This is a genomic window from Bosea sp. (in: a-proteobacteria) (assembly GCF_023953965.1).
Lineage (GTDB): Bacteria > Pseudomonadota > Alphaproteobacteria > Rhizobiales > Beijerinckiaceae > Allobosea.
Genome location: NZ_JAMLIX010000002.1, coordinates 276,515 through 333,119, shown reverse-complemented (window position 1 = coordinate 333,119; position 56,605 = coordinate 276,515). Strand labels below are relative to the sequence as shown.

Below are 56,605 nucleotides of genomic sequence, written 5' to 3'. Positions count from 1 at the left end.
GAGCGGGACGAGGCGGCCCGCAAACAGGCGGCGGAGGATTTCGCCGCGACGAGACGCTGAGGGTCGGCGGATGAAGACCGAGAACTGGGCGATCGTCGCCTCCGTGCTCGCCGGGCTCAGCCTCGCCGGCTTCTTCGCGGCGCCCTCGCTCATCGGCGGCCCGCCGCGCGACCAGGAAACGCTGTGCCCGAAGACGGGACCCGTCGGGCACACACTTATCCTCGTCGACAAGAGCGACCCGTGGAGCCAGGTGCAGGCGGGGCGGCTGAGGGCGCTGGTCAAGCAGATCGGCGAGACGCTGCCGGCCGACCGGATGCTGTCGATCTATGTCTTCAACGACGTGTTCGAGCCCGGCTTTCCCGCCCTGATCTCGCTGTGCAATCCCGGCCGGACGGTGAGCGAGCTGATCGGCAATCCGCGGCGCGAATATGTCAGATGGGTCGAGAAGTTCGGCCGCCCGCTCGACGAGGCGCTGACGGTGCTGACCCAGCCGGGCAAGGGCAACCAGTCGCCGATCCTGGAGGCGGTCGGCGATGTCGTCTCGCGCCGCGAGAACCGCGTCGCGACCGGGGAGCGCAGGCTCCTGCTTGTTTCCGACATGCTCCAGAACTCGGGCCAGTTCACCGTCTTCGGCAATGCGGCCGGCGCCCGCGATCCGGAGCGGCTGCGGCGGCTCGTCGACAAGGTCTGGCGGGAGGCGGGCGCCGGCGCCTGGACGCTCGGCATCCATCAGGTCCAGGGCGTCTACGAGCCCGCCCGGCTCGAACAGGCCGCCGCGCTCTGGAAGGACGCTTTCCGGAAGCTCGACATCGCGGTGGACTGGGACAGGCTGTAACGACGCAAGCCGCTCCCTCACGGGCCCACACCGCCGCACGGCCTCCCTGCCCGGGATGCATTGGACCCGCGCCGCCGGCCCCTGTATGGCTGCCTTGCGTGCGATGCCCCGCAGCCGCCGCCGGCCCGAAGCCTTCCGAACAGGATCCGACCCCTTGGCCAGCGCAGCCGAAAACCGCCGCGGCATCCTCTTCATGCTCCTGGCCATGTCGTTCTACATCGTCAACGACGCGTTCATGAAGCTCGCGCGCGAGGTCTATCCGGCCGGGCAGGCGATCACGCTCAGGACGGGCTTCGCCGTCGTGATCGGCATCGCGCTCGTCTTCGCCGCGCGCCAGGGTGACCGGCTCAGCGCCGCGCTCAACCCCCGCGTGCTGCTGCGCGGCCTCCTCGAAGCCCTGAGCGCGCTGGCCTTCGGCTGGACGCTCGGGCTGATGCCGCTCGCCAACCTCACCGCGATCAACATGGCCTCGCCGCTGCTGATCGTCGCGCTGGCGGTGCTGCTGCGGATCGAGCGCGTCGGCTGGCGGCGGGTGCTGGCGCTCACCGTCGGCTTCATCGGGGTGCTGTTCGTGGTGCGCCCCGGGGCCGAAGCCTTCAACGCGGCCTCCATCGTCGCCGTGTTCTGCGCCTTTCTCACCGCCGCCAGGGACCTGTCGACCCGCTTCATCAGCAACGACATTCCCTCGACCGTGGTGTCGCTGACCACCACCGTGCTGACCGGCATCGTCGCCATCGCCTTCGGCCTCACCGAGGAATGGCAGCCGATCTGGCGGCTGGAGAGCGTCTATGTCGCCTGTGCCGCCGTGCTGGTCGTGATCGGCACCTTCTTCATCATCGGCGCCTTCCGCCGCACCGATATCAGCGTGGTTTCGCTCTATCGCTATTCGATCATCGTCTTCGCGACGCTGCTGGGCTACCTGGTCTGGGGCGACGTGCCGGATCTCTTCACCACCATCGGCGTCGCGCTCATCGTCGGCAGCGGCCTCTACACCATGCACCGGCAGCGCGTGCGGCCCGATTCCAACCTGAAGCTCTCCCGCAAGCCGGCGCCATGACGCCGGCCGCGGGCGAAGGCCGTCTCAACCTTCGAGGAGAGCGATCAGGCTCGACGTATCCCAGCGGTTGCCACCCTTCTTCTGGACCTCGGCATAGAACTGGTCGACCAGGGCGGTGACCGGAAGCTGGGCGCCGTTGCGGCGCGCCTCGTCGAGGACGATGCCGAGATCCTTGCGCATCCAGCCGACGGCGAAGCCGAAATCGAACTTGCCCTGGTCCATGGTCCTGCCGCGGTTCTCCATCTGCCAGGAGCCGGCGGCGCCCTTGGAGATCACCTCCAGCATGGTCTCGACGTCGAGCCCGGCGCGCTTGGCGAAATGAATGCCCTCCGACAGGCCCTGCACGAGGCCTGCGATGCAGATCTGGTTGACCATCTTGGTGAGCTGGCCGGAGCCGGACGGCCCCATCAGCCGGCACATCCGCGAAAAGCTCGCGATCACCGGCTCGACCCTGGCATAGGCTTCCGGCTCGCCGCCGCACATCACGGTCAGCGCGCCATTCTCGGCGCCGGCCTGCCCGCCCGAGACGGGCGCGTCGACGAAGCCGAAGCCGCCCCGCTTCGCGACCTCGTGGAGCTCGCGCGCGACGGTGGCCGAATCCGTGGTGTGGTCGACGAAGACCGCGCCCTTCTCCATGCCGGAAAAGGCGCCGTTCGCGGCGATCGTCACCGCGCGCAGGTCGTCGTCGTTGCCGACGCAGGCGAAGACGATCTCCTGGCCCTTCGCGGCCTCGGCCGGCGTCGGCACCGAGCGGCCGCCATGCCGGGCGACCCAATCGCGCGCCTTCGCCGGGTTGCGGTTGTAGACGGTGACCTCATGCCCCTTGGCCTTGAGATGTCCCGCCATGGGAAATCCCATGACGCCCAGACCGATGAACGCGACCTTGGCCATGCTGCCCTCCGCTTGCCGTTTCGTGGCTCCGCCAGCGGGCTTAGAGCATCGGGCGGGACAGGGGAATCTCCTTTTCCGCACCGCGGCGAGGGGATAGATCATGCGCCACCCCGGCGAGGCGAGAGCGACGTGATACCCTGGAGCGTACTCGACAGCGCGGCGCTGCCCGACGGCAGCGGCGAGCTCAGACTGAAGCGGCGCGGCGGCGAGTTCTCGATCATGCTCGGCGCCAACGAGCTGATGAACAGCCGCCTCAGCGGCTCGGAGGAGGCGCTGGCGCGGCTTGCCTGCGAAAGGCTGGCCGGGCGGGCGCGGCCGCGCATGCTGATCGGCGGGCTGGGGATGGGCTTCACGCTCAGGGCCGCGCTCGCCGGCCTGCCGCCGGATGCGGAGCTGGAGGTGGCCGAGCTGATCCCGGCCGTCGCCGCCTGGGCGCGGGGGCCGATGGCAGCGGTCTTCGCCGGTTCTCTCGACGATCCGCGCCTGCGGCTCATCATCGCCGATGTCGCGGCGGTGATCGCAACCGGCAAGGGGCGCTACGACGCGATCCTGCTGGACGTCGACAACGGCCCGGAGGGGCTGACCGTCGCCGGCAACGACCGGCTCTACGGGCCGGCCGGGTTGCAGGCGGCCAAGGCCGGGCTGCGGCAAGGCGGCATCCTCGCCGTCTGGTCCTCGGGGCCGGACCACGGCTTCACCCGGCGGCTGCGCCAGGCGGGCTTTGCCGCCGAGACGATCACGGCGCGCGCCCGTCGCGGCGGCGGCGGGGCGCGGCACGTGATCTGGCTGGCGAGGCGGCCCTGACGGGGCCTCAATTGACCAGGCAGAAGCCCTCGCAGGGGGCGGACGCCACGGCCGTGGCGAAATCCGAGATCGCCTTTTGCGCCTCGGGCCGCAGGGACGGGCGCACGGCCTGAAGCGCGCCGACGAGCGCATTGCGGTCGGGCGGCGCGAGCGCGGCGGCGATGCCGGCCGCGTTCTCGGCGAAGGCCCCGGCGATGAGCAGGCGGTTGGCGTCGGTCAATCCCGGATCGCGCAGCGCCAGCGCCGAGCCGACCACGATCTCCTGAAGGCCGAGCCGCATCTCCCTGAGGCCCCGGGCCCGCTCCTCGGTCTTCTCGTCGTCCTTCAGCCTGAAGGAGAAATCATTGATCGCCGAAAGCGCGCCGCCGGCCGCCCTGAGCAGGAAGACGCGCGCGTGGCTCAGCTCGTCCTGGAATTCGACCGCGTTGGCCGCCTGATCCGGCTCCTTGCGGCCCGGCTCCGGCGAGAACAGCGCATAAACCTGCAGGATCTGCGTCTGCTTCTGGATGAACTCGAGCAGCAGCGCCAGATCCGGCGCGGCATAGGGCGGCGTGCCCAGGATCGCCGGCAGGTTCCAGACATCGGCCAGGACCTTGCCGTCGACGGGGTCGGACAGGCGCGGCAGGGTCGGCTTGCCGTCGTAGAGCCTGAGCAGCGACTGGACGGAGGCGAAGGCGGCGTCCAGATAGGCCTTGCCGTTGGCCGGCACCTCGGCCTCAGCCGCGGGGGCCAGCAGGAGGAGCCCGCCCATCGCGGCGGCCCGCGCGATCGATCGAATCCGAATCATGGTCTTCCTTTTCCGGCGGCGCGCTGGCGGCACCCGTGTTGCAGCGCGACTTCTACGACATCCGCGGCGGGGATGTCGCGCCCTTTTAAGCGCCCGCCGAACGGCCGCGCATGCCGCGCCCCGCCGGGGGCGGAAACGCCCGGTCCGAGGCCGGAACTTACCCGAAAGTCGCAGGAATCGGCGCTGAAATCCCTCGCGCTTCGCAAGCCCTTTCGCTACAACCCGATTTCGACCGCCGGGCGACAGAAGCCGTCATCAGAAACGCCTGCATCCGTCAGACAGCCGAGGAGAGCCTCCAGATGAAGCGCCGTCAGTTCATCCAGACCGCCGCGGCCGGTGCCGCCGCGACCGCCGTCGCCATGCCTGCCGTCGCCCAGTCGAATCCCGAGATCAAATGGCGCCTGGCGTCGAGCTTCCCGAAATCCCTCGACACGATCTTCGCCGGCGCCGAGATCATGGCCAAGATGGTCTCGGAGCTGACCGACGGCAAATTCCAGATCCAGGTCTTCGCCGGCGGCGAGATCGTCCCGGCGCTCCAGGCGCTGGACGCGGTCACCAACAACACCGTCGAGATGGCGCACACCGTCTCCTACTACTATGTCGGCAAGGACCCGACCTTCGCGATCGCGGCCTCGGTCCCCTTCGGCCTCAACGCACGCATGCAGAACGCCTGGCTGTTCCAGCACGGCGGCAACGAGCTGTTCAACGAATTCTACAAGAAATTCAACGCCTACGGCATTCCCTGCGGCAACACCGGCGCGCAGATGGGCGGCTGGTTCCGCAAGGAGATCAAGTCGGTCGCCGACCTCCAGGGCCTGAAGATGCGCATCGGCGGCATCGCCGGCTCCGTGCTCCAGAAGCTCGGGCTGGTGCCGCAGCAGCTCGGCGGCGGCGACATCTATCCGGCGCTCGAGAAAGGCACGATCGACGGCGCCGAATGGGTCGGCCCCTATGACGACGAGAAGCTCGGCTTCGCCAAGGTCGCGCCCTATTACTACTATCCGGGCTTCTGGGAGGGCGGGCCGACCGTCCACGCCTTCATCAACCTGGAGAAGTGGAATTCGCTGCCCAAGTCCTATCAGGCCGCGCTGACCGCCGCCTGCACCTATGCCAACACGCAGATGGCGGCGCGCTACGACGTGGTGAACCCGCCGGCGCTGAAGCGCCTCGTCGCGGCCGGCACGCAGCTTCGCCCCTTCCCGCAGGACATGATGGAAGCCTGCCTGAAGGCCGCCAACGAGCTCTATACCGAAATCTCGGCCAAGAACCCGGACTTCAAGAAGGCGATCGACACCATGGCCGCCTTCCGCTCGGAGCAGTATCTGTGGTGGCAGGTCGCCGAGCTCTCCTTCGACGTCTTCCAGGTCCGCACGCGCACCCGCTGAGCGGACGGCGCCACCACGCGAACCATCACAAGGCCCGGCGCGAGCCGGGCCTTTCCGTTGCGGCCGGCCTTGCCACAAACGCGCCTTGCTGGTTCGCTAGCTCATCGCGCGTCCTACCGGACGCGATAACGATGAGCTATCTTATCGCTAGAGCGTCGCTCACGGGTCCTTGCCATGCCGCGCACCGCGCTCGCCCTCATCCTGTCCGGCCTTGCGACCGCCGCCGCGGCGCAGTCGATCGGCGAGCCGCTGCCGCGGAAGGCGGCTGCGTACGAAACCCCGGCGAAGCCTGCCGCCAGATCCGGCCCCGCCGCCCGCCCCTGTCCCGAATACGGCGCCGGCTTCATGCGGGTCGAAGGCTCCTCGTTCTGCGTGCGGGCCGGCGGCGCAGTCCGCGCCGAATTCGGCAAGAGCTCGCGCAACGGCTATGGCAGCCGGGCCGACGGGCTGGTCTATCTCGAAAGCCGGGGCGAGACCGCCTTCGGGCCGGTCCGCTCGGTGATCGGGGTGCGGGGCAAGGTCGATCGCGGGCTCGATTCCGGCCCCTTCCGCCGCTGAACTCAGCGCAGCAGCCGCGCCACCTCCTGCCGCAGGACGGGCAGAAGCTCGGCCTCGAACCACGGATTGCGCTTGAGCCAGGCATTGTTGCGCCAGGACGGATGCGGCAGGGGCAGCACGCGCGGAAAGACCGGCCGGGCGAGGATCTCGCGCCAGTCCGCCACGGTCGCGGAGAGACTGCCCACGCCCTTGCCGCCCAGGTGCCAATCCTGGGCATAGCGCCCGATCGCCAGCACGAGCTCGATCCGGGGCAGGCTCGCGAAGACGCGCGCCCGCCAGGCCGGTGCGCATTCCCGCCGAGGCGGCCTGTCGCCGCCCTTGGCGTCGAGGCCGGGGAAGCAGAAGCCCATCGGCACGATCGCGACCTTTTCCGCATCGTAGAAGGCCGCCTCGTCGATGCCGAGCCAGCTGCGCAGGCGCACGCCCGACGGATCGTTGAACGGCCGGCCGCTGGCGTGGACGCGCGTTCCCGGCGCCTGCCCGGCGATGCACAGCCGCGCCGTCGCCGAAGCCTGGATGACCGGGCGCGGCTGATGCGGCAGCGGCGGCGGGAAGCGGGGCGCATCGCGGCAGATGCGGCAGGCGCGCAACTGCGCCAGCACCTCGTCGAGCGGCTCGCCGGCACTCATCGGCGCGCCAGCCGGGCAGGGTCCGGCGCCCGCGAGATCAGGCCGTCGCAGTGCCAGTTCGCCTGCGCCCCGGCATAGCCGTGGGGATCGCCCTTCTCGACGCGGGCGAGACCGTTGATGCGTCCGCTCGGGCGGCTGCGGATGACGAGGAGATCGCCGCTCGTCTCGATGGTGAAGCAATAGGTGCGCCGCTTCTCCCACGGGCCGTAATAATAGCAGACGGCGTCCTGCGTCGTGGTCCAGCAGGCATCGGTGTTCGGCACGTTGCGGTTATGCCCGCTCGCCCTGCCGTCGGGGTGGTGATACTCGCTGAACGGCAGATTGCTGCCGGAATAGCGGCCTGAAACGGTGTTGCCCTCGAAAAGCCGCCTGATCCGGGGCCCGTCCAGCCGCTCCGCGGCCATGGCCTGCGCCAGCGCGAGCAGGCTCGACGCGAGGACGGCGAGGCTTGAAAGCCGGGCCATCAGCGCCGCGCCAGCTTCCGGCTCATCGGGGCCTCGGGCGCCCGCGAGATCAGCCCGTCGCAATACCAGGGCGTGCCGTTGTCGGTGTGGCCGCGCGGATTGCCGGGCTCGACCCTGGCGAGCGCATTGACCCTGCCGTCGCCGCTGTTGCGCAGGACGTAGAGATCGCCGCTCATCTCGACCGAGAAGCAGTGCACCGTCCGCTCGCTCGGCGGACCGTAATAATAGCAGATCCGGTCCGGCTTGGTGATCCAGCAGGCATCGGTGTTGGGCTGCCAGCCATTATGGCCGAGCGCCCGGCCGTCGGGATCGTGATATTCGGTGAAGAAGCCGCCATTGGTGTAGCGGCCCGAGACGGTATTGCCCCGGAAGGCGCGCTCGATCGCCTCGCCGCTCAGCCGCTCGGCGGCCGGCGCGGAGGCCGGGACGGCCAGGAGCGCGAGCAGGGCGAGAAGCGCGGCCTCGAGCCTGGCGAGCCGCCGCGGATGGCGCCTGCGCCCGCCGTCATGGAGCTTCATCGGATCCTCTCCCCTGCCGCCCAACCGGATAACGGCCCGCGCCGGAAGGTCAACCCGATTGCCGGGGCATCGTGACGCCAGCATGGCACGGCCGCATTCAGCGCGGATGGCTGCGCCGCCAGGCTTCCGGGCGCTCGAAGCGCATCGCCCAGAGGCCGCGCCCGGCGGCACGCGCCGCCGCCTCCTCGGCGCGATAGGCGCCGTAGGACACCGCATGACCTTCGCTGACCAGCGTCGCGTTGATATCGGTCTTTCCCTGCCGGCAGCGGGCGAGGCCGCGGCCATAGCGGTCGGCCTTGCCGATCTCGCAAGCGACCGCGCCCCGCGCCAGCAGCGCCTGCAGGGCGCGGTGCGCCGCGCGCCCGCAGGCGACGGGCCTGCCGTCGGGTCCGGTGCAGCTCTGGCGGTATTCTGGCGCGTCGATCCCTTCGAGCCGCAGTTCCTCGCCGGAGAGCCTCAGCGAATCGCCGTCGATCGCCTGGGCATATCCGGCGAGCATCCGCGCCGGGCCGAGGCGATATTGCAGGATCGCGCCGAAGAGCGCGAGGAAGCCGAGGAGGCCGAGCGCCACGACGAGATCGACCGGCCGGCCGACGCGGCGCCAGCCGAAGGGTCCTGAGCGGGAGCGACCGAATCCGAAGGGTGCCATCAGGAAGAGCTTAACGATTTGGTGTCCATGGTGGCGAGCCGGCCTCCGCATGCCGCGGGGCCGAACGAGGATACACGCAGCCGACCATGCCGGAAGTGACGGCCGAACAGGTGCAGCGCGGGCGCGGGCCCGACCCTGCCGTCGTGGCGCGGCGGAAGCGCGTCACGCGCGAGGTCAAGTCCGCGCGCGAGCGGCTGACCTCCTCGACCGGGCTGGAGCGCGCTTTCGACAACGAGCTGCTGCGCGTCTTCGCGCAATACCGGATCTCCGGCTCGGCCGGCACGCTGGTGCTGGTGCTCGGCATCGCCGCCGCCTCCTGCCTGTGGCTGCCGCTGCCCTTCGTCCTGGTCTGGAGCGGCTCCGTCCTGCTCACGGCGGCGGTCATCGTGGTGCTGGCGCGGCGCTATATCGCGGAGCCGCCCGACGAGACCCGGCTGAAATCCTGGCGCCGGCTGTTCACGGCGGCCGAGGGCATGCACGGACTGTCCTGGGCGCTGCTGCTCCTGCTGTTCGCCTCGGTCGGCGCGCCGAGCGCCAAGGTCTTCGTCACCACCGCGCTCCTGATCGCGAGCGCGCTGACCGTGATGCTCTCCGCCACGATCCCGATGGCTGTCTATGCCGGGCTCATGCCGATCATCGCCGGAATCATGGTCTTCTTCTGGGACCGGCACGACATGGACAGCCTGACCATGGCGTTGATGGCGGCCTCGGCCCAGCTCTTCTTCATCTTCCTCGCCAACCGGCTCTATGCGAGCTCGGTCACCTCGATCACCTTCCGGGCCGAGAAGGACGCGCTGATCGCGGAGCTCGAAACCGCCACCGCCAATTCCGACGAGGCAAGGCGCAAGGCGGAAGAGGCCAACCTCGCCAAGTCGCGCTTCCTCGCCACGATGAGCCATGAGCTGCGCACCCCGCTCAACGCCATCCTCGGCTTCTCCGAGGTGATGAAGAACGAGATCTTCGGCGAGCACGCCAATGCCGCCTACAAGGAATACTCCTCCGACATCCACGGCTCGGGCCAGCACCTGCTCGACCTGATCAACGAGATCCTCGACCTCTCGCGCATCGAGGCCGGCAAATACGAGCTGAACGAGGAGGCGCTCTCGCTGCCCTCCATCGTCGAGGACTGCCAGCACATGCTGGCGCTGCGCGCCAAGGCCAAGGGCCAGGGGATCCGCACGCTGGCCGAACCCGACCTGCCGCGCGTCTGGGGCGACGAGCGCGCCATCCGCCAGGCCGTGCTCAACGTGCTCGCGAACGCGATCAAGTTCACGCCCCAGGGCGGCGAGATCACGATCAAGGTCGGCTGGACCGCGACGGGCGGCCAATATGTCTCCGTCTCCGATACCGGCCCGGGCATCCCCGAGAACGAGATTCCGATCGTGATGCAGAGTTTCGGGCGCGGCTCGCTGGCGATCAAGACGGCCGAGCAGGGCTCGGGGCTCGGCCTGCCGATCGTCAAGGGGCTGATCGACCTGCATGGCGGCGGGTTCCAGCTGAAGTCGAGGCCGCGCGACGGCACCGAGGTCACGATCACGCTGCCGGCCGAGCGCGTGATGGACACGCTCGCCGCCCTGCCCGAACCGAAGACGCGGGCCGCGTGAGCGCGCCCCGACCCCACCCCTCCAGTCCCTCGGACATCGGATCATGAACCGGAAAACGCGCGTCGCCGTGCTCTATGGCGGGAAATCGGGCGAGCACGAGGTTTCGCTGAAATCGGCCGCCTCGGTGCTGCGCCATATCGACCGGGAGCGGTTCGAGCCCGTGCCGGTCAGCATCGACAAGCAGGGCCGCTGGCAATGCCACGAGCTACGCCGGATCGACGCGGCTTCTGGCGACAGCCTGCCGATCCTGGCCGATTCCCCCGCGATCCGGCTGGAACCGCGGGGCAGACGCACCGCCATCCTGCCGACCGAAGCCACGGCGCCGGCGATCGAGCCGGTCGACGTGGTGTTCCCGGTGATCCACGGCCCGCTCTGCGAGGACGGCGCGGTGCAGGGCCTCCTAGAGCTCGCCGGGGCGGCCTATGTCGGCTCGGGCGTGCTGGCCTCGGCCATCGGCATGCACAAGGACATCGCCAAGCGCCTGGCCGGGCTCGCCGGCCTGCCGATCGCGCCTTATCTTGCCCTGTCGCGGCGCGACTGGCGGCGTAGTCCGGCCGGCGCCGCCGAGGCCGCGCGGGAGCGGCTTACGCTGCCGGTCTTCGTCAAGCCCTGCAACATGGGCTCGAGCGTCGGCGTCCATAAGGTCAAGCGCTGGGAGGATCTCGACGGCGCGCTCACCGACGCCTTCCAGTACGACACCGAGGTCCTGGTCGAGCAGGGCATCGACGCCCGCGAGATCGAGGTCGCGGTCATCGACGGCGATCCGCCGGTGGCCAGCGTCGCCAGCGAGCTCAACGCCGGCCCGCAGCACGAGTTCTATTCCTATGAAGCGAAATATATCGACCAGGACGGGGCGAGCATCGACCTGCCGGCGAAGCTCGATGCGGGTGAGATGGCGCGGGTCAGGCAGCTCGCTGTCGACGCCTTCGTCGCGCTGGAATGCAGCGGGCTCGCGCGTGTCGACTTCTTCCTCGACCGCAAGAGCGGCGCATTCTTCTTCAACGAGATCAACACGCTGCCGGGCTTCACCGCGATCAGCATGTATCCGAAGATGATGGAGGCGTCCGGCCTGCCCTATCCGGCGCTGATCACCCGCCTGATCGAACTGGCCCGGGAGCGCCACGCCGAGCGGGCCGCGCTGAAGACGGACTATGCGGGGTAGCCTCCCACCCCTGTCATTCCGGGGCGCGCCTTAAGGCGCGAACCCGGAATGACGAAGCGGTTCGTACTAGAATCGCCTAATCCTTCCGCGCCACCTGCGCCTGCTCGAAGGTCGCCATGCCGGAATGGGCCGCCGCCGCCGCCTTGACCAGGCCGGCGGCGAGCGCCGCGCCCGTGCCCTCGCCCAGCCGCATGTCGAGCGCCAAGAGCGGCACCTTGCCGAGGCGGGCGAGCACGTCGGCATGCGCCCCTTCGGCCGAGAGATGGCCGGCGATGCAATGGTCGATCGCCGCAGGCGCGATCGCGTGCAGGATCGCGGCGGCCGCCGTCACGACATAGCCGTCGAGGATCACCGGGATACGCTGCGAGCGTGCGGCGATGATCGCGCCTGAGATCGCGGCGATCTCGCGCCCGCCGAAGCGGCGCAGCACCTCGAGCGGGTCCTTGCGATGGGCGCGGTGCAGCTTGAGCCCCGCCTCCACCGCCGCGACCTTGCGCTTCAGCCCCGCATCGTCGAGGCCGGTGCCGCGCCCGCACCAGTGAGCCGGCTCGCCGCCATAGAGCGCGGCGTAGATCGCCGCGGCCGCAGTGGTGTTGCCGATGCCCATCTCGCCGAGGCAGAGAAGATCCGTGCCGCCCGCCAGCGCCTCCATGCCGAAGGCCATGGTGGCGACGCAGGCGCGCTCGTCGAGCGCGTCCCTTTCCGTGAAATCGCCGGTCGGCAGGTCGAGCGCCAGGTCGAAGACCTTGAAGCCGAGATCATAGGCCGCGCAGATCTGGTTGATCGCCGCGCCGCCGGCGGCGAAGTTCTCCAGCATCTGGCGCGTCACCGCCTGCGGATAGGCCGAGACCCCCTGTGCCACCACGCCATGGTTGCCGGCGAAGACGCAGACCAGCGGCCGGTCGACCCGCGGCGGAGCCTTGCCCTGCCAGGCGGCGAGCCATTCGGCGATCTCCTCCAGGCGGCCGAGGCTGCCGGCCGGCTTGGTGAGATTGGCGTCGCGGGCGCGCACCGCATCCGCCGCCGCCATGTCGGGGCCGGGCATCGCGGCGATGAGCGCACGGATATCGTCGAAGGGCAATCCGGAGGCGGCCATGGTCAAATCCGTCACGCGAGGGGCCGCGTCAGCGCATCGGCATGGCGGCGGGGTCGCCCCTGCTGCTATAGGCTCCAGCGCATGAACACAATCGAACCGGGAACGCAGCCGCCGGACTGGCCGGGCTGGGCGGTCGCGACCGCGATCTGCCTGCGCTTCTGGTCGCGCCTGCCGGTGCCGCCGCTGCCGGGCGAGAGCGAAAGCCACGCCGCTCCCGATTTCCGGGCCGTGCCGCGCGCCCTGCCCTTCGCCGCGCTCGTCATCGCCGCGCCGGCCGCGCTCGTCGCGCTGGGGACGGGGCTTGCGGGCCTGAGCGGGCTTGCCGTCGCGGCGCTGGCGCTCACGGCGCTGGCGCTCACCACCGGCGCCTTCCATGAGGACGGGCTCGCCGACACGGCGGACGGCCTCTTCGGCGGGCACACGCCCGAAAAGCGGCTGGAAATCATGAAGGACAGCCGGATCGGCTCCTATGGCGCGCTGGCGCTCGGCCTGTCGCTGCTGATCAGGGCGAGCCTGATCGCGATGATCCTCGACCGCGCCGGCGCCTCGGCGGCGGCCGCAGCCTTGCTCGCCGCTGCGCCCTGGTCGCGGGCCGAGGGTCTGTTCCTGCTCGCGACCCAGCCGCCGGCGCGCAGCACCGGGGCTGCCGCGGCGGTCGGCCGGCCGAGCGCCGCCACGGCGCGGATCGCGCTGGCGTTGAGCCTCGTCCTCGCGACGGGGATCGCGCTGACAGTGCAGTTGCCGGTCGCCGGGCTCATGCTCGGCTTCGCGCTGGCGCATGGCGCGGCCGCCATTCTGTCGCGGCTGGCGCGGCGGCTGATCGGCGGGCAGACCGGCGACATCCTCGGCGCCGCCCAGCAGCTCTCCGAGATCGCGATCTATCTCGGCCTCGCGCTGGCGCTCGGATGGGGCACGGGGCTCAGCGGATGAGCGACCAGATGAAGCGGGCGGCGACGAAGAGCAGGAACAGGCCGAAGGCGATCTCGAGGCGGCGCTTGGAGAGCCTGTGCGCCAGGCTGGCGCCGATCGGGGCCGTCCAGATCGAGGTCGGGATGAAGAGGATCATGCCGATCAGCGAGACATAGCCGAGCGAGAGCGGCGGCAGGATCGCCATCTTCGGCCAGCCGGCATAGATGAAGCCGAGCGCGCCGGGGATCGAGATCAGCACGCCCAGCCCCGACGAGGTCGCGACCGCCTGATGGATCGGCCGTCCGTAGAAGGTCATGAACAGGCTGGAGAGCTGGCCGCCGCCGATGCCCATCAGCGCCGAGAGCACGCCGATGACGCCGCCATAGGCGACCATCAGCGGCTTGCCCGGCATATCGTCGCCGAATTTCCAGCTGTCGGCGCCGAAGAGGAGACGCGCCGCCGAGATCGTCGCGACGAGGACGAAGACGATCTTGAACAGGTCGGCGGGCGCATAGCGGGCGATCCAGCTTCCGAACATCACGCCGATGATCACCGGCACCGCCCAGATCTTCAGGATCGAGAGATCGACCAGCCCCTTGGCGCGATGCGCGTTGAAGGAGCGGATCGAGGTCGGGATGATGACGGCGAGCGAGGTGCCGACCGCCAGCGGCATGCGCACCTCGTCGGCGACGCCGATGACGCGGAAGACCTCGTAGAGCACGGGCACGATGACGGCGCCGCCGCCGACGCCGAAGACGCCGGCGAGCAGGCCCGTGACCGCCCCCGCCAGGATGAGGGAGACGGCCAGGAAGGCGAGGTCGCCGATGGGGATGCCAGCAATCATGAGGAGAGATCCGGTGGGGCCGCCCGTTCTCTCGACCATTTAGCCGGTCGGGGCAAGATGCCGCTCCCGCATGGCCGCCGCGTGAATCCGGGCTCGCGCCGGCAGCCGGACGACCGGCGGCCTCACCCTCGCCCGGTATCGAGGAGCGGGACGAAGCCGCCATGGATCATGCGCCTGCCGTCGAAGGGCATGGTCTCGCCCACCGCGAGGACGAAACCATCGACATAAGCCATTGCGTCTCTCCCTTGCTCGCGGCCGGATTGCGACCGCACCCTAAATGTTGATATCAACGCAATAGACTACAGCGGGTCCATATCGCGACATGCGGGGGCGTCGGCGCGGCGTCTTCGGAACGCCCGTGGCGCCGGCGCATTCCAAAGATGAGAACAGCGAGCGCAGCTCCAGCAGGCGAAAGGACATGCCATGGCGAAGCCCGAGAAGACGCCCAGGAACACGATCTGCCTGTGGTACGACAAGGATGCCGAGGCGGCGGCGCGCTTCTACGCCCGGACCTTTCCCGACAGCGCGGTGAACGCGGTCTTCCATGCGCCGACCGATTTTCCCTCGGGCAAGGCGGGCGACGTGCTGACGGTGAGCTTCACGGTCATCGGCATCCCCTGCCTCGGGCTGAACGGCGGCCCCGCCTTCAGCCACAACGAAGCCTTCTCCTTCCAGGTCGCGACCGACGACCAGGAGGAGACCGACCGCTACTGGAACGCCATCGTCGGCAATGGCGGACAGGAGAGCGCCTGCGGCTGGTGCAAGGACAGATGGGGCGTTTCCTGGCAGATCACCCCGCGCGTGCTGAGCGAGGCGCTCGCCATCGGCGGCGACGAGGCCAGGCGCGCCTTCACGGCGATGATGGCGATGCGCAAGATCGACGTCGCCGCGATCGAGGCGGCCCGGCGCGGCTGACCGGCCTCACGCGGCCACGGCCGCCTCGTGGCGGGAGAGATGAGCCACGGCCGCGCGCAGATCGTCCAGCCCCGCATCGGCGCCGACGCAGCGCTCGGCGAGGTGGCGGCGGAAGAGGCGCGCGCCCGGACGGCCGGGGAACAGTCCGACGAGATGGCGGGTGAAGGCATGCAGCCGCCCGCCCCGCTCCAGATGCGCGGCGATGTGCGGCTCCAGCGCCTCCAGCATGGCAAAGGCGTCCGGCACGGGCGCCGGCGTGCCGTAGAGCAGCGGATCGACCCTGAGCAGGATCTCCGGGTTCCGGTAAGCCTCGCGGCCGACCATGATGGCGTCGACATGCTCCAGATGCGGCAGCCATTCCGCCGGATCGACGATGCCGCCGTTCAGGCTGACCGGAAGATCGGGATTGGCCGCCTTCAGGCGGTAGGCGCGCGCATGGTCGAGCGGCGGGATCTCGCGGTTCTCCCTGGGCGAGAGCCCCTTGAGCCACGCCTTGCGGGCATGGACGATCAGGGCGTCGACGCCGGCTGCCGTCGCGGCGGCGGCAAATGCGTCGAGGGCGGCCTCGGGGTCCTGATCGTCGACCCCGATGCGGCACTTCACCGTGACGGGGACCCGGACCGCCGCCTTCATCGCCGCGACGCAATCGCCGACCAGCGCCGGCTCGCGCATCAGGCAGGCGCCGAAGGCCCCGCCCTGCACCCGGTCAGAAGGGCAGCCGCAATTCAGGTTGATCTCGTCATAGCCGGCATCGGCGCCGATTTTCGCGGCCTCGGCGAGCAGGGCCGGGTCGTTGCCGCCGAGCTGAAGCGCGACGGAGTGCTCCAGCGCGTCGAAGCCGATCAGGCGCTCCCGGTCGCCGCGGATCACCGCCTGCGCCGTCACCATCTCCGTATAGAGCAGAGCATGGCGCGACAGCAGGCGATGGACGAGCCGGCAATAGCGGTCGGTCCAGTCCATCATCGGTGCCACGGCGAATCTATGCATCTGATATTTCATGGCATTTTTCGGCAGAATCAATCTGTTTGGTGACCTCGCCCGCATATGAAACTATGCCACCTTCACGAAGCCTTCCTCCAAGTCCTGGCGTGTCCAGATCCGCCGAAAGGACCTCCATGCGAAGATGCGCGACGCCGGGCCATCGCGGCCGAGCCCCAACCTCATCGCCCCTCCATATCGACGACCTATGCGAGGTCGGCAAGGCTCCTTTACGCTGCAAGGCCGCGACCCTCGCGCTGCTGAAGCGGCAGCCTGGCTGCGCCTGGGTTCCACCGCGGTTCGCGGCCCCGAACACAAACGATATATTGACAATTTATCTGCATTTCGCCAGTTTGCCCGAATGATCGTTTGGACCGGATCGTTGCGGATTGACTGCAGCAGGAACGCGAAGCCGTTTCTGGTCGCAAGCCGTTCGGCCATATCTTGCGCCCGTCCTCCTGAGCCATTGGCGCGCGACAAGAGATAAAAGCAATCGAAACTACAATCTTACCGGCGTTTAGCACGCTGAACAAGACGACTATACGCAACAATCGGGGAGGAAATCCATGCTCTTGACTCGTCGCTCCTTGCTCGCCACGGGAACTTCTCTGGCATTGTTTTCACAAGCAAACACTGTGCTTGGCCAGCAATCCGCATCGACTCCGCGTCCGGGCGGGACGCTGCGCATATCCGTCGACCAGGCACCGTCGGTCATCCACCCCCAGCTGACCCGCGTGGTTCCGGAGCATCTGGTCGGAGGCCTGATCTACAGCAACCTCGTCAAGCTCAAGCAGGACATGGCGCCGGAGCCGGACCTGGCCGAGTCGTGGAGCTCCAATCCGGAGCTGACGGAGTGGACGTTCAAGCTTCGCCCCGGCGTTCGCTTCCACGACGGCTCGCCCTGCACGGCCAAGGATGTCGCGGCGAGCTTCGAGGCCATGCTCAACCCGAAGATGGCCTCGACGGCGCGCACGGCGCTGGGCGCCCTCAAGGAGGTCGTCGTCGTCGACGATACGACCGTCGTCATGAAGCTCGGCGCGCCCTCGGCGGATTTCCCCGTCGCCGTCGCCTACACCACGGCCCGGATCATCCCCGAGGCCATCGCCAAGGGCGACTATGCGCGCCTGTCCCGCGAAGGGATCGGAACCGGTCCGTTCAAGCTGGTTTCGTTCGAGCCGGACCGGCTCGTCGTCGTCGAGCGCAATCCGAACTACTTCATTCCCGACCAGCCTTACCTCGCCCGCATCGAGATCCGGGTCTACCCGGACAACGCCGCGGAGACGTCGGCGCTGATCGCCGGCGACAACGACCTGATGGTGACGGTCAGCCAGAGCGAGTTCGGCCGGCTGTCGAAGACCAGCGGCGTGACCGCGATTCAAAAGCCCTCGGGCCGGTTCCTCAACGTCAACATGCGTTGCGACCAGAAGCCGTTCGACGATGTCCGTGTCCGCAAGGCCTTGTCGCTCGCCGTCGATCGCGAGGCGCTGGTCGGCTTCATCGCGCACGGGCTGGGCCAGACCGGCGCCGACACTCCGCTGAACCCCTCCTATTATTACTATAAGCAGCTTCCGCTGAAGAAGGCCGACATGGCCGCGGCGAAGAAGCTTCTCGCGGAGGCGGGTTATCCGGACGGCCTCGATGTCACGCTCGTGGCCTCTGAGAACCCGGGCACGCGCGCGCAGCTCGCGATCGCCATGCGGGAGATGGCCCGTCCGGCCGGCTTCCGGATCAACGTCCAGACCATGCCGCATGCGGCCTATCTCGACCAGGTCTGGAAGAAGGGCAGCTTCTATGTCGGCTCCTATGCGGCCCAGGCGACCGCGGACCAGATCTTCTCGCAGCTCTACACCTCCGATTCGGCGTGGAACGAGACCCGCTGGAACAACGCCGACTTCGACAAGCTGGTGGCCGAGGCACGCGCCGTCAGCGACGAAGGCCGCCGCCGCGAGCTTTACGCGCGTGCGCAAGACCTGATGAGCGAGCAGGTGCCGTCGGTCATCCCGATTTTCTTCGATCTGCTGGCAGGCCATCGCAACTACGTGAAGGGATACGAGCATCACCCCACCGGAGCGATGTTCCGCTTCGAACGGGTCTGGCTGGATCAGGGCGCGCCAAAGAGAGGGTGACCTCGTGTCGGTATCTTGGATCGTCCGGAGAATATTGACGACCATCTACACGCTCCTCGTCGTTTCCGTGATCGTCTTCGGAATCACGCAGGTCCTGCCCGCCGACGCGGCCGTGACGCTGCTGGGAGAGAACGCGACGGCCGAGGCTCTGGCGGCCGTTCGCGAGCAGATGGGTCTCAACAATCCGGTCTATATCCAGTTCTGGCACTGGCTCTCGAGCATGCTGCAAGGCGATTTCGGCACCTCGATGCGCACCGGGCAACCGGTGGGGCCTGCGATGTTCACGGCGCTCGGCCGCTCGCTTCTGCTCGGAAGCGCGGCTCTCGTCCTGATGCTGGTCATCGCGGTGCCGATCGGCGTCCTCGCGGCTCTCAAGCGCGGGACGGCGCTGGACGTCCTCGCCAGCCTGTTTTCGTATTTCGGCGTCTCGCTGCCGGAGTTCGTGACGGCGACGCTGCTGATCCTCGTCTTCGCCAGCCAGCTTCAGCTGCTCCCGGCGACGGGCTTCGTCCCCTTCATGGAAAACCCGATCGAGTCCATCCGCCATCTCGTGCTGCCGGTCCTCACGGTTTCGCTGATCATGGTCGCGCACGCCTCGCGGATGGTGCGCTCGGAGACGATCGACGTCATTCACAGCGATTATGTCCGCGCCGCCCGGCTGAAGGGGCTGCCGGGCCGCATCGTCCTGAGGCGCCACATCCTCAGGAACGCGATGATCCCCACCATCACGATCGTCGCGCTCGACGTCGGCTATATTCTGGGCGGGATCATCGTGGTCGAGGAGATCTTCGCGATTCCCGGGATCGGACGCGCGCTCATCGTCGCCATCACCTCCCGCGATCTTCCTTCCATCCAGGCGGGAGCGGTGATCATGGCGACGACCTATGCTCTGGCGAACACCCTGGCGGACGTCGCCTATGCGCTCGTCGACCGGCGAATCCGCTATGCATGACGCTCTCTACCGGCTTTGGCGGACACCCCAGGGCGTCATCGGCACGGGACTTCTGCTCGTGCTGCTGTCGATGTGCGTCTTCGGGCGGTTCGTTGCCCCCTACGAGCCCGATGCCATCGATTTTCTCGGGCGTTTCGCGCCGCCCGGCGCGAAGCACTGGTTCGGCGCCGACCAGCTCGGCCGCGACGTGCTGAGCCGCCTCCTCGTCGGCGCCTATGCGACCATACCGCTCGCCTTGTTCGCGACGTTCTTCGGCACGGCGCTGGGCGCGACGATCGGGACGCTGTCGGCGTATCTGGGCGGCCGCTGGGACGAATTCACCATGCGCACCGTCGACGCGATCCTGGCTATCCCGCATCTTCTGCTGGCGCTCATCCTGGTCAGCTCGCTGGGGAAGGGAAGCCTGAACGCCGCCCTGGCGATCGGCATCTCGTTCGCGCCCAGCATGGCGCGCGTGACGCGCTCCGTCGCGCTCTCCGTGCGCCAGCAGGATTACGTGAAGGCTGCGATCGCGCGCGGCGAGAGCGGCAGCTGGATCGTCTTCCGCGAGATGCTGCCGAACGTCGCCGCCCCGGTGATCGTCGAGGCGACGATCCGCGTCTCCTTCGCCGTCATGTCGTTCGCGACGCTGTCGTTCCTCGGCCTGGGCGCCCAGCCGCCGGCTTCCGAATGGGGGCTGATGGTCTCCGAGGCGCGCCATTACCTGCATCAGGCCCCCTGGGTCATCATCTTCCCCTCGCTGGCCATCGCCCTGACCGCGATCTGCTTCAACCTCCTGGGCGACGGGTTGCGGGATGCGCTGAATCCGAGGGACGACCGATGACCGCGGCGCTCAGCATTCGGAACTACGGGCTGGCCTATGCCGGCCGCTTCGGCACGCATCAGGTCCTGAAGGACATCTCCTTCGACATCGCGGCCGGCGAGGTCGTCGGCCTCGTCGGCGAATCGGGCTCGGGCAAGTCCTCGCTCGCATGGGCCATCATGCGCTACCTGCCCCGCAACGCCAGGGAGGCGGCCGGCAGCGCGATCAAGCTGCGCGACACCGATCTGTGCGGCCTGTCGGACGAAGCGCTGACGTCGATCCGCGGCAGCCGGATGAGCATGGTCTTCCAGGACCCGGCGACGGCCCTGAATCCGACGCTGACGATCGGCCGCCAGATCACCGAGGTCCTCGTCACCCATCGCGGGATGTCCGAGGCCGAAGCCTGGGCGGCCGGGGCCGAGGCGCTCACCCATGTCGAGCTTCGCGATGTCGAGGGGCTGATGCGTCGCTACCCGCATCAGGCATCGGGGGGCGAGAAGCAGCGCGTCATCATCGCGACCGCCTTCGCCTGCCGGCCGGAGCTGATCGTCTTCGACGAGCCGACAACGGCGCTCGACGTCATCACCGGGGCCAGGATCCTCGAGCTGTTCCGCCGGCTGCGCGACGAGACCGGCGTCGCGGCGCTTTATATCTCGCACGATCTTGCTCTGGTCTCGCGCGTCGCCGACCGTGTCCTGGTCCTGGAAAAGGGCGACATCGTCGAGGAGGCGCCCGCCAAGACGATCTTCCGGCAGCCGCAGCATCCCTATACGCGCCGGCTGGTCGACGCCGTGCCCCGCCCCGACCATCGCCTGATCGACGATGCGCCCGCCGCGGCCCCCCTGCTCGCCGTCAAGGATCTTCAGGTCTGGTACCAGACGCAGAAGCTGTTCGCGCCGGCCCCCAAGCCGGTGACGTCCGGCGCCACACTGGACGTCCGCAAAGGCGAGATCCTCGGTCTCGTCGGGGAATCGGGCTCCGGCAAATCCTCCGTGGCGCGGGCGATGACCGGGCTGGCGAGCTTCACAGGGGAGATCACGCTGGACGGCGTGCCGATCTCCGCGCGCGGCGATCTGAGCAAGGATTACCGGCGCCGCGTCCAGATCATCTTCCAGCACCCGGATTCGTCGCTGAACCCACGCCAGACCGTCGCCCAGATCCTGTCCAGGCCGCTCAAGCTCTACGGTGGCGACGTCGCCGAAATCCCCGCGCTGCTCGAGCAGGTCCGGCTGCCCGCCGATTACGGGCGGCGCTATCCCCATCAGCTTTCGGGCGGTGAAAAACAGCGGGTCGCGATCGCGCGCGCCTTTGCCGCCAAGCCCGAGCTGATCATCTGCGACGAGATCACGGCCCCGCTCGACGTTTCGGTCCAGGCCTCGGTCATCGAGCTGCTGATCTCGTTGCGGCGCAGATATGAAACCGCCTACCTGTTCATCACGCATGATCTCAATCTCGTCCGGCAGATCGCACACCGGATCGCCGTCATGCGCGACGGCGATCTGATCGATCTGGTCAGCATCGCGCAAGTGAACGGCGGCGAGGTTCAACCCTATACACGCGAGCTCATGGCAGCCTCGCCCGCGCCTGTCGGCTGAAGGGGCTGGCCCGGTGACGGCTTTCGGATCAGACACGCTCCCACGGAAGGCACTGCGATGAAAAAACCTGCATCCTCGCGCAACGGCTGGGACGAGGCCATGGCGACCTCCCCGTTTCAGGTCCCCGATTTTCCGCGCGAGGAGTTCGAGCAGCGCCTCGCGCGCCTGCAAGGACAGCTGAAGGACCGCAATCTCGCCGGGGCGATCATCGACGACCAGGAGATCCTGTCCTATATCTGCAATTACGAGCGCACCGTAAGCTATTACCGGGCCTGCGTCGTTCCGGCCGAGGGCGCTCCCGTGATGGTGTTGCGCGCTCTGGATCTGGATCCGTTTCGCGCCGCCTCGTGGATGTCGGAGGCGGTCGGCTATCGCGATGACGACGATCCGGTCGCCCGCGTCGCGGAGGTCGCCGGCAAGCTCGGGATCGCGTCCCGGCCGATCGGAATCGACTTCGGCAGTCATGCGCTGACGGTCGCGACCTTCAACCGCCTGCAGCGGGCGCTTCCTTCCGCGCAGCTCGTCGATCTCGGCGGCCTGCTCTGGGAGAACCGCCTGATCAAGAGCCGGCATGAAATCGCCTATATCACGGCGGCGGCCGCCATCGCCGACACGATCGTCTCGGAAATCGCCGAATACACCCGGGCCGGAGACACCACGCGCGGCATATCCGGCTACGCCGCCGGCCGCTACATCGCGCTCGGCGGCAGCACCCACCATATCGGCCCCATCACCGCGGGAAAGGGCTGGGGATTTCTCCATGCCGCGATGAGCACGACGCCCTTGAGCGACGGCGACATCCTGCATCTGGAGCTGACGCCGCGGATGCGCGGCTACGGCGCGCGGTTGATGCGGTCCGTCGTCATCGGGCCGATCGCCGCGCCGTTGCAGGACAAGGCGGACAAACTCGTCGCCCTCCAGGATCGGCAGTTCGAGGCGATGAAGCCCGGCGCCATCGCACGCGACGTGGACGCCATCCTGAGACAGGGCGTCCTCGATGCCGGGCTTCGCGAAAGCTATGCGAACATCACCGGCTATACGCTCGGATTCTACGGAACCGCGGCGATCAGGTCGAGCGACTTCACCCGGACATTCAGGCCGAATGCGGACTGGCGGCTGGAAGCGGGCATGGTCTTTCACATGTACACCTCCGCGCAGGGGCTGGCCTTCAGCGAGACCATTCTCGTCACGGACGACGGCGCGCGCCGCCTGACACAGGCGCCCCGGAAGGCGTTCTCCACGGCAGATCGCTAGGGCATCGGACCGAAAAATAGACCCATTTTTTGGAAAAATCCGATGCTCCAGCAATGAGATAGATCATCGTTATCGCGTCCGATAGGACGCGCGACGATCTGGAGCATCGGACCGAGAAGCGGAATCCGCTTCTTCCGCAGCAAGACAGGATGTTCGTTCCGATGACCTTGTCCCCCGTCACAACCGATCAGGCTCCGCAACCGCTCGGTCACTATCAGCAAGGCATCAGGGCGGCCGGCCTCGTCCATGTTTCCGGGCAACTGCCGATCCGGCCGGGAGAAGCGCCAGGCTGCGTGCCTCGCGCGTTCCCGGAGCAGGCGACGCTCGTCGTCCAGAATTTCCTGGCCATCGTCGCGGCAGCCGGAGGGCGCCGCGAAGACGTCGTAAAGGTCACGGCCTATATCGTCGGGGTCGAAAACTGGCCTGCGTTCAACACGGCCTTCTCGGCGTTATTCGGAGAGCACAGGCCGGCCCGCTCGGTGGTGCCTGTTCCTGAACTACACCACGGCTATCTCATCGAGCTGGACGGCGTCGCGATTGACAAATCGGCGCCTCCGAGGCGGTAGCGAAAGCGCCGTCTGCTCCGCAGACCGCGCCCTCACTTCTTGGCGCGGGCGACGATCTGCGTCGGGTTGACGAAGCGCAGCGCGATGACGAGCCAGATCAGCGTCGTGATCATGTAGATCACCGCCATGGCATCGATCGACTGCACCGCGCGCACGCCGGCGGCGAAGACGGCGTAGTAGAGCGCGACGACGAGCGTCTGGCTGGTCGGGCCGGCCGTCAGGAAGGTCAGTTCGAACATGGCGAGCGTCCGGACCAGCACGAGCAGCAGCGCCGCCAGGATGCCCGGCAGCAGGAGCGGCAACAGCACATGCACGAAGAGCTTGAAGGTATTGGCGCCGAAGACGCGCGCCGCCTGCTCGATCTTGGTGTCGATCTGCTCGATGAAGGGGATCATCACCAGGATGACGAAAGGCACCGTCGGCACCAGGTTCGCCAGCACCACGCCCGACATCTGGCCGGCGAAACCGGTCTGGTAGAGCACGGTCGCGAGCGGAATGCCGAAGGTGATCGGCGGCACCAGCAAGGGCAAGAGGAACAGCAGCATCACGAGCTTCTTGCCGGGAAAATCGCGTCGCGCCAGCGCATAGGCCGCCGGCACGCCGATCAGCCCCGACAGCGCCACCACCAAAAAGACGATCTGGAAGGTGACGAGCAGCACGTCGTAGAGCTGGAATTCGGCCCAGGCGGAGGAATACCAGCGCGTCGTCCAGCCGGCGGGCAGCCAGGTGCCGAGCCAGCGCGTCGCGAAGGACGACGTCACCACCGTCGCGATCATCCCGAACAGGTTGACGACGAAGAAGGCGATCAGCGCCCAGTTCGCGGCTGCCCACAGCTTCGTCGAGAGCCGGGTGTCCTTGACCATCGGATCAGCCCTTTCCGCCGCCGGCCGGGCCGCGATACAGCAAGCCGCGCGCGCCCAGCACCAGGACGACGATGGCGAACTGCACCAGCGCCATGATCATCGCGATCGCCGAGGCCATGGAGTAGTCGTAATCCTCGAAGGCGGCCTGATAGGCGGCGATCGAGATCACGCGGGTCGGCCCCGCCGGCGCGCCGAGCAGCACCGCCGAGGGAAAGACCGAGAAAGCCTGCACAAAGCTCAGGCAGAAGGTGATGGCGAGCCCCGGCAGCAGCAGCGGGAACAGGATGTGCCTGAAGCGCTCCCACGGCCCCGCTCCCAGCGTCGCCCCCGCCTGCTCCAGCGCCGGGTCGATGCCGGAGAGATAGGAGAGCGTCAGCAGGAAGGTGAAGGGAAAGCCGGTGATCACCAGCGAGAGCATCACGCCCCAGTAATTGTGCAGAAGCTTCACCGGCGAGGAGATCAGGCCCACCGCCATCAGCACGCGGTTGAACCAGCCCTGCGGGCCGAGATAGTTCAGGAGACCTTGCGCGACCAGGACCGTGCCGAGCGTGATCGGGATCACCAGGATCGTGGTGAGCAGGCGCTGGTTCTTCATCAGCCGGACGCGGAAGGAGATCGGGATCGCCAGCGCCAGCGTCGCGACCGTCACCGGAAGCGCGAGCCAGAGCGTCGTCGCGATCGTGCCGTAGAGGAAGGAATCCGAGAAGAAGCGCTGGTAATTGGCGAAGATGCCGCCCTCCTTCGGCTCGAAGGAGAGCACGAGCCCGTAGAGGAACGGGTAGATGAACAGCGCCAGCAGGAACAGGACCGCCGGCAGGACGAGCAGCGTCAGCCCGTCGAGGCCGCGCGCCGCCAGCCGCTGCTTCAGCGGGATGGAGGTGTCCGTGCTCACGCCGCGCCTCCATAGACGAGGACGCGTTCGGGATCGGCGGAAAGCGTCACCGCCTCGCCCGGCGTCAGCTTCTGCGCGGCGAGGAAGGACAAATCGGTGCCGTCGGCCATGCGGGCGAAGCCGACGAATTCGCGGCCGCGAAACTCGGTCGAGACGACCTCGGCCTTCAGGCCGGGCTCGCCGGCCGCGACCGGGTGCAGATCCTCGGGCCGGATGGCGAGCCAGGCGTCGCCGCCGGCGGTAAGCGCGCGACGGGTACGGCCGGACAACGCGGCCTCCCCCAGCGCGACGGTGGCGCGGCCTTCGGCGACGCTCGCGACCTTGCCCGCGACCTTGTTGCGGAAGCCCATGAACTCGGCGACGTCGAGGTGGTCGGGCCGCGAGAACAGGTCCTCCGGCGTGCCGACCTGGCGGACCTGCCCGTCACGCAGCACGACGATGCGGTCGGCGAGCGACATCGCCTCCTCCTGGTCGTGGGTGACGTAGATCGTGGTGGCGCCGAGCGTGTTGTGGATGCGGCGGATCTCGGCGCGCATCTCGAGACGCAGCTTGGCGTCGAGATTGGAGAGCGGCTCGTCCATCAGCACCAGCGGCGGCTCGACGACGATGGCGCGCGCGATGGCGACGCGCTGCTGCTGGCCGCCGGAAAGCTGGCCGGGCAGCTTCTCGGTCTGGCCTTGCAGATGCACCAGCGCCGCGGCTTCAGCGACGCGCCGGTCGATCTCGGCCCTGGGCGTGCCGCGCATCTTCAGGCCGAAGCCGATGTTTTTCGCCACCGTCATATGCGGGAAGAGCGCATAGTTCTGGAAGACCATGCCGAAGCCGCGCTCCTCCGGCCGCAAGGGGTCGATGCGCCTGTCGTCGAGCCAGATCCCGCCGCCGGTCGCGGGCAGCAAGCCCGCGATCAGGTTCAGCGTCGTCGACTTGCCGCAGCCCGAAGGGCCGAGAAGGGCGATGAACTCGCCCTTGCCGATCGTCAGCGAGACATCCTTGAGCGCGTTGTGGGTGCCGAAGTCACGGCTCAGGCGGTCGAGCCTGAGCTCGCGAAAGGAGGCTGCGTTGATGGTCATGGCGTCCGGGCTTGTGAAACAGCTGGCATGGCGGGGCCGCCCCGACGGGGACGGCTCCCGGTCGCGTGAGCGGGCCAAGGCCCCGCCGGGGCCCTGGCCGACAGCCCGCGGGCTACTTCTTCTTGGCGCCGCCGACCTGCTCGTCCCAGATGCGGAAGGCGATGACCATCTTGTCGGGATCGAGCGGCACCTCGAGCGGATTGTCCGCGATCAGCTGGGCATATTCCGGCCGCCCGAACTCCTTGATCACCTTCTGGCTGTCCTCCGGCGCCATGTCGAGCGTCACGCCCTTCACCGCCGGGCCCGGATAGAAATAACCCTCGTCGAAGGTGTAGGCCTGCTGCTCCTTGGTGAGCAGGAAGTTCATCAGGTCGAGGAGGACGGCGAGCTTCTCGTCCGAGACGCCCTTCGGGATGCACATGTAATGCGCGTCCGTGACCCAGTGGAAACCCTTGATCGCGCCGACCTTGGACTCCTTCGGCACGACGCCGAGCGCGCGCGGGTTGATGTCCCAGCCCGTGGTGGTCAGCGTCATGTCGCGCGAGCCGTCGCCGAGCTCCTTCATCACCGCGCCGGTGCCCGCGGGATAGTACTCGATGTTCTCGCCGAGTTCCTTGAGATAGGCCCAGGTCTTGTCCCAGCCCTTCTCGGGGTCCTTCGGGTCCTTGTCGCCGAGGATGTAGGGCAGGCCCATGATCCAGGTGCGCCCCGGTCCGGAATTCGCCGGGCGGGCATAGATCAGGCGGTTCTTGTTGGCCTTGGTCCAGGCCATCAGCTCCTCGGCCGTGGTCGGCACCGTCTTGACCTTGTCGGGCATGTACTGGATGAGCGGGCCGGAGGGGTAATAGGTCACGACGACGCCCTGCCCGCCGGCCAGCCCCTGCATCTTCCAGGCGCCCTCGAGGAAGATATCCTGAAGCTTCGGCAGGTTGGCGGCCTGCTGCGGCAGGAGCGGCACCCACAGATTCTGGCTGATGCCGGCCGAGAGCGCGTCGGTGCCGGTCAGCACCATGTCGATGTCGACGCGGTTGGCGGCCTGCTGGGCCTTGATCTTGCCCGGCAGCTCCGGCGCCGGCGCCTTGGTGAAGGTGATGCGCGAGACGACGTTGGGCTTGGCCTTGCGATAGTTCTCGATGGCCCGCTGCGTCAGGGCGAGATTGCCCGCGACGTCGACGATCGACAGCGCCACCGGCGAGGTCGGCAGCTTGAGCTGCTGCGCGAAGGCGCCCGGCGCATGCGCAGCCACGCCAAGCCCGGCGACGCCGCCGAGAAAATGACGCCGATTGATGTTGTCCTGACCCATGATGCTCCTCCCGATGCGGACACCCGCTTCTTGACGTTTTGTCGTATGCCGGTCCGGCCCCGCCATCCGGCGCCCGGCCCTCACCCGCGGACGCTGCCAAGTTGACGCAGCCCCCGGTTGATCGGTATCCTAGTATACTAGTCGTCGAGAGCTTGGCAATGGCCCATCCTGCAACGCGTCACAGCACGGACCAGATCTACAGCGTGCTGCGCACCGACATCGTCAGCGGCGCGCTGAAGCCGCGCGAATCGATGTCCGAGGCGCGCATGGCGCTGCGCTTCGGCGTCAGCCGCACGCCGGTCAGGGAGGCGTTCAAGCGGCTCGTCGAGGAAGGCTTCCTGGTCGCGGTGCCGCAGGTCGGCACTTTCGTCGCGCCGATCGACCTCGCCGCGGTGCATGACAGCCAGTTCGTGCGCGAGACGCTGGAATGCCGCACCGTGGTGCTCGCCGCCCAGCGCATCGGCGTGGCCGGCAGGCAGCGGCTCGAGGCGCTGGTCGAGGAGCAGGCGCGGGCCGTCGAGCGGCAGGACCGGGCCGAGATCTTCCGTCTCGACGAGGTCTTCCATGCCGAGATCTCGCGCATCGCCGGCCACCGCGCCGTCTGGAGCGTGATCGAGGGGGTGAAGGCCCAGATGGACCGGGTGCGCTGCCTCTCGCTCGAAACGCCGTCCTGGTCGCAGGTGATCCTGCGCGAGCACAGGATCATCGCGGCCTGCATCGTCAGGCACGACGAGAAAGCCGCCGAGGCTGCGATGCGCGCGCATCTGCGCACCGTCTTCGCGACGATCGAGACGATCGCCAAGGATCATGCCGACGTGTTCGACGATTCCCGCCTCGCCCACGACACCCCCTGACGCGACCCTTTTTTCGATACAGCAGCCTCGCGCGAAGGATATCCGACCATGGAACAATGCTGGCGCTGGTTCGGGCCAGACGACGTGGTGACGCTCACCGACGCCAGGCAGGCCGGAGCGAGCGGCATCGTCAACGCGCTGCATCAGATCCCCTATGGCGTGGTCTGGAGCGTGGACGAGATCGAGAAGCGCCAGGCGATCATCCGCGGCGACGGCAGCCTCGGCCTGAGATGGAGCGTGGTCGAGAGCCTGCCGATCCACGAGAGCGTCAAGATCGGCGAAGGCGACCTCGAAACCATCTTCGAGAACTACCGCCAGTCGATGCGAAACCTCGCCGCCTGCGGGCTTCAGGTGATCTGCTACAATTTCATGCCGGTGCTGGACTGGACCCGCACCGAGCTCGCCCACAAGCTGCCCGGCGGCGGCACGGCGCTGCGCTTCAACCTGCACGAATATGTCGCGCTCGATCACTTCATGCTGAAGCGCAAGGGCGCCGAGGAGGGCCATTCCCGCGAGGTCATGGACAAAGCGAAAGCCTGGTTCGACGCCTCCGACCAGGCCGAGCGCGACCGGCTCCTGTCGAGCGTCATGGCGGGCCTGCCCGGCGCCTTCGACCGCTACGACCTGCCGGGCCTGGCGCGCATCCTCGAACGCTATGCCGGCATGACGCATGAGCGGCTGCGCGAGAACCTGAAGCGCTTCCTCGAGGCGATCGTCCCGACGGCCGAGGAGGTCGGCATCCGGATGTGCATCCATCCCGACGACCCGCCGCGCCCGCTGTTCGGCCTGCCGCGGATCTGCTCGGACGAGGACGACATCGCCTATATCCTCGGTGCTGTCGATTCACCGGCGAACGGGCTGACGCTGTGCTCGGGCTCGCTCGGCGCCAATCCGAGGAACGACGTGCCGGCGATCGCGCGCCGCTTCGCCGACAGGATCTGGTTCGCGCATCTGCGCAACGTCGCCAAGCAGCCGGACGGCTCCTTCATGGAGGCCGAGCATCTGAGCGGCGACACCGACATGGTCGCGCTCGTCGACGCGCTGATGGCCGAAGAGCAGCGCCGGAAGGCTGAAGGCCAGCCGCATTGGCAGATCCCGATGCGCCCGGACCACGGCCACGCCCTGCTCGACGACGTCGGCAAGGGCAGCTTCCCGGGCTATCCGGCGGTCGGGCGCCTGCGCGGGCTCGCCGAGCTGCGCGGCGTCATGACCGCGCTGGCGCAGGTCAGGGGCTACGCCGCATAGGCGGCGCCGGCCGCCTCAATGATCGTGGGAATGGCCCTTGTGGCCATGCGCCGCGCCGTGAGCGTGGCCATGATCGTGATGGCCGTGGTCATGGCCGCAGCCGCAACCCTCGCCATGCGCATGATGGTGCTCGTGCGCATGCGCATGGTCGTGACCATGATGCCCATGACGGTGGCCATGGTCATCGCCGTGATGATGATCGTGGCCATGGTGATGGTGTTCGTGCCCGCAGCCGCAATCGTCGCCATGGGCGTGGTGACGGACCTCCGGCTCCGGCTGGAACGGGCGCTCGACCACGCTCATCGCGCAGCCCTGCCCGCGCACCAGCTCGCCGAGCGCGGCGTCGTTGGCGACATAGAGCGCCTCCGCCGTCATCTCGGCCGGAACGTGACGGCCGCCGAGATGCCAGGCGAGGCGGATGAGCCGCAGCGGGTTCTCGGCGCGGATCTCGAGCAGGCTTTCGGCCGCGGCCCTGACCTGGACGAGGCGGCCGTCCTCGAGCTTCAGCGCGTCGCCGTCGTTCAGCACCGCCGGCCTGTCGAGGTCGATCGTGACGGACAGCCCGCCCGCCGTCGTGACGGTGGCGCCGCCGCGGTTGCGGTCCTTGTGGCCCAGCGCGATCGTATCGGCGACGCGATCGGCCTTGACGGCGGCTTTGCGAAGAACGGAGGTGGCGCGAAGCATCTGCGGCGGTTCCCTGGCATGGGCCGGAGGCGCGACGGCGCCCAGAGCCCGGACCGCAGCTTAGTAGCACAAACCGGCGGCCGTGCTACCCGGCTCTCAGGGGGCCTCGGCCAGCAGACGCTCGACCTCCTCGCGCCGCGGCGCGCCGGCGCGCCCGCCGAAGCGGGTGCATTTGATCGCGGCGGTCGCGGAGGCGAAGCGGATCGCGGCGAGCTCGCCCTGCCCCTCGGCGAGCGCGAGCGCGAAGGCCCCGTGCCAGACATCGCCGGCGCCGAGCGTATCGACCGTCTCCACCCTGAAAGCCGGAACGTGGCTGACCGCGCCGTCTTCCATGAACAGCACGCCCTCCCGGCCGAGCGTGACCGCAAGCCAGCTCGGGACCTCGGCCGCGACCCGGCTAAGCCCGGCGCGCGGATCGTCCTCGCCCGAGAGCTCGCGCAGCGCCTGCTGGCTGAAGGCGACATGGCTCGCCGTGCCGACGAGGCCCGGATGCGGCGGGTTGCGGTCACCGTCGAGCACGCCGGGCACGCCGGCTTTGCGCGCAAGCTCGAGCGCGGCGAAAGCGCCCTCGCCCCAGCGCGTGTCGGCAAGCACCGCGCCCGCGCCTTCCGGCAGCGCCCGCGGCAGCCAGCCGGTATCTTCCGGCATGGCCGGGTCGGAATAGGAGATCACCATGCGCTCGCCCTCAGCATCGACGACGATGGCCGAGACGGGGGAGCGTAACCCCGCGACCCGGCGCACGAAGCCGGCATCGACACCCTCGCCTTCGAGATCGGCGACGATCTGGTCGCCGGTCGGATCGTCGGCGAGGCGGGTGGCGAGCCAGCAGGCGCCGCCGAGCCGCGCGATCGCGACCGCGGCGTTGCCGGCACAGCCGCCACCGACGACGGCGAGCCCGCGCGAGCGGTATTTCTCGCCGCCCACGGGCAGGGTCTCGACGCTGTAGACGTAATCCAGCGTGGCGATGCCGAGGCAGAAGACGCCGGGACGACCGGTTTCACGAGCCAAAACGTTGGCCTTCGATATCCGTGTGGACGAAATCATCGCCCTTGTAGGCGAGCTTCATACCGGCCGCCCGGGCGGACGCATAGGCGAAACAATCCCCCATGTTGAGGCGCGCGGGATGGCGGGTCGAATGATGGTATGCGGCCGCGCAGGCGTGAGCGATCCGACCGACCCCGTCATCGATTGCGACGATCCGAATCTTCGCGTCTTCGAGGAAGTCCCGCACCACCCTGTACCCTTCGTCGATGCCGAAGCGCTTTACTGCAGCCAGGCGCGCCGACGCCTCGAATATGGCGATGGGCGACGTCAGGATCTCGTTCTCGTCGACCAGCGATGCCCTGATCGAGGGAGCTTCAGGCTCTTCCAACAAATTCGCCACGATGACGGAGGCGTCCAGAAACATCAGGCGTCACCATATTCGCGGTCGAAGAATTCCTTATGAGTCAGGCCGTCATCGACAGTCGGGTAAGCCGCCAGCCTTTCCTGTGCCTTGCGCGTGGCTTCGTCGACCTGCCGACGCCGCTCCTCGCGGCGCTTCAGCTCGCGTTCCACCGCCATGCCGATCGCGGCCTGCAAGCTGATGCCGTCACGCTCCGCGAGTTCGCGGACCATGCGGTCGATCCTCGGGTCGCGGACGAGAATGCCCATCGCAGCCTCCATGATATCAATCGATGATATCATGGAGGCTATCGCCCGCCAATATCGCGTTCACCAGCTCCCGGTGTTCGGCATGCTCAGCCACGGCTCGGCCGGGGGCTTGGGCTCGCCCTTCTGGAGCAGCTCGATCGAGATGTTCTCGGGCGAGCGGATGAAGGCCATATTGCCGTCGCGCGGCGGGCGGTTGATGGTGACGCCGGCCTTCATCAGCCTGTCGCAGGTGGCGTAGATATCGTCGACCTCATAGGCGAGATGCCCGAAATTGCGACCGCCGGTGTAGGTTTCCGGGTCCCAGTTCCAGGTCAGCTCCAGGGTCGGGCGGCCGCGCGAGGCGCCGGCCTTCGCCTGCGCGAGGTCGTCCGGGGCGGCCAGGAAGACCAGGGTGAAGCGGCCCTTCTCGTTCTCGACACGGCGGGTCTCGGTGAGCCCGAGCCTGCCGACGTAGAAATCAAGCGCCTGATCCAGGTCGGTCACGCGCACCATGGTGTGGAGATAACGCATCGTCTGTCCTCGTCGAAAGGGCGGCAGGGTTGATCCGTTTCCTAAATCAGGCAAGAGCATCCCCGTTCCAAGCGCTTCCGAACAGGACGAGCCATGACGACAACGCAAGACGGGCCGGCGACGGAACCGGCCGCGCGCGCCACGCCCGCCCAGATCGCGCTGATCAAGCAGCGCGCCGCGATCCTCTCGGTGATGGCGACGATCCTGCTGACGGGGGCGAAGATCCTCGGCGCCGTCATCTCCGGCTCGCTCGCCCTGCTCACCGACGCGCTGCAGGGGCTGGTCGATGTCGGCTCGACGCTGTTCACCTGGTTTGCCGTGCGCGCCTCCGACAAGCCCGCCGACGAGGAGCATCATTACGGCCATGGCAAGGTCGAGGCTCTCGCCGCGCTGGTCGAGACCGCGATCCTGTTCATTCTCGCCGGTGCGATCCTCTGGGAAGCCGGCAACCGGCTCTGGAGCAACATCACCGCCCATGTCGAGGTGACGCCGCTCGTCATCGGCGTGATGCTGCTGTCGATGACGGTCGACGCCATCCGCTGGCGCTCCCTGACCAAGGTCGCGAAGGAGACCGGCAGCGAGGCGCTGGCCGGCGAGGCCACCCATTTCTCGGCCGATTTCGTCGGCTCGGCGCTGGTGCTGCTCGGCCTCATCGGAACCTGGTACGGGCTCGAGCGGGCCGACACCGCCGCCGCCTTCGCGATCGCGGCCTATACCGCCTTCTGCGCCTACCGGCTCGCCCGGCGCGTGCTCGACACGCTGATGGACACCGCCCCTGAAGGCGTCGGCGAGAGGCTGCGCGACGCGGCCCGCGGCGTGCCCGGCGTGGTCGGCCTCAACTGGCTGCGCATCCGCCCGGCCGGCGGGCGCGTCCATGGCGAGATCGGCATCAGCGTCTCGCGGACGCTGCCGCTCGACCGGGTCGTGGCGATCAAGGCCGAGCTCGGCGAGGCCCTGGCCGCGGCCGAGCCCGGCGCCGAGATCACGATCACGGCCGACCCCGTGCAGGTCGACGACGAGACGGCGCTCGAACGCGTGCTGCTGATCGCGCTGAAGCTCAAGATCCCGGTGCACCACGTCACCGTCCACTCGATCGGCGACAAGCTCTCGGTCAGCCTCGACATGGAGGTCGACGCCACCCTGCCGCTCGGCGCCGCGCACGAGATCGCGACGCGGCTCGAAAGCGCGATCAGGGCCGAGTTCGGCGGGGAAACCGAGGTCGAGACCCATATCGAGCCGATGGAGACCGGCCAGCCCGCCGGCCACAACGCCGCCTGGGAAACGGTCGAGGACATCGGCAAGACGCTGGCGGGCGAGGCCGGCAAGCTTGACGGGCCGATCCACGACATCCACAGCGTGCGCGTGCGCCAGACCGCCAAGGGGCTGGTGGTCAACTACCATTGCCGGGTCGACGCCGGGCTCGACGTCGCCGCCGTGCATGAAGCGGTCGATGCGATCGAGCGGGCGGTCCGGATCGCCCGCCCGCAGGTCTGCCGGCTGGTCAGCCATGCGGAGCCGGCGGTGGCGCCCTAGATCATCGCGCGTCCTATCGGACGCGGTCACGATGATCTATCTCAGGACGGGAAGGCACTGGTTTCCGAGATGTTCGGGTCAAGCCCGAACATGACGGCGGTGTTTCCCTCCCACGCCGGCATGCTCTAGAAACGCCGCCTGACCTTCGCCATCAGGGTTGCCATGCCGACCGACGACGCCCCGCTGATCCGCCTCGAGGATTACCGCCCCAGCGACTGGCTGATCGATACCGTCGATCTCGATATCGGCCTGCATCCACGCAAGACACAGGTGCGCGCTTTGCTCGCGCTGCGGCCCAACCCGGACGGAAGGCCCGGCGCCCCACTCATCCTCGATGGCGACGAGCTTGCGCTGAAGGCGATCAGCCTCGACGGCAAGCCGCTCGACCGTTCAGCCTATACGGCGACGCCGCGCGCGCTGACGATCCCCACCCCGCCGCCGCACGACTTCACGCTGACGATCGAGACCGAGATCGACCCCTCCGCCAACACCAGGCTGATGGGGCTCTACCGCTCGTCGCAGGTCTATTGCACGCAATGCGAGGCCGACGGCTTCCGCCGCATCACCTATTTCCTCGACCGGCCGGACGTGATGAGCGTCTATACGGTGAGGCTCGAAGCCGCGAAGGCCGAGGCGCCGGTGCTGCTCTCCAACGGCAATCTCGTCGCGGCGGCGGAACTGCCGGGCGGCGAGCGGCATTTCGCCGTCTGGCACGACCCGCATCCCAAGCCCGCCTATCTCTTCGCGCTGGTCGGCGGCGCGCTCGACCATGTCCGGCAGGACTACGTCACGGCCGAGGGCCGCAAGGTCGAGCTCGCCGTGCATGTCGAGCCCGGCAAGGCGGGGCGCGCCGGCTGGGCGCTGGATTGCCTCGCCCGCTCGATGCGCTGGGACGAGCGCGTCTTCGGCCTGAGCTACGATCTCGACGTATTCAACGTCGTCGCCGTCTCCGACTTCAACATGGGCGCGATGGAGAACAAGGGCCTCAACATCTTCAACGACAAATACGTGCTGGCCGATCCGCTGACCGCGACCGACGGCGACTACGCTTCGATCGAGGCGATCATCGCGCATGAGTATTTCCACAACTGGACCGGCAACCGCATCACCTGCCGCGACTGGTTCCAGCTCTGCCTGAAGGAGGGGCTGACCGTCTTCCGCGACCAGGAATTCTCCGCCGACGAGCGCTCGCGCCCGGTGAAGCGCATCGCCGATGTGCGCACGTTGCGCTCGACCCAGTTCTCGGAGGATGCCGGGCCGCTCGCCCATCCGGTCCGGCCGCGCGCCTACAAGGAAATCAACAACTTCTACACGCCGACCGTCTACGAGAAGGGTGCGGAGGTGATCCGCATGCTCAAAACCCTGATCGGCGACGACGCCTTCAGGCGGGGCATGGACCTCTATTTCGAACGCTGCGACGGCACCGCCGCGACGATCGAGGATTTTCTCGCCTGCTTCGCCGAAAGCGCGGGCCGGGACCTCTCCCATTTCGCCCGCTGGTACGAGCAGGCCGGCACGCCGACCATCGTGGCATCCGGCCGCTACGATGCCGCGGGGAAGCGCTACACGCTGGAGTTCGCGCAAAGCACGCCACCGACTCCCGGCCAGAGCGGGAAGGAGCCGATGGTGCTGCCGATCCGGCTCGGCCTCGTCGGCAGCAGGGGCGACCTGCCGCTGAAGACCGCTTCGAACGCCTATGCCGGCGACGGGCTCGTCGTGCTCGACCGGGCTTCGCTCGCGATCACCTTCGAGGATGTCCCGGAGGCGCCGATCCCCTCGCTGATGCGCGGCTTCTCGGCGCCGGCGCGGCTCGAACTCGACCTGTCCGATGCCGATCTCGTGCGGCAATTCGCTTCCGACAGCGATTCCTTCAACCGTTGGCAAGCCTTGCAGAGCGTGGCCACCCGCGCGCTCGTGGCCGCGGGCAGGCCCGGCGCCGATCCGGGCCTCCTCGCCGCGACCGCGGGCCGGCTCGGCACGGCGCTACGCAGCTTCCTTCAAAGCGATGCCTTGTCCGACCCGGCCTTCGCGGCGCAGGTGCTGCGGCTGCCCGCGCCCGCCGACATCGCCCGCGAGATCGGTCGGGACGTCGATCCCGAGGCGATCTTCGCCGCCCATCGCGGCCTCTCGACCGCGATCGGCTCGAGCCTTCTCGAGGCGCTGCCGGCCTTGCGCGAGACGCTCGTCGCGAGCGGCGCCTATCGCCCCGACTCCGCTTCCGCCGGGCGGCGGGCGCTGCGCAACGAATTGCTCGGGCTCGCGGCGCTCTCCGCGCCGGCCGAGGCCGCCGATCTTTGCGAGGCGCAGTTCGACGGCGGCGACAACCTGACCGACCGGCTGGCGGCGCTCGCGGCGATGACGCTGATCCCCGGCGAACGCCGCGAGGCTCTGATCGCCCGCTTCGCGGAAACCTATGCGAACGAGCCGCTGGTGCTCGACAAATGGCTGATGGCGCAAGCGCTCATTCCCGAGCCTGCCACGCTGGAGCGCGTCGAGCGGCTGATGCGCCATCCCGCCTTCTCGCTCGGCAACCCCAACCGCGTCCGGGCGCTGATCGGCGGCTTCGCGGCGAACCTGACACAGTTCAACCGGGCCGATGGCGCCGGCTACCGCTTCGTCGCCGGGATCGTCGTCGCGCTCGACAGGACGAACCCGCAGGTCGCCTCGCGCCTGCTCGGCTCGTTCAAGAGTTGGCGCATGCTGGAGCCCGGCCGCAAGCAGCTGGCGCGGGAGGCGCTCGGCACCGTCGCAAACCTGCCGAACCTGTCGCGCGACGTCGCCGACATCGCCGAAAGGGCGCTCGCCTGAGCGCTCTTCCGGCAGTGGTTAATGCCGACCTGTCCAAAACATTAACGTTTCATTACCCGCACAGGATTCATCGCCGCAAGCGCCACAACCTAAAGGAGAATTCGACACCCTTGACTCAACTCAAGGCTAGACAAACCGGAGCGCCCGGATTCAACTGACGGTGATTCGCGGGGATGCGGCACGTCTCCCGATCTGCTGACGGTGAAGTATCCGAAGGGGAACGGGCATGTCGCGTGCCAACGCGAGCTGCGCATCCGTGCGCGCCGACACGATTCTGGGTGTGGCACGATCGCTGACGCATCCTCTGTACCAGCGCTTCGAAAGCTTCGAGCCGACCTTCCGCACCGCCATACCCACGCTGGTCGGGATCTTCCTCGTCATCCTCGGCGCCGGCGCGCTGATCCAGATCACCGCCATGCGCGACGACGCCCTGATCGACGCGGCCGGCGACATGGAGCTCGTCTCCGCGCTGGTCGCACGCGAGCTCGATGCCGCGACGCTGGCGGAGCGGGAGCCGGCGGCCGCGCTCGCCGCGCTCGCCGCCCGCCACCTCGCCAAGCAGGGCCGCATCGTCCATGTCAGCCGCGCTGACGGGCGCGTCGTCGCCAGCGAGCCGGTGATCGGCCAGACCCAGCGCACGCTCGTCGACCTGCTCGGGCAGACCCAGCCGCTCACCGTCTTCGGCGACCGCGCCGGCGTGATGCGCATCACGCTCCCCAACGGCGCAGACGCCTTCGCCAGCGTGCGCAACCTCACAGCCCCGCTCGGGCAGGTCGCGGTGCTGCAGCCGGTGTCGCGGGCGCTCTCGACCTGGCAGATCCGCCGTTCGGGGCTGGCCATCCTGTTCGGCGCCGCCGGCCTCGTGCTCGGCGTCACCACGCTCGCCTTCATGCTCCAGTCGAAGCGGGCGAGCGCAGCCGACCAGGATTGCGACTGCGTGCGCGAGCGCATCGACACCGCGCTCAACCGCGGCCATTGCGGGCTGTGGGACTGGGACCTAGCGCGCGGCCGGATCTACTGGTCGGATTCGATGTATGCGCTGCTCGGCTACGACCGCTCGGGCGAGTACATGTCCTTCGGCGAGGTCTCGAGCTTCATCCACCGCGAGGATGTCGACCTCTACGCGCTCGCCGACGCGATCAGCCGCGGCGAGGCAGACCATCTCGACCGCGAATTCCGGGTGCGCGCCGCCTCGGGCGAATGGCTCTGGCTCAAGGCGCGCGCGGAGCTCGTGATCGACCGGCGCACCCGCTCGCGCCATCTCGTCGGCATCGTCGTCGACATCTCCGAGCAGCGCCGCATGGCCGAGCGCACCGCCACCGCCGACGCGCGCCTGCGCGACGCGGTCGAGGCGATCTCGGAAGCCTTCGTGCTCTGGGACGCCGAGAACCGCCTCGTGCTCTGCAACGCGAAATACCAGCAGCTCCACCAGCTTCCGGCCGAGGCGCTGCAATCGGGCACTCCTTACGACGAGATCATGGAGTTCTCGGCCCAGCCGCAGATCGACCGCGAGCCGCTGCGGGTGCAGCGCGGCACCGCCGGCGCCTCCTACGAGGCCCGCCTCTCGGACGGGCGCTGGCTGCAGATCAACGGCCGGCGCACCAAGGACGGCGGCTCGGTCTCGGTCGGCACCGACATCACCAAGCTGAAGCAGCAGGAGGAACGGCTCACCCAGTCCGAGCACCAGCTCCTGATGCACGTCACCGACCTCAAGGCCTCGCGCCAGAAGCTTGAGGCCCAGGCCCAGCAGCTCGCCGACCTCGCCGAGCGCTATCTCGAGCAGAAGGCCGCCGCCGAAAGCGCCAACCGCGCCAAATCCGAATTCCTCGCCAATATGAGCCATGAGCTGCGCACGCCGCTCAACGCCATCATCGGCTTCTCCGAGATCATGGAAGGCGGGATGTTCGGCCCGCTCGGCGAGAAATACACCGATTACGTCCGCGACATCCGTTCCAGCGGCGGCTATCTGCTCGGCATTATCGACGACATCCTCGACATGTCGCGCATCGAATCCGGCAGGATGCGGCTGGAGAAGGCCGAGATCGCGCTTAAGCCCGTGCTCGACCAGGTCTTGCTGAAGGTCCAGCCCGAGGTGGAGCGCAAGCAGATCGTGCTCACCATCGAAGGCCCGCTCGACACCCCGCTCTCGGCCGATCCGCACGCGCTCTACCAGATCCTCGGCAACCTGCTCGACAACGCCGCCAAGTTCACGCCCGAAGGCGGACGGATCGCGGTGCGCACCCGCTCCGTCCCCGGCGCGCTCAACATCTTCGTCGAGGATACCGGGATCGGCATCCCGAAGGAGAAGATCGAGCGCATCAGCCGGCCCTTCGAGCAGGTCGAGGGCGATCTGGTGCGCAGCTACAAGGGCTCGGGGCTCGGGCTCGCCATCGCCCGCTCGCTGACCGAGCTGCATGGCGGCTCGCTGCGCCTGCGCTCGGCGGTGGGCGCCGGCACCATCGTCATGGTTCACCTGCCGCTCGACGGCGGCGCCGAACACGTCACCGCGCAGGCGGCTTGAAAGGTCCAGCTCACCCTGCCCTCGTCATGCCGGGGCTTCGCGAAGCGAAGAACCCGGAATGACAAAGGTGTGGGCTGCGCACAGCGGAGACTCAATTCTTCCGCGCCTCGCCCAGAACCCGCGTGAAGATCGCCCTCACCGCCCCGCGCACCTCGTCGAGCTCCGCTTTCAGCACCTTGGCGTCGGGCCGGCCGACCGCGGTCGCGATCCGGCGCAGCACACGCGGCGGCACGGCCTTGGGATCGAACGCCTCCTCGACGGTGAAGCGCTGCCAGAGCTGGACGTCGCCGATCAGGCGATGCGCCTCCAGAAGGACCGACGCATCGCCTTCCGACAGAAGCCCGGCTGAACGCGCGGCGGCGAAGACCGCGGCCGTGTCGTTGACGATCAGGCCGGGATGCCGGCCGGCATAGGCGAGCAGCAGGAACTGGGCGAGGAAATCGAGATCGGTGATGCCGCCGGCGGCGAGCTTCAGGTCCCAGGGGTCCTTATCGCCCTTCTCTTTCGCGATCAGCGCGCGCATCTCCGCCACCGCCGTCGCGACCTTTGCGGGCACACGCTCGCGCGACAGGATCGCGCGGATCGCGGCTTCGACCCGCCGCGCGAGCCCGGCATCGCCGGCGACGACCCGCGCACGCGTCAGCGCCATCTCCTCCCAGATCTCCGCATCGCCGGCGTGATAGGCCTCGAAGCTCGCGAACTGGGTCGCGACCGGGCTCTTGTTGCCGGTCGGGCGCAAGCGCATGTCGACCTGGTAGAGCGTGCCGCGCCGGGTCGGCACCGTCAGCGCCGCGACGAGGCGCTGGGTGAACCGGACATGCCAGGTGACGGGGTCGAGGCTTCGCGCGCCGTCGCTCTGGGCGGCCTCCTCGGGCCGGTCGTAGAGCAGGATCAGGTCGAGATCGGATGACGGTGTCAGTTCGCCCGCGCCGAGCCGGCCGAGGCCGAGCACCACCGTCTCGGCGCCCTCGACGACGCCGTGGTCTTCCGCGAAGGCCCGGCGCGTATCGGCGAAGGCGACGCGCAGGCAGGCTTCCGCGACCGCGCAATAGGCCTGCCCCGCGCCTTGCGCCGGATAGGCGCCGGAGAGGAGCCGCGCGCCGACCAGGAAATTCTCCTGCCGGGCAGCGTCGCGCAGGCGATCGAGCCCGTCCTCGACGCTCGGCGGCGGCGAACCGACATAGGCGCGGATGCGCTTCTCGAGCGCTGCGACATCCGGCGCCGCCTGCCCGAAGGCCGGATCGATGACGCCGTCGAGCACATGGGGATGGAGCGCGGCGACCTTGGCGAGGCGCGGCGCGCTGCCCAAAATCTCGGCGAAGAGCGTCAGCAGGGAATCATGCGAGCGCAGCAGCGTCAGAAGCTCGATCGCCGCCGGCATCCGCACGAAGGCATTGTCGAGATGGGCGAGCGCGCCATCCGGATCGGCTGTGCGGCCGAGCGCGACGAGCAGCGCCGGCGTCAGCTCCGTCAGCACCTCCCGCGCTCGCGCGCTGGTGACGGCGGCGCGGCGGCCGAAATGCCAGCCGCGCACCGTCTCCGCGGCGAGTGCGCCGTCGCGGAAGCCGAGCTTGACCAGCGTCTCGATGGTTTCGGGATCGGCCTCGGAGCCGGTGAAGCTCAGCGTCCCGGCCTCGGAGGCGAGGCTCGGCCCCTCCTCGAACAGCAGGGCGTAATGGCCCTCGACGCGCCTGGCGTGCGCCGTCAGCGCCTTGCCGAAGGCGGCCGCGGAAGGATAGCCGCAGAAGCGGGCGAAGCCTTCGAGATCGGCCGCGGCTTTCGGCAGGGTCTGCGTCTGCTCGTCGTCCTGCATCTGAAGGCGATGCTCGATGGTGCGCAGCCAGCGATAGGATTCGGAGAGCTCGTCGCGGGCCGCAGGCGTGATCCAGCCTTCGTTGGTCAGCTCCTTCAGCATGTCGAGCGTGCGCGGGCCGCGCAAGGCCGGGCGGCGGCCGCCGAAGACGAGCTGCTGGGTCTGGACGAAGAACTCGATCTCGCGGATGCCGCCGCGGCCGAGCTTCACGTTGTGGCCGGCGACCGCGATGGTCTCGTGGCCCTTCACGGTCTGGATCTGGCGCTTCATCGCATGGATGTCGGCGATGGTCGCGAAGTCGAAATATTTGCGCCAGATGAAGGGGGCGAGGTCCTTCAGGAAACGCACCCCGACCGCGATGTCGCCGGCGATGGGCCGGGCCTTGATCATCGCGGCGCGTTCCCAGTTCTGCCCCACCGTCTCGTAATAGGAATAGGCCGAGGGCAGCGCGATCGCGACATGGGTCGAGGCCGGGTCCGGCCGCAGCCGCAGGTCGACGCGGAAGACGTAGCCGTCCGGCGTGCGCTCCTGGATGATGCGGGCGATCTGCTGGGTCAGCTTGACGAAGAAGCTCGACGGCTCGCCGACGCCGGCCGCCTCCGCCGCCTCGGGGTCGAAGAAGACGACGATGTCGATGTCGGAGGAATAGTTCAGTTCGCCCGCGCCGTGCTTGCCGAGCGCCAGTACGACGAGGCCGGAGCCGGGACCGGGATCGGCGGGGTCGGCGAGGTTGATCCGGCCGAGATCGGCGGCCTGGCGCAGGACATGGTCGGTGGCCAGCCGCGCGGCCATGTCGGCGGTCGCGGTCAGCGCCTGCGTCACGGTCTCGACGTCCCAGGCGCCGCCGATATCGGAAAGCGCGATCAGGAGCGCCATCGAGCGGCGGAAACGGCGCAGCGCGCGCATCAGATCGGCGGTCTCGGGGCCTGCCGCACCGAAGGCCGCGATATCGGTGAGAAGCGCGTCGCGGCGCGCTTCCGGCGCTTGCACCAGGCTGGCGAGCAGTCCGGCCGGATCGAAGCGCATGATCTGGGTGAGGAAGGGCGAATGGCTCAGTATGCCGGCGATGAGCGCGGCCGAGCGTGGATGCTCGGCCAGATGCGCCTTCAGCGCCGCGGCGGCCTCCTCGTCGTGGAGGCGCTCGATCAGCTCGCGCTTCAGCAGCGTCTCGGCCTTGGCCTTCGCCGGCAGGACCGGCGCCGCTTCGAGCCTGTCACAGAGCCGTTCCGCCATCGCGCATCTTCCTGCCTCAGTGGGAAGACACGCCAGCAGGGTTTGGCGCCTGTGTCGAGGCGGCGGGCTCGGCGAGGACGGGCGTGTCCACAGGCTTGGGGCCGCTCGCCGGCAGGAGGATGACCACGCGCAGGCCCGGCGCATTGTCCTCGAGCCTGAGCTCGCCGCCATGCAGGCGCACCACGCCCGCCGCCAGCGACAGGCCGAGCCCGAAGCCCGGCTTGCTGCGGCTGGCGTCGAGCCGGACGAAACGGTCGCAGACGCGGCCGCGATCGGCCTCCGGGATGCCCGGCCCATGATCGGCGACCGACAGCGCGACCCGGTCGCCCGCCTGCCGGGCCACGACGGTCACGGTGCCGTCGCCGCCCTGCTCCGGGCCACCGTATTTCAGCGCGTTGTCGATCAGGTTGTTGAGGGCCTGGCCGATCAGCTCGCGGTTGCCGCGGATCTTAAGCCCCGGGGCGACGTCGCTCGCCAGCGACAGGCCCGCCTCCTCGGCCAGCGGCTCGTAAAGCTCGGCGAGGCCCGAGACGATCTCGGAGATGTCGAGCTCGCTCATATTGTCGCTGACGCGGCCGGCCTCCAGCCGCGCGATCATCAGGAGCGCGTTGAAGACGCGGATCAGGTTGTCCGCCTCCTCGATCGCGCCGTCGAGGGCGGCCCGGAGCTCGTCCGGCGATTTCGCCGTGCGCAGCGCTTCCTCGGCCCGGTTGCGCAGGCGCGTCAGCGGCGTCTTGAGGTCGTGGGCGATGTTGTCGGTGACCTGCTGCATGCCGGCCATCAGCTCGCCGATGCGGTCGAGCATGGCGTTGAGGTTGAGCGCGAGGCGATCGAGCTCGTCGCCCGTGCCGGTGATGGCGATCCGGCCTTCGAGGTCGCCCGCCATGATGGCGTGCGCCGTCTCGCTCATGCCGTCGATGCGCTTGAGGACGCGCCGCGCCACGAACCAGCTCGCGAAGCAGCCGAGCACGAAGACCAGCGCCAGCGACCAGCCGGCGGCGCGGCGGATGACGATGCCGAGCCGCTCGCGCTCCTCAAGGTCGCGCCCGACGAGCAGGCGAAACCCCGCCGGCAGGATGAACACGCGCACCAGCGCGCGTCCCGGCGTATCCATCGCCTCGCTGGAGCGGGCATATTCGATCTCGCTCTCGCCGGTGCGATCGAGCGTGCCGGGCGGGATCGCCTCGACATTGCCGGCGATGCGCTCGCCCACCGGCGTGGTGACGAGATAGAGCGAGGCGCCCGGCGCCCGCGAACGGCGCTCGATGATGTTGACCAGCCGGCGGATGCCGCCCTGGCGCTGCTGCTCGGCCAGGCCCCGGATCTCGGCGTCGATCGTCGAGCGGATCTGGTCGGTCAGCAGGCGCCTGGCGTTCCAGGAGACATAGCCGAGCACGAAGGCGGCGAAGAGCGCGAAGATGACGAGATAGGCCGCCGTCAGCTTGAAGGCGGTCGTGCGGAACAGCGTCGGCAGGAACTTCTGGCGCTTCCTCGGAAGGGGGTCAGCGGGCGTTGTCACGGACCATGTATCCCGCGCCGCGGATGGTGTGGATCATCGGCGGTTCGAAGCCCTTGTCGACCTTGGCGCGCAGGCGGCTGACATGCACGTCGATGACGTTGGTCTGGGGGTCGAAATGATAGTCCCAGACGTTCTCCAGCAGCATGGTGCGGGTCACGACCTGGCCGGCATGCTTCATCAGATATTCGAGCAGCCGGAACTCGCGCGGCTGCAGGACGATCTCCTGCCCCTGGCGGGTGACGCGGTGGGCGAGCCGGTCGAGCGAAAGCTCGCCGACGCGGTAGGAGGTCGGCTCGGCGGCTGGCGCCCCGCGCCGGCGCGCCAGAACCTCGACGCGGGCGAGCAGCTCCGAGAAGGCATAAGGCTTGGGCAGGTAGTCGTCGCCGCCGGCGCGCAGGCCCTTCACCCGGTCGTCGACCTGGGCGAGCGCCGAGAGGATCAGCGCCGGGGTGTCGTCCTTCTGCTCGCGCAGCGAGCGGATCAGCGAGAGGCCGTCGAGGCGCGGCAGCATGCGGTCGATGACCAGCACGTCGTAGCCGCCGCCCTCGGCCATGGCATAGCCCTGCAAGCCGTCGGCGGCATGGTCGGCGACATGGCCGACCTCGCGGAACGCCTTGGTCAGATAGGCCGCAGCCTCGGCATCATCTTCGACAATGAGGAGTCGCATCGGCCAACCCTATCGCAAGAATCACGAGAACGGCAGGCCGGAGCATACGCATCCGACCTGCCGCCGTAACGGCGGGTCCCCCGACTGGGGCGACAGGAACCGGTGAACCCGCCGGCTACGCTCAGGCCGCGGGCTGGCGGCCGACCTCGAAGGTCACGTCACGCGATTTGCCTTCACGGTAGAGGGTGATCGTGGTCTTGGCGCCGGGCGCGAAGGCGGCGATCTTGCGCGACAGGTCGCGCGCGTCCTTGACCGCCTCGCCGTTGACGGCGGTGATGGTGTCGCCGCGGCGGATGCCCGCCTTGGCGGCCGGGCCATCGCCCTGCGCCTCGGCGACGAGCGCGCCCTTGGGCTCCTTCAGCCCGATCGCATCGGCCATCTCGCCGGTCACCGGCTGGATCTGCACGCCGATGAAGCCGCGCGCCACCTTGCCGTCCTTCTTGAGCTGGTCGACGACCGACTTGACGGTCGAGGCGGGGATCGCGAAGGCGATGCCGACATTGCCGCCCGAGGGCGAATAGATCGCGGTGTTGACGCCGACGACCTCGCCGTTCTGGTTGAAGGTCGGCCCGCCGGAATTGCCGCGGTTGATCGGCGCGTCGATCTGGATGAAGTCGTCATAGGGGCCCGAGCCGATGTCGCGACCCTGGGCCGAGACGATGCCGGCGGTCACCGTGCCGCCGAGCCCGAAGGGGTTGCCGATCGCCAGCACCCAGTCGCCGATGCGCGCCTTGGCACCGGAGAGCGGGACATAAGGGTAATTGCCCTCGTCCTTGACCTTGAGCAGCGCCAGATCCGTGCGCGGATCGGTGCCGACCACCCTGGCCTCCAGCGTCTTGCCGGCATCGGTGACGATCTGGACCTCGGTCGCCTTCTCGACGACGTGGTTGTTGGTCACGACATAGCCGTCCTGGCTGACGAAGAAGCCCGAGCCCTGGGCCATGCCCTGGGGCCGCTGCGGCCTATTGGGGCGCTCGGTCTCCTGGTTGCGGAAGAAGCGGCGCAGCTCCGGCGGCAGGTCGTCGAGGCTCTGCTCGTCGGAAGCCGCGCCGCCGGTCTTGACGCGCACCGAGACGACGGCCGGCTTCACCTTGTCGACGAGGTCGGCGAAGGAGGGCAGCGTGGCCTGCGCGCCGGAGAGCTGGATCGGCTGCGCGAGGGCGGCATGGTCCTGCATCAGCGCGCGATCGGCGACGCCGGCGACGAGCCCGATGCCGAGAATGGCGGTGCCGGCGAGAAGGGCGCCGCGCTTCAGGATGGATTTGCGATGTTCAGTCTGTGTCGTCATGGCGGAAACCTCGTGGAGTGACAGGGCGCTTTCCCCTGCTCGTGAGGAGGACCATGGCGGCCGGCGCCTTACGCGGCTTTGGCCTGAAGATGACGTTTTGGTAAGGTTGAGACGCCCGCCGGCGCCTATTCCGGCTCGTCCCGCAGCAGGCTGTCGACGCGCTGGCGTTCCTCCTCCGTCAGTGGCGCGGGGGTCGCGGGCTCCTCGCCCGCGCGCTGCCGGCCGCGGCGCCAGACGAAACCCGCTCCCGCCAGCAGGATGAGGAAGGGCGCGGCCCAGAGCATCAGCGTATGGGCGTTGAAGGGCGGCCTGAGCAGGACGAAATCGCCATAGCGGGCGACGACGAAGGCGACCACCGCCTTGTCGTCGTCGCCGGCGGTGAGCCGCTCGCGGACGAGGATGCGCAGGTCGCGGGCCAAGGGCGCGTCGGAATCGTCGATCGACTGGTTCTGGCAGACGAGGCAGCGCAGGCCGGCGGAGATATCCCGCGCCCGCTGCTCCAGAACCGGATCGCGCAGGATCTCGTCGGGCTGCACCGCGCGGGCGGCGGGCGAAACCAGCAGCAGGAGGAAAAGGGCGAGGGCGATCCGCCGCATCGGCCTACTCCGCCGGCTCAGCGACGGCGGCAGGCGCGGCGCGCCTGGGCGCCGCCAGCCGGAAGCGCCGGTCGGTCAGGGAAAGCCCGCCGCCGAACGCCATGACGAGCGCGCCGATCCAGATCAGCAGGATCAGCGGCTTGTCGTGGAGGCGCACGGCGATGCCGCCGCCTTCCACCTCGCCGAGGCCGATATAGGCCTGGCTCAAGCCATCCGTGCGGATGCCGGCCTCGGTCGTCGGCATCGAGCGGGCGGTGTAGACGCGCTTGGAGGCTTCGACCGGCTGAAGCTCGCGGTCGCCGGAGAAAACCCGGAAACGGGCGACCTCGGCCCGGAAATTCGGCCCGGTCCGTGGCGAGATCGCCTCGAGGACGACGGTATAGCGGCCGCTGGTCAGCCGCTCGCCGGGCTTCAGGACCGCGATCGCCTCGCTGCTCCAGGCTGCGGCGGCGATGCCGATGATGCTCAAGCCCAGGCCCGCATGGGCGAAAGCCGTGCCCCAGGCCGAGCGCGGCAGGCCCCTGGCGCGCGACAGCATCGCCTTCGGGCCGCTGGCGCGCGTCACGATGCGCTCGGCGAGGTCGAAGCCGGCGGCGAGGACGAGGAAAAGCCCCAAGCCCACGCCGAGCGGCGCCAGCACCGGCCCGCCGCGCGTCATGGCGATGAGCGCAAGCGCCGCCAGCACGGCGAGCCCGAAGGCGGCGGCATTGCGCTGCGCGGCGCCGAGCAGGTCGCCGCGCTTCCAGGCGAGCGACTGGCCGATCGGCATGAGCAGCAGCAGCGGCACCATCACCGGCACGAAGGTGGCGTTGTAGAAGGGCGGGCCGACCGAGATCTTGTCGCCGGTCAAAAGCTCCAGCAGCAGCGGATAGAGCGTGCCGACGAAGACGGTGGCACAGGCCGTCGCCAGGAAGACGTTGTTGACGACGAGCGCGCTCTCCCGCGAGACCGGCGCGAACAGCCCGCCCTGCCGCAAGAGCGGCGCCCGCCAGGCGAAGAGCGCGAGCGACCCGCCGACGAAGAAGATCAGGATGAACAGGATGAAGAGGCCGCGCGCCGGCTCGGTGGCGAAGGAATGCACCGAGGTCAGCACGCCGGAGCGGACGATGAAGGTGCCGAGCAGCGAGAGCGAGAAGGTCAGGATCGCGAGCAGGATCGTCCAGACTTTCAACGCGTCGCGCTTCTCCATCACCACGGTCGAGTGGATCAGCGCCGTGCCGGCGAGCCAGGGCATGAAGGAGGCGTTCTCGACCGGGTCCCAGAACCACCAGCCGCCCCAGCCGAGCTCGTAATAGGCCCAGTAGGAGCCCATCGCGATGCCGAGCGTCAGGAAGGTCCAGGCCAGCAGCGTCCAGGGCCGGACGGCGCGCGCCCACATCGCGTCGATGCGCCCGTCGATCAGGGCGGCGACCGCGAAGGCGTAGGTGATCGAGAAGCCGACATAGCCGACATAGAGGAGCGGGGGATGGATCGCGAGGCCGAGATCCTGCAGGATCGGGTTGAGGTCCTGCCCCTCGGCCGGCGCGGGACTGAGGCGCTGGAACGGGTTCGAGGTCAAAAGGGTGAAGGCGAGGAAGGCGACCGCGACGAGGCCCTGCGCGGCGAGCGCGCCGGCCCGCAGGCGCGGCGGCAGCGAGCGGCGCGACAGCGCGACCAGCGCCCCGAACAGCGTCAGGATCAGCACCCACAGCAGCATCGAGCCTTCGTGGTTGCCCCAGACCGAGGTGAATTTGTAGATCAGCGGCTGCGCCGAATGGGAATTGGCGGCGACGTTGGCGACCGAGAAATCCGAACGGACATAGGAGGTCACCAGAGCCGCGAAGGAAAGCGCGACCAGCGCGAAGGAGATGAGCGCCGCGCTTGCGCCGACCGAGGCCAGCGTCCGGTCCTGGCGGAACACGCCCCAGAACGGCACCACCGTCTGGATGACGGAGACGCCGAGCGCCAGCGCCAGCGCATAATGGCCGATCTCGACGATCATGCGCGGCTCACGGCTTCACCGGCGCAGGCGCAGTGCCGCCGGCCTGCCAGTGCCCCTGCTTCTTCAGCGCGTCGGCGACCTCGCGCGGCATATAGGTCTCGTCGTGCTTCGCCAGCACCGAATCCGCCTTGAAGTGCCCGGCGCCCTCGAAAATACCCTCGGTGACGACGCCCTGCCCTTCCCGGAACAGGTCGGGCAGGAGCCCGTCATAGCCGACCTTGATCGAGGTCCTGCCGTCGGTGACGCCGAAGGAGATGCGCTGGCCCGGGCCGCGCTGGACGGAGCCGGTCTCGACCAGCCCGCCGAGCCGCATGCGCGTGCCGGGCTGAACGCCCTTCTCAACGATCTCCGTCGGGCCGAAGAAGAAGACGATGGTGTCGCGCATCGCGAAGAGGACGAGGCCCGCCGCCAGGAACAGCACGGCGCCGGCCGCCGCGATCAGGGTCAGCCTGAGCTGCTTGCGGGTCAGGCGGCGCTTCGCCGGCCGCGTCGGCTGGGCAACGGTCATGGCGCGGCCTCCTTCAAGGCCAGTTCTTGCGCGAGAGCGCCGAGCGCCGCAAGCGCCGCCTCGTCCCCCGCCAGCCGCTCGCGCGCGGTCTTCATCGCCTGAAGCGCGGCCGCCCTGTCGCCGAGGACGGTGCGGGCGCGAATCAGACGGCTCCATTCGGGCAGGCTGCCGCCGCCGGCGTTCAAGCGCTCGGCAAGGCCGTCGACCATCGCCCTGATCGCCTGCTGGCGCTCGGCCTCGGGCAGGGCCGCGATCGCCTTGCCGCCGGCATCGCCGCGCATCCGCTCCAGCCGGCCGCGCACGGCGCCGGCCCAGTCGGCATCCGCCGGCGCCTCGGCGAGGAGCTCGACGAGCGCAGCCTCGGCGCCCGCGCCGTCGCCGTCCTGCTCCTTCGCGAGGGCGAGGTAGTAGCGGGCGCGCGGGCTTTTCGGATCGAGGCTCACCGCCTCGGCCAGCGCCTCGCGCGCGGCGGCGGTGACGACGCCGCCCGCCTCCATGATGCGGGCCTCGCCCAGCCCTGCGTAAAGCTCGGCATCGGGCTTGCCGAAGCGGACAGCGGCGGCGAAGGCTTTCGCCGCCTCGTCATAGCGGCCCTGGCGCAGATAGATCGGCGCGAGCAGCGACCAGCCCCGCGCATCGGCGGGGTTGGCGGCGAGATGGGCTTCCATCCGCGCGAGCATGACGGCGAAATCCTGCTGCGGGCCGGCCTTCTCCAGCCGCGCCGCCAGCGGCTGGTCGGGTTGACCGGGAGCGCCGTAGAGGCCGTAGATCACGAGCGCGAGCAGCGGCACCACGGAGAGCATCAGCGCCGAGCTCGCCCGGCGGCGGCGCAGCGAGGGCTCGGTCTCGCCGGCGGGCCCGGCCTCGTCGCCGGCGGCGCGCAGCAGGCGGCGGGCGGCCTCGGTGCGGGCGGCCTGTGCCTCCTCCTCTCCGATCAGCCTGCGGGCGAGATCGCGGTCGATCTCCTTGAGCTGGGCGCGGTAGAGGCTGCGGGCATCGGCGACATCGGCAAAGCCCTGCATCCGGCCATGGCCGAGCGGCCAGAGCAGGGCGAAGACCGCCGCTCCCGTCATGGCTGCGAAGATGGCCCAGATCATCATGCGGCGTTCTTAGCCAATCGTCCGGTCGGGTTCATGGTGACAAAGGGTCACGCGGCGATGAATTCCTCTAAACCGAAGGAAGTTCCAGACGCGCCCTGAGGCCGCCGAGCGGCGAGCGGTCGAGACTCAGCCCCCCGCCATAGAGCTTGGCGAGGTCGACGACGATCGAGAGGCCCAATCCGGAGCCCGGCGTGGTCTCGTCGAGACGGCGCCCGCGCTTCAGCACCTCGGCCATCGCGTCGGGCGGCAGGCCGGGGCCGTCATCGTCGATCACGAGCGCGATCCGCCCCGCCTCGGCCGCCTTGCCGTCCGCAAGCGAGATTTCAACCCGCGAAGTCGCCCATTTGAAGGCATTGTCGAGGAGATTGCCGAGCATCTCCTCCAGATCCTGCTTCTCGCCGCGGAAGCGCAGGCCGGGCGGAACCGTATGCGAGCCCGTGACGCCCCTGCCCTGCGCGATCTTCATGAAGGTGCGCAGCAGCGCGTCGAGCGAGGGGACGACCTCGGTCACGCCGCCGAGCGCTCCGGAAAGCGCCGCCGCCCGCGCGCGGTCGAGATAATACTGGACCTGGTCGCGCATCACCGCGGCCTGCGTGCGGACGGTCTGGGACAAGGGCCCGTCACCGGGGCTGGTGTCGGCCTCGTTGATCATCACGCTGAGCGGGGTCTTGAGCGCATGGGCGAGATTGCCGACCTGGGTGCGGGCGCGATCGAGGATCTCGTGGTTGGCGTCGATGAGCTGGTTGAGCTCGCTCGCCAGCGGCGCGAGATCGGGCGGATAGCGCCCGACGATCCGCGGGGTCTCGCCCGTCCTGACCGCCCCCACGGCCGCCCGCAGGCGCACCAGCGGGCGCAGGCCGAAGCGGACCTGCACCAAAGTCGAGGCGACCAGGGCGATGCCGAGCAGCAGGAAGGTCATCGCCAGCGCGAAGCGGAAATCCTGGATGTCGCCCTCGATCTCGTCGGCGGGCGCGGCGACGGCGACGATGAAGCGGCCGTCCTCGCCGACATCGATCTCGCGCTCCAGGATGCGCAGGCGGCGATCATCGGGGCCGAGGACATAGCTTTCGTGCAGCCCCCGGCTGTTGGGCTGGATCGCCTGATCGAGCAGCCTGGGCAGTTGCCCGCCGACCAGCGAGCGCGAGGCGCGCACGTTCGGCCGGTCGCCGTCGAGCCGGGTGATCTGCCAGTACCAGCCGGTCAGCGGCAGGTCGAAGCGCGGCTCGCCGAGATCGCCGACCGTCTGGCGTTCGGTCTCGGGCGGGGCGGCGAGGTCGGCGACGAGCTGCTTGATATAGACCGACAGCCGCTCGTCGAAGCCGCGCTCGGCCGAGCGGCGGTAGAAGGTGGTCAGCCCGATGCCGGCCAGCACGAGGATGAGGACGCAGCAGAAGGCCGCCGAGAAGAACAGCCGCGTTCCCAGCGAATAGCGATGGGATTTGAGCGGCATCGCCCGCGATCAGACCTTTTCCGGGGCGGCGGCGATGTAGCCGAGGCCCCGGACGGTCTCGATGATCTCGACGCCGAGCTTCTTGCGCAGGCGGCCGACGAAGACCTCGATCGTATTGGAATCGCGGTCGAAATCCTGATCGTAGAGATGCTCGACCAGCTCCGTGCGCGAGACGACGCGGCCCTGGTGGTGCAGGAGATAGGAGAGCAGCCGGTATTCGTGCGAGGTCAGCCGCACCGGGTTGCCGTCGACGACGACGCGGCTCGCGCGGGTATCGAGCCGGACGGGGCCGCAGGTGAGCTCCGAGGTGGCATGGCCCGCCGCGCGGCGCAGGAGCGCCCTGACGCGCGCCAGCAATTCCTCGATATGGAAGGGCTTGACGACATAGTCGTCGGCGCCGGCGTCGAAGCCGCCGACCTTGTCGCTCCAGCGGTCGCGCGCCGTCAGGATCAGGACCGGCATCACCTTGCCGGCGCGGCGCCAGCCCTGCAGCACGGCGACGCCGTCGACCTTGGGCAGGCCGAGATCGAGGATGACGGCGTCATAGGGCTCGTTCTCGCCGAGATAGAGCCCTTCCTCGCCGTCGAAAGCCTTGTCGACGGCGTAGCCGGCATTCTCGAGCGCGGTCACGATCTGGCGGTTGAGGTCCTTGTCGTCCTCGACGACGAGCAATCTCACGGTCGGTTCGCTCCAGTTGCTTCAGATCAGCGGATGGTGGCGATCTTGCCGGATTGTCCTTCCAGCGTCACCCGCGCGACGCGGCCGTCGCGCTTCAGCGTGGTCACCACATAGACGAAATCCCCACCCTGCCGGCAAAGCTGGATGCGCAGGACCTCGCCCGGCGCGGCGCGGCGGGCATGGCGGGAGGCTTCCGCCGGCTGCATGACGCGCCCTTCGGCGACGGCGTCACGCGTTTCCTCGGACGACAGGCAGGCGATCGGCGTCGCGTCGTCGACGCGCAGGACCGGCAGCGGCGAGGAGGCCAAGAGCGCAAAAGCGAGAATCGGTTCGACCGGCATCATCGCCACCGGCTAGTCCCATCCGCGTGAATACGCCATGAATGCATCGCCCCCTCCCGGGCGAAGACTAGATCAGCGCACCGGGATCCGTCCACGCCATTCGCCGCCTACCCCCACCGTCGTGCTGAGCTGGCGGAGCGAAAGCGCGATCTCCAGCTGCGGCGCGCCGAAATCGACGATCTCCTGCGCGGCGGGATAGGTCCATCCGGGACCGTTCACGATTTCGGCATGGAGCGCGGTGTCGCCGTCGAAGATGCGGATTTCGTAGCGCTCGTCCGCTTCGCCCAGCGGCACCTCCGTGAGCTCCCAGGAATCGCCGTCGATTCGCGTCCGCCTGAGCCAGCTCAAGGCGATGCCGGCATCGCCGCGGCGCGCCCGCGGCCTGACCGGGGACAGGGGAACGAGCGCCCGGCCGGTCACACCGGCCTCGAACTCGACCATCGTCGGATCGCCGACATCGTGGCGGGCGGGGCCGACACGGTAGCGCCGGCTGCGGCCGAGATCGGCGAGACTGGTCGTCAGGGGAACCGCCGCGCCATCCAGGACGACGACACGGGCGCCCTCCGGCAGAAGGCGCCCCGCCGCGGCCTCGCTGCCGCCGATGCCGCGGATCAGCCGCGACAGGCGGAAGCGCTGCGGCCCGACGAGCTCGGCCTCCGCGACCGTGACGATCTCGACCTCCCCGTCCTCGCCGATCAGCGCCAGCGCGTTCGCGCCCGACAGCGCCGCCTCCGGCGGGACGGAGGCGAGGATGCCGCCGCGCAGCCTGACCTCCAGCACGGCGCCCCGGTCCGTCCGCCAGAGCGGTCCGGGCGGCAGCGCGGTCAAGGTCTCGCCGACGATCGAGGGCGCCTCGACGAAACCGTCCACGGTGAACAGTCCCGCCTCGTCGGCGCGCCAGATCGCGAGCGCGCCCGGCCAGGGGGCGGCGAAGGCGGCGAGCGACAGAAGCGGCGGCGGCTCGACGGTGACGATCGGCAGTTCCAGCGGAACGGCCAGCGGGCGCCCCGGCAGGGCAGGCGGATTGCGCGGCGGGCGGGGGTTTCCGCCGGCTCCCGCCCCGACATAGACCGCAGGCTCCACGGCCCGCGCGCTGATCCGCCGCGTCGCGCCCTCAGCGATGCGGGTGACGCGGAAGAGGCGGCTGCCGGCATCGACCGGGAGCGACAGGACATCGCCCGGCTCGATCGCGACGCAGCGCGGCGAAAGCTCGCATTCCAGGCTCTCGCGCGCCGCCCAGGCTTCCTGGAGCCGCTGATCGGCCAGGCGCTGCCCTTCGGCCGAGCGGGTCACGATCGCGGTCTCGACGGCGACCTCGCGCCGGGCTGCCCCGGCGAGACGGCGCGAGCGCGCGGCGGCGCTGCGGTAATCGGCCTCGCTGTCGCTGAAGCCGAGGCGCAGCTCGAGCGGCAGCTCGCTTTCCTGGCCGCGCCTGAGCGTGAAGGGCTCGCCGCCGCGGTCGGGCACGAGATCGTCGGCCCCGAGCCAATGCGCGACCTTGCCGCCCCGGCCCTCGAAACGCAGGGCGCCGGCGCTCATGATCGCGTCGAAGCCGAAGCTCTGGGCCAGCGGTTCCAGCGCCTGCCGGGCCGAGAGCGGACGGTCCAGCACATAGCCGTCGACGAAGCCGTCGACCGTGATCCGGCTGGCCGCGGGCAGGCCGAAATCGGCGAGGAGCCGCGCCACGAGCCGGTCGACCGGCGTGCCTTCGAGACGCCCGTTCAGCCAGTGGCCGGTGTCGAAATTCGCCCCATCCGCCCAGATGCCGGACAAATCCGGAAAGGCGGGGAAAGGCCGCAGGTCCCAGTTCCAGACGAAGATGTGAGCCGGATCGACCATGCGGATGCCGCTGACCGGATGGACGGGGTTGCGCGCCGCCTCGAAGCCCAGACGCGCCGGATCGAAGCCGGAGATGATCGCCTCCAGCGCCCGCGCCTGGACGAGATCGTCGCGCGCGCCGCTCGAGAAGGGCGGATAGCCGCTCTCGGCGGATTTGGGGTCGGGGAACATGTTGGGCGCATTGGCGCCCTTGTCGACGGCCGGCACGCCGATCTCGGTCAGCCAGATCGGCTTTCCGCCGGGCGAAAAGGCGGTCGCGGTGGTCTCCGCGCCGCCGGCGCGGCGGATATGGGCGTTGCTCCACCAGCCCCGGAGATCCTTCGGCCGGAACGTCCAGGGCTTGCCATGGGCGCCGTCGGTGATCGGCAGGCGCGCCTGCGCGGCCCGGCCGGCCGCGTCGGCATAATACCAGTCATAGGCTTCGCCGGCGGTCAGGCGCTCGCGCAGATAGGCGAGATCGGCCGGGCCGCGCGCCATGCCGGCATCGGCATGGCTGGCGGAATCGCGCCAGTCCGAGAGCGGCGGGTAGAAGTCGATGCCGATCGCGCCGATGGCGGAGGACGCCCAGACGGAATCGAGCGGGAAGTCGACATCCTGCCCGCCGTTGCGGACATCCGCGCCGTATTCGGTCCAGTCCGCGGCATAGGTCAGGACGGCGCCCGGCAGCACGGTCGCGACGTCACCGGCGATGGCGGCGAGATGGTCCGGCATGGGATAGCCGGAGGCGCCGCGCAGATGCGTCAGCCCGACCATCTCGGAGCCGACGACGAAGCCATCCACCCCGCCGGCGAGCCTCGCCAGCGCGGCGCAATGCATCACCAGGCGGCGATAGGACCACTCGCCCGGCTTGGCGCAGGCGACGACGCCGCCCACCTCCGTCATGTCCGCCGGGCCGACCGTGCCGACGAAGGAGGCGATCTGCGCCGCCGCGCCCGCGCCGCCCTCCGGGCTTCCCGGGCGGCCCGGCGCCGGATCACAGGTGATGCGCCCACGCCAGGGATAGCGCGGCTGGCTCGCCGCGCCCGACCAGGGATCCGGCAGGGTGTTGCCGGCCGGGATATCCATCATCAGGAAGGGGTAGAGCACGACCTCGAGCCCGTAATCGAAGCGCAGGCGCCGGATCAGCGCGACGACGCTCTCGTCGGAGGGGGTGCCGCCGAAGGCGGGCCGGCCATTGACCTCGCTGACGATGCGGGCGGTGAAGCGCGTCAGCCCGGCGACCGACCAGTCCGCTCCCTCAGTCGGTTTCTGCACGATCTCGGCCCGGGGCGCGACGCTGCAGGCGCCGGCGCGCAGATCGTCTCCGAACCAGCTCACGACCAGCGAGACGCGGCGGAGATTCGGGCAGAGCCACAGGAGATGGACCAGCGCCGTATCGGCGTCGCTGTTGCCATAGAGCTGGTGGCGCGTCAGGCTTTCGCTGACGCCGGGCTCGGGCTCGTGGCTGACCGGCCGCATGTCGTAGACGAACTCGCCCGCGCCCGGCGTCAGCGCCACGGCCCGGATCATGCGGTTGAGGCCCTCGACGGCCCGCACGACCTCGAAATCGAATTGCGGCACGCGGTTGCCGTAGTCGGCGAGCGGGAAGCGCTCGAACACGACATAGGCGAGCCCGCGATAGGCCGGCGCCTCGCCCGCCTCCTTCGCCACGATCAGGGGATCGGGCGCCTGCACCTCGTCGCCGCGATGGAGGCGCATCGCGGCGGTCTGGACATCATACTCGCGCCCGTCGACCCAGATGCGCCGGATGAAGGCGATCGGCCCTTCGCACAGGCCGATGGCGAGGTTGGCGTAGTAGCTGTAGGTCGTCTCGTAGGTCTTGGTCGAACGCCCGCCCTTGCCGCCGCTCTTGGTGCGCGTGATCGCGACGGTGACCTCTTCCTCGATGCGCGTCGCCCAGATCAATTGCCCGCCGAGCCGGGCGCGGCCATAGACGCGCGGGATCGCGGCGCCCTCGGTCGCCGCGAGCCCGTTCACCTCCTTGAGGCGCGGCCCGTCGACGATCTTGTTGCCGCCGGAGCCGCCGAGCCAGGCCTGGTCGAGGCTCGCCCCGGCGAGGCCGCCCAGCGCCTGGCCGATGGCGCCGCCGACCGGCCCGCCCAGCGCCGTGCCCAGCGCGGCGCCTGCAACCTGGAGAAGAAGCGTCGCCATCAGTCCGTCACTCCGGGAAAGGAAAAGGCATGGCTGAGATGGCGCCGCCACCAGGGGGTGAAGGCGACCTCGGCGACGGCGGCGCCGTCATGGGCGTGGATCAGGCTCCCGGGCGCCGACAGGAT

The 56,605-nt window shown here is 69.1% G+C and carries 51 protein-coding genes and 1 pseudogene (2 of these 52 cut by a window edge); 21 read left to right on the top strand and 31 right to left on the bottom strand.

The genetic code is table 11. The features are described from left to right. From M9917_RS16515 to M9917_RS16505, 3 genes are all read left to right on the top strand, one after another. Positions 1 to 60: the end of a hypothetical protein gene (locus M9917_RS16515; RefSeq protein ID WP_297255488.1), read on the top strand. It extends 1,398 nt beyond the left edge of the window; only the last 60 of its 1,458 coding nucleotides appear in the window; its start codon lies off the left edge, out of view; the stop codon is at positions 58 to 60. 10 nt (positions 61 to 70) lie between these two features. Beyond that, positions 71 to 835, top strand: a complete 765-nt coding sequence (locus M9917_RS16510; protein ID WP_297255487.1) for a hypothetical protein — start codon at positions 71 to 73, stop codon at positions 833 to 835. Positions 836 to 989: 154 nt separating this feature from the next. Continuing rightward, complete coding sequence (locus M9917_RS16505; protein WP_297255485.1) at positions 990 to 1,892, top strand: DMT family transporter; 903 nt, start codon at positions 990 to 992, stop codon at positions 1,890 to 1,892. 24 nt (positions 1,893 to 1,916) lie between these two features. Here M9917_RS16505 and M9917_RS16500 read toward each other — a convergent pair whose 3' ends face one another. Continuing rightward, complete coding sequence (locus tag M9917_RS16500) at positions 1,917 to 2,783, bottom strand: NAD(P)-dependent oxidoreductase (protein ID WP_297255483.1); 867 nt, start codon at positions 2,781 to 2,783, stop codon at positions 1,917 to 1,919. Between the two features lie 129 nt (positions 2,784 to 2,912). On the opposite strand from M9917_RS16500, the gene M9917_RS16495 reads away from it, so the two are divergent. Beyond that, on the top strand, positions 2,913 to 3,587 hold the full coding sequence (locus tag M9917_RS16495; protein ID WP_297255481.1) for a spermidine synthase: 675 nt from the start codon (positions 2,913 to 2,915) through the stop codon (positions 3,585 to 3,587). Between the two features lie 7 nt (positions 3,588 to 3,594). Here M9917_RS16495 and M9917_RS16490 read toward each other — a convergent pair whose 3' ends face one another. Further along, the gene (locus M9917_RS16490) at positions 3,595 to 4,374 is read right to left on the bottom strand and encodes a hypothetical protein (protein WP_297255479.1); all 780 of its coding nucleotides are present in this window, start codon (positions 4,372 to 4,374) and stop codon (positions 3,595 to 3,597) included. A gap of 299 nt (positions 4,375 to 4,673) precedes the next feature. Here M9917_RS16490 and M9917_RS16485 point away from each other — a divergent pair, with 299 nt between their 5' ends. Together M9917_RS16485 and M9917_RS16480 are read left to right on the top strand one after the other, a co-directional pair. After that, positions 4,674 to 5,759: a TRAP transporter substrate-binding protein gene (locus tag M9917_RS16485; protein WP_297255477.1), complete on the top strand. Its 1,086-nt coding sequence runs from the start codon at positions 4,674 to 4,676 to the stop codon at positions 5,757 to 5,759. A 174-nt stretch (positions 5,760 to 5,933) separates the two neighbouring features. Continuing rightward, positions 5,934 to 6,317 (top strand): porin family protein, encoded by a 384-nt coding sequence (locus tag M9917_RS16480; RefSeq protein ID WP_297255475.1) that lies wholly within the window; start codon positions 5,934 to 5,936, stop codon positions 6,315 to 6,317. 2 nt (positions 6,318 to 6,319) lie between these two features. Here M9917_RS16480 and M9917_RS16475 read toward each other — a convergent pair whose 3' ends face one another. From M9917_RS16475 to M9917_RS16460, 4 genes are all read right to left on the bottom strand, one after another. Beyond that, positions 6,320 to 6,946, bottom strand: coding sequence for a uracil-DNA glycosylase family protein (locus M9917_RS16475; protein ID WP_297255472.1), 627 nt, complete (start codon positions 6,944 to 6,946; stop codon positions 6,320 to 6,322). Then, the gene (locus M9917_RS16470; protein WP_297255471.1) at positions 6,943 to 7,410 is read right to left on the bottom strand and encodes a hypothetical protein; all 468 of its coding nucleotides are present in this window, start codon (positions 7,408 to 7,410) and stop codon (positions 6,943 to 6,945) included. Before M9917_RS16470 ends, M9917_RS16475 begins: the two co-directional genes overlap by 4 nt. Continuing rightward, positions 7,410 to 7,928, bottom strand: a complete 519-nt coding sequence (locus M9917_RS16465; protein WP_297255469.1) for a hypothetical protein — start codon at positions 7,926 to 7,928, stop codon at positions 7,410 to 7,412. The genes M9917_RS16470 and M9917_RS16465 overlap by 1 nt, the downstream gene beginning before the upstream one ends. A 97-nt stretch (positions 7,929 to 8,025) precedes the next feature. Further along, the gene (locus M9917_RS16460) at positions 8,026 to 8,577 is read right to left on the bottom strand and encodes a thermonuclease family protein (protein WP_297255466.1); all 552 of its coding nucleotides are present in this window, start codon (positions 8,575 to 8,577) and stop codon (positions 8,026 to 8,028) included. 86 nt (positions 8,578 to 8,663) lie between these two features. Here M9917_RS16460 and M9917_RS16455 point away from each other — a divergent pair, with 86 nt between their 5' ends. Then, positions 8,664 to 10,181, top strand: coding sequence for a sensor histidine kinase (locus tag M9917_RS16455; RefSeq protein WP_297255465.1), 1,518 nt, complete (start codon positions 8,664 to 8,666; stop codon positions 10,179 to 10,181). Positions 10,182 to 10,224: 43 nt separating this feature from the next. Then, positions 10,225 to 11,343, top strand: coding sequence for a D-alanine--D-alanine ligase family protein (locus M9917_RS16450; RefSeq protein WP_297255464.1), 1,119 nt, complete (start codon positions 10,225 to 10,227; stop codon positions 11,341 to 11,343). A 76-nt stretch (positions 11,344 to 11,419) separates the two neighbouring features. Here the strand turns inward: M9917_RS16450 and cobT are convergent, their stop codons facing one another. After that, entirely contained in the window at positions 11,420 to 12,439 is a 1,020-nt protein-coding gene (cobT, locus tag M9917_RS16445; protein WP_297255462.1) for a nicotinate-nucleotide--dimethylbenzimidazole phosphoribosyltransferase, read from the bottom strand. Between the two features lie 81 nt (positions 12,440 to 12,520). On the opposite strand from cobT, the gene M9917_RS16440 reads away from it, so the two are divergent. Beyond that, positions 12,521 to 13,369, top strand: a complete 849-nt coding sequence (locus tag M9917_RS16440; RefSeq protein WP_297255460.1) for an adenosylcobinamide-GDP ribazoletransferase — start codon at positions 12,521 to 12,523, stop codon at positions 13,367 to 13,369. Here M9917_RS16440 and M9917_RS16435 read toward each other — a convergent pair. Then, positions 13,359 to 14,192, bottom strand: coding sequence for a sulfite exporter TauE/SafE family protein (locus M9917_RS16435; protein WP_297255459.1), 834 nt, complete (start codon positions 14,190 to 14,192; stop codon positions 13,359 to 13,361). The two genes, M9917_RS16440 and M9917_RS16435, sit on opposite strands and share 11 nt — an antisense overlap. 423 nt (positions 14,193 to 14,615) lie before the next feature. On the opposite strand from M9917_RS16435, the gene M9917_RS16430 reads away from it, so the two are divergent. Next, positions 14,616 to 15,107, top strand: coding sequence for a VOC family protein (locus tag M9917_RS16430; RefSeq protein WP_297255456.1), 492 nt, complete (start codon positions 14,616 to 14,618; stop codon positions 15,105 to 15,107). Between the two features lie 6 nt (positions 15,108 to 15,113). Here M9917_RS16430 and dusA read toward each other — a convergent pair whose 3' ends face one another. Continuing rightward, entirely contained in the window at positions 15,114 to 16,106 is a 993-nt protein-coding gene (gene dusA / locus M9917_RS16425) for a tRNA dihydrouridine(20/20a) synthase DusA (RefSeq protein ID WP_297255455.1), read from the bottom strand. Between the two features lie 545 nt (positions 16,107 to 16,651). On the opposite strand from dusA, the gene M9917_RS16420 reads away from it, so the two are divergent. The 6 genes from M9917_RS16420 (at position 16,652) to M9917_RS16395 (ending at position 23,380) form a co-directional block, all read left to right on the top strand. Continuing rightward, the gene (locus M9917_RS16420; protein ID WP_297255453.1) at positions 16,652 to 18,211 is read left to right on the top strand and encodes an ABC transporter substrate-binding protein; all 1,560 of its coding nucleotides are present in this window, start codon (positions 16,652 to 16,654) and stop codon (positions 18,209 to 18,211) included. Positions 18,212 to 18,215: 4 nt separating this feature from the next. Further along, positions 18,216 to 19,163, top strand: coding sequence for an ABC transporter permease (locus tag M9917_RS16415; RefSeq protein WP_297255452.1), 948 nt, complete (start codon positions 18,216 to 18,218; stop codon positions 19,161 to 19,163). Next, entirely contained in the window at positions 19,156 to 19,986 is an 831-nt protein-coding gene (locus M9917_RS16410; RefSeq protein ID WP_297255450.1) for an ABC transporter permease, read from the top strand. The genes M9917_RS16415 and M9917_RS16410 overlap by 8 nt, the downstream gene beginning before the upstream one ends. Next, entirely contained in the window at positions 19,983 to 21,560 is a 1,578-nt protein-coding gene (gene nikE, locus M9917_RS16405) for a nickel ABC transporter ATP-binding protein NikE (RefSeq protein ID WP_297255448.1), read from the top strand. The genes M9917_RS16410 and nikE overlap by 4 nt, the downstream gene beginning before the upstream one ends. Before the next feature lie 57 nt (positions 21,561 to 21,617). Then, entirely contained in the window at positions 21,618 to 22,814 is a 1,197-nt protein-coding gene (locus M9917_RS16400; protein WP_297255446.1) for a M24 family metallopeptidase, read from the top strand. A 161-nt stretch (positions 22,815 to 22,975) separates the two neighbouring features. After that, a complete protein-coding gene (locus M9917_RS16395) occupies positions 22,976 to 23,380 on the top strand; it encodes a RidA family protein (RefSeq protein ID WP_297255444.1) in 405 nt (134 codons plus the stop codon). A gap of 32 nt (positions 23,381 to 23,412) precedes the next feature. Here the strand turns inward: M9917_RS16395 and M9917_RS16390 are convergent, their stop codons facing one another. From M9917_RS16390 to M9917_RS16375, 4 genes are all read right to left on the bottom strand, one after another. After that, positions 23,413 to 24,243 (bottom strand): ABC transporter permease, encoded by an 831-nt coding sequence (locus M9917_RS16390; protein WP_297255442.1) that lies wholly within the window; start codon positions 24,241 to 24,243, stop codon positions 23,413 to 23,415. A gap of 4 nt (positions 24,244 to 24,247) precedes the next feature. Next, positions 24,248 to 25,135 (bottom strand): ABC transporter permease, encoded by an 888-nt coding sequence (locus M9917_RS16385; protein WP_297255440.1) that lies wholly within the window; start codon positions 25,133 to 25,135, stop codon positions 24,248 to 24,250. Beyond that, positions 25,132 to 26,199, bottom strand: a complete 1,068-nt coding sequence (locus M9917_RS16380) for an ABC transporter ATP-binding protein (protein WP_297257101.1) — start codon at positions 26,197 to 26,199, stop codon at positions 25,132 to 25,134. The genes M9917_RS16385 and M9917_RS16380 overlap by 4 nt, the downstream gene beginning before the upstream one ends. A 118-nt stretch (positions 26,200 to 26,317) precedes the next feature. Beyond that, positions 26,318 to 27,508: an ABC transporter substrate-binding protein gene (locus tag M9917_RS16375; RefSeq protein ID WP_297255439.1), complete on the bottom strand. Its 1,191-nt coding sequence runs from the start codon at positions 27,506 to 27,508 to the stop codon at positions 26,318 to 26,320. A gap of 158 nt (positions 27,509 to 27,666) precedes the next feature. Between M9917_RS16375 and M9917_RS16370 the strand changes: the two genes are divergently transcribed. Continuing rightward, entirely contained in the window at positions 27,667 to 28,362 is a 696-nt protein-coding gene (locus M9917_RS16370) for a GntR family transcriptional regulator (RefSeq protein WP_297255436.1), read from the top strand. Positions 28,363 to 28,410: 48 nt separating this feature from the next. Continuing rightward, positions 28,411 to 29,607 carry a mannonate dehydratase gene (gene uxuA / locus M9917_RS16365; protein ID WP_297255434.1) on the top strand — a complete coding sequence of 399 codons (1,197 nt, stop codon included), beginning with the start codon at positions 28,411 to 28,413 and terminating at the stop codon, positions 29,605 to 29,607. Between the two features lie 15 nt (positions 29,608 to 29,622). Here the strand turns inward: uxuA and M9917_RS16360 are convergent, their stop codons facing one another. From M9917_RS16360 to M9917_RS16340, 5 genes are all read right to left on the bottom strand, one after another. Then, positions 29,623 to 30,291, bottom strand: a complete 669-nt coding sequence (locus M9917_RS16360) for an urease accessory protein UreE (RefSeq protein ID WP_297255432.1) — start codon at positions 30,289 to 30,291, stop codon at positions 29,623 to 29,625. A 96-nt stretch (positions 30,292 to 30,387) separates the two neighbouring features. Beyond that, positions 30,388 to 31,299: a PfkB family carbohydrate kinase gene (locus tag M9917_RS16355; RefSeq protein WP_297255430.1), complete on the bottom strand. Its 912-nt coding sequence runs from the start codon at positions 31,297 to 31,299 to the stop codon at positions 30,388 to 30,390. After that, positions 31,289 to 31,699, bottom strand: coding sequence for a type II toxin-antitoxin system VapC family toxin (locus M9917_RS16350; RefSeq protein ID WP_297255427.1), 411 nt, complete (start codon positions 31,697 to 31,699; stop codon positions 31,289 to 31,291). Before M9917_RS16350 ends, M9917_RS16355 begins: the two co-directional genes overlap by 11 nt. Beyond that, entirely contained in the window at positions 31,699 to 31,944 is a 246-nt protein-coding gene (locus M9917_RS16345; RefSeq protein ID WP_297255425.1) for a type II toxin-antitoxin system VapB family antitoxin, read from the bottom strand. Before M9917_RS16345 ends, M9917_RS16350 begins: the two co-directional genes overlap by 1 nt. A 60-nt stretch (positions 31,945 to 32,004) precedes the next feature. Next, positions 32,005 to 32,454: a VOC family protein gene (locus tag M9917_RS16340; protein ID WP_297255424.1), complete on the bottom strand. Its 450-nt coding sequence runs from the start codon at positions 32,452 to 32,454 to the stop codon at positions 32,005 to 32,007. Between the two features lie 93 nt (positions 32,455 to 32,547). Between M9917_RS16340 and M9917_RS16335 the strand changes: the two genes are divergently transcribed. From M9917_RS16335 to M9917_RS16325, 3 genes are all read left to right on the top strand, one after another. Next, complete coding sequence (locus M9917_RS16335) at positions 32,548 to 33,987, top strand: cation diffusion facilitator family transporter (RefSeq protein WP_297255422.1); 1,440 nt, start codon at positions 32,548 to 32,550, stop codon at positions 33,985 to 33,987. A 162-nt stretch (positions 33,988 to 34,149) separates the two neighbouring features. Further along, the gene (gene pepN / locus M9917_RS16330; RefSeq protein WP_297255420.1) at positions 34,150 to 36,795 is read left to right on the top strand and encodes an aminopeptidase N; all 2,646 of its coding nucleotides are present in this window, start codon (positions 34,150 to 34,152) and stop codon (positions 36,793 to 36,795) included. 226 nt (positions 36,796 to 37,021) lie between these two features. Beyond that, positions 37,022 to 39,316, top strand: a complete 2,295-nt coding sequence (locus M9917_RS16325) for a PAS domain-containing sensor histidine kinase (RefSeq protein WP_297255418.1) — start codon at positions 37,022 to 37,024, stop codon at positions 39,314 to 39,316. 91 nt (positions 39,317 to 39,407) lie between these two features. Here M9917_RS16325 and M9917_RS16320 read toward each other — a convergent pair whose 3' ends face one another. The 13 genes and pseudogenes from M9917_RS16320 to M9917_RS16260 form a co-directional block, all read right to left on the bottom strand. Then, positions 39,408 to 42,362, bottom strand: coding sequence for a bifunctional [glutamine synthetase] adenylyltransferase/[glutamine synthetase]-adenylyl-L-tyrosine phosphorylase (locus M9917_RS16320; RefSeq protein WP_297255416.1), 2,955 nt, complete (start codon positions 42,360 to 42,362; stop codon positions 39,408 to 39,410). Positions 42,363 to 42,378: 16 nt separating this feature from the next. Continuing rightward, positions 42,379 to 43,881 carry a sensor histidine kinase gene (locus M9917_RS16315; RefSeq protein WP_297255414.1) on the bottom strand — a complete coding sequence of 501 codons (1,503 nt, stop codon included), beginning with the start codon at positions 43,879 to 43,881 and terminating at the stop codon, positions 42,379 to 42,381. Then, complete coding sequence (locus M9917_RS16310) at positions 43,865 to 44,548, bottom strand: response regulator transcription factor (protein WP_297255412.1); 684 nt, start codon at positions 44,546 to 44,548, stop codon at positions 43,865 to 43,867. The genes M9917_RS16315 and M9917_RS16310 overlap by 17 nt, the downstream gene beginning before the upstream one ends. 130 nt (positions 44,549 to 44,678) lie before the next feature. After that, positions 44,679 to 45,725: pseudogene (locus M9917_RS16305) on the bottom strand (trypsin-like peptidase domain-containing protein); the annotation flags it as partial. Between the two features lie 236 nt (positions 45,726 to 45,961). After that, positions 45,962 to 46,432, bottom strand: a complete 471-nt coding sequence (locus M9917_RS16300; RefSeq protein WP_297255410.1) for a cytochrome c-type biogenesis protein — start codon at positions 46,430 to 46,432, stop codon at positions 45,962 to 45,964. Between the two features lie 4 nt (positions 46,433 to 46,436). Then, on the bottom strand, positions 46,437 to 48,413 hold the full coding sequence (locus tag M9917_RS16295) for a heme lyase CcmF/NrfE family subunit (protein ID WP_297255409.1): 1,977 nt from the start codon (positions 48,411 to 48,413) through the stop codon (positions 46,437 to 46,439). A 7-nt stretch (positions 48,414 to 48,420) separates the two neighbouring features. Continuing rightward, a complete protein-coding gene (gene ccmE / locus M9917_RS16290; protein ID WP_297257100.1) occupies positions 48,421 to 48,882 on the bottom strand; it encodes a cytochrome c maturation protein CcmE in 462 nt (153 codons plus the stop codon). Between the two features lie 35 nt (positions 48,883 to 48,917). After that, positions 48,918 to 50,021: a c-type cytochrome biogenesis protein CcmI gene (gene ccmI / locus M9917_RS16285; protein ID WP_297255407.1), complete on the bottom strand. Its 1,104-nt coding sequence runs from the start codon at positions 50,019 to 50,021 to the stop codon at positions 48,918 to 48,920. Between the two features lie 67 nt (positions 50,022 to 50,088). After that, positions 50,089 to 51,471, bottom strand: coding sequence for an ATP-binding protein (locus tag M9917_RS16280; RefSeq protein WP_297255406.1), 1,383 nt, complete (start codon positions 51,469 to 51,471; stop codon positions 50,089 to 50,091). A 9-nt stretch (positions 51,472 to 51,480) separates the two neighbouring features. Then, positions 51,481 to 52,149, bottom strand: a complete 669-nt coding sequence (locus M9917_RS16275; RefSeq protein WP_297255404.1) for a response regulator transcription factor — start codon at positions 52,147 to 52,149, stop codon at positions 51,481 to 51,483. 26 nt (positions 52,150 to 52,175) lie between these two features. Further along, positions 52,176 to 52,490, bottom strand: coding sequence for a PepSY domain-containing protein (locus M9917_RS16270; protein WP_297255402.1), 315 nt, complete (start codon positions 52,488 to 52,490; stop codon positions 52,176 to 52,178). 72 nt (positions 52,491 to 52,562) lie between these two features. Then, complete coding sequence (locus M9917_RS16265; protein ID WP_297255400.1) at positions 52,563 to 56,480, bottom strand: baseplate multidomain protein megatron; 3,918 nt, start codon at positions 56,478 to 56,480, stop codon at positions 52,563 to 52,565. After that, positions 56,480 to 56,605 carry the 3' portion of an NlpC/P60 family protein gene (locus tag M9917_RS16260; protein WP_297255398.1) on the bottom strand. 306 nt of this gene lie beyond the right edge of the window, so only the last 126 of its 432 coding nucleotides appear in the window; the start codon falls outside the window, past its right edge — the gene reads right to left on this strand; its stop codon occupies positions 56,480 to 56,482. The genes M9917_RS16265 and M9917_RS16260 overlap by 1 nt, the downstream gene beginning before the upstream one ends.

What these genes read in the sequence shown, in the direction of transcription:
- M9917_RS16510 (WP_297255487.1), top strand. Translation starts at nt 71, where the DNA reads ATGAAGACCGAGAACTGGGCGATCGTCGCCTCCGTGCTCGCCGGGCTC.
- M9917_RS16500 (WP_297255483.1), bottom strand. Translation starts at nt 2,783, where the DNA reads ATGGCCAAGGTCGCGTTCATCGGTCTGGGCGTCATGGGATTTCCCATG.
- M9917_RS16490 (WP_297255479.1), bottom strand. Translation starts at nt 4,374, where the DNA reads ATGATTCGGATTCGATCGATCGCGCGGGCCGCCGCGATGGGCGGGCTC.
- M9917_RS16485 (WP_297255477.1), top strand. Translation starts at nt 4,674, where the DNA reads ATGAAGCGCCGTCAGTTCATCCAGACCGCCGCGGCCGGTGCCGCCGCG.
- M9917_RS16480 (WP_297255475.1), top strand. Translation starts at nt 5,934, where the DNA reads ATGCCGCGCACCGCGCTCGCCCTCATCCTGTCCGGCCTTGCGACCGCC.
- M9917_RS16475 (WP_297255472.1), bottom strand. Translation starts at nt 6,946, where the DNA reads ATGAGTGCCGGCGAGCCGCTCGACGAGGTGCTGGCGCAGTTGCGCGCC.
- M9917_RS16470 (WP_297255471.1), bottom strand. Translation starts at nt 7,410, where the DNA reads ATGGCCCGGCTTTCAAGCCTCGCCGTCCTCGCGTCGAGCCTGCTCGCG.
- M9917_RS16465 (WP_297255469.1), bottom strand. Translation starts at nt 7,928, where the DNA reads ATGAAGCTCCATGACGGCGGGCGCAGGCGCCATCCGCGGCGGCTCGCC.
- M9917_RS16460 (WP_297255466.1), bottom strand. Translation starts at nt 8,577, where the DNA reads ATGGCACCCTTCGGATTCGGTCGCTCCCGCTCAGGACCCTTCGGCTGG.
- M9917_RS16455 (WP_297255465.1), top strand. Translation starts at nt 8,664, where the DNA reads ATGCCGGAAGTGACGGCCGAACAGGTGCAGCGCGGGCGCGGGCCCGAC.
- M9917_RS16450 (WP_297255464.1), top strand. Translation starts at nt 10,225, where the DNA reads ATGAACCGGAAAACGCGCGTCGCCGTGCTCTATGGCGGGAAATCGGGC.
- cobT (WP_297255462.1), bottom strand. Translation starts at nt 12,439, where the DNA reads ATGGCCGCCTCCGGATTGCCCTTCGACGATATCCGTGCGCTCATCGCC.
- M9917_RS16440 (WP_297255460.1), top strand. Translation starts at nt 12,521, where the DNA reads ATGAACACAATCGAACCGGGAACGCAGCCGCCGGACTGGCCGGGCTGG.
- M9917_RS16435 (WP_297255459.1), bottom strand. Translation starts at nt 14,192, where the DNA reads ATGATTGCTGGCATCCCCATCGGCGACCTCGCCTTCCTGGCCGTCTCC.
- M9917_RS16430 (WP_297255456.1), top strand. Translation starts at nt 14,616, where the DNA reads ATGGCGAAGCCCGAGAAGACGCCCAGGAACACGATCTGCCTGTGGTAC.
- dusA (WP_297255455.1), bottom strand. Translation starts at nt 16,106, where the DNA reads ATGAAATATCAGATGCATAGATTCGCCGTGGCACCGATGATGGACTGG.
- M9917_RS16420 (WP_297255453.1), top strand. Translation starts at nt 16,652, where the DNA reads ATGCTCTTGACTCGTCGCTCCTTGCTCGCCACGGGAACTTCTCTGGCA.
- M9917_RS16410 (WP_297255450.1), top strand. Translation starts at nt 19,156, where the DNA reads ATGCATGACGCTCTCTACCGGCTTTGGCGGACACCCCAGGGCGTCATC.
- nikE (WP_297255448.1), top strand. Translation starts at nt 19,983, where the DNA reads ATGACCGCGGCGCTCAGCATTCGGAACTACGGGCTGGCCTATGCCGGC.
- M9917_RS16400 (WP_297255446.1), top strand. Translation starts at nt 21,618, where the DNA reads ATGAAAAAACCTGCATCCTCGCGCAACGGCTGGGACGAGGCCATGGCG.
- M9917_RS16395 (WP_297255444.1), top strand. Translation starts at nt 22,976, where the DNA reads ATGACCTTGTCCCCCGTCACAACCGATCAGGCTCCGCAACCGCTCGGT.
- M9917_RS16390 (WP_297255442.1), bottom strand. Translation starts at nt 24,243, where the DNA reads ATGGTCAAGGACACCCGGCTCTCGACGAAGCTGTGGGCAGCCGCGAAC.
- M9917_RS16375 (WP_297255439.1), bottom strand. Translation starts at nt 27,508, where the DNA reads ATGGGTCAGGACAACATCAATCGGCGTCATTTTCTCGGCGGCGTCGCC.
- M9917_RS16370 (WP_297255436.1), top strand. Translation starts at nt 27,667, where the DNA reads ATGGCCCATCCTGCAACGCGTCACAGCACGGACCAGATCTACAGCGTG.
- uxuA (WP_297255434.1), top strand. Translation starts at nt 28,411, where the DNA reads ATGGAACAATGCTGGCGCTGGTTCGGGCCAGACGACGTGGTGACGCTC.
- M9917_RS16360 (WP_297255432.1), bottom strand. Translation starts at nt 30,291, where the DNA reads ATGCTTCGCGCCACCTCCGTTCTTCGCAAAGCCGCCGTCAAGGCCGAT.
- M9917_RS16350 (WP_297255427.1), bottom strand. Translation starts at nt 31,699, where the DNA reads ATGTTTCTGGACGCCTCCGTCATCGTGGCGAATTTGTTGGAAGAGCCT.
- M9917_RS16345 (WP_297255425.1), bottom strand. Translation starts at nt 31,944, where the DNA reads ATGGGCATTCTCGTCCGCGACCCGAGGATCGACCGCATGGTCCGCGAA.
- M9917_RS16340 (WP_297255424.1), bottom strand. Translation starts at nt 32,454, where the DNA reads ATGCGTTATCTCCACACCATGGTGCGCGTGACCGACCTGGATCAGGCG.
- M9917_RS16335 (WP_297255422.1), top strand. Translation starts at nt 32,548, where the DNA reads ATGACGACAACGCAAGACGGGCCGGCGACGGAACCGGCCGCGCGCGCC.
- pepN (WP_297255420.1), top strand. Translation starts at nt 34,150, where the DNA reads ATGCCGACCGACGACGCCCCGCTGATCCGCCTCGAGGATTACCGCCCC.
- M9917_RS16325 (WP_297255418.1), top strand. Translation starts at nt 37,022, where the DNA reads ATGTCGCGTGCCAACGCGAGCTGCGCATCCGTGCGCGCCGACACGATT.
- M9917_RS16320 (WP_297255416.1), bottom strand. Translation starts at nt 42,362, where the DNA reads ATGGCGGAACGGCTCTGTGACAGGCTCGAAGCGGCGCCGGTCCTGCCG.
- M9917_RS16310 (WP_297255412.1), bottom strand. Translation starts at nt 44,548, where the DNA reads ATGCGACTCCTCATTGTCGAAGATGATGCCGAGGCTGCGGCCTATCTG.
- M9917_RS16300 (WP_297255410.1), bottom strand. Translation starts at nt 46,432, where the DNA reads ATGCGGCGGATCGCCCTCGCCCTTTTCCTCCTGCTGCTGGTTTCGCCC.
- M9917_RS16295 (WP_297255409.1), bottom strand. Translation starts at nt 48,413, where the DNA reads ATGATCGTCGAGATCGGCCATTATGCGCTGGCGCTGGCGCTCGGCGTC.
- ccmI (WP_297255407.1), bottom strand. Translation starts at nt 50,021, where the DNA reads ATGATGATCTGGGCCATCTTCGCAGCCATGACGGGAGCGGCGGTCTTC.
- M9917_RS16280 (WP_297255406.1), bottom strand. Translation starts at nt 51,471, where the DNA reads ATGCCGCTCAAATCCCATCGCTATTCGCTGGGAACGCGGCTGTTCTTC.
- M9917_RS16270 (WP_297255402.1), bottom strand. Translation starts at nt 52,490, where the DNA reads ATGCCGGTCGAACCGATTCTCGCTTTTGCGCTCTTGGCCTCCTCGCCG.
- M9917_RS16265 (WP_297255400.1), bottom strand. Translation starts at nt 56,480, where the DNA reads ATGGCGACGCTTCTTCTCCAGGTTGCAGGCGCCGCGCTGGGCACGGCG.